The sequence below is a fragment of the Caulobacter sp. GW822-FHT07D08 genome (assembly GCF_058798735.1).
In genome coordinates, this window is sequence record NZ_JBXAKU010000023.1 from 1 (window position 1) to 52059 (window position 52059).

Annotated in this window: 54 protein-coding genes and 2 tRNA genes (1 of these 56 only partly in view); 34 read left to right on the forward strand and 22 right to left on the reverse strand. The window is 67.4% G+C overall.

Annotation, left to right across the window (positions count from 1 at the left end; all coding sequences use genetic code 11):
* Nucleotides 1-73: 73 nt before the first annotated feature.
* From AC1RJ9_RS25340 to AC1RJ9_RS25350, 3 genes are read right to left on the reverse strand one after another with little or no spacing between them, the layout of a single operon-like run.
* On the reverse strand, nucleotides 74-1885 hold the full coding sequence (locus tag AC1RJ9_RS25340; RefSeq protein ID WP_492841177.1) for an aminopeptidase P family protein: 1812 nt from the start codon (nucleotides 1883-1885) through the stop codon (nucleotides 74-76).
* A gap of 38 nt (nucleotides 1886-1923) precedes the next feature.
* On the reverse strand, nucleotides 1924-2790 hold the full coding sequence (locus AC1RJ9_RS25345) for a 50S ribosomal protein L11 methyltransferase (protein ID WP_492841175.1): 867 nt from the start codon (nucleotides 2788-2790) through the stop codon (nucleotides 1924-1926).
* A gap of 39 nt (nucleotides 2791-2829) precedes the next feature.
* Nucleotides 2830-3333: a hypothetical protein gene (locus tag AC1RJ9_RS25350; protein WP_492841173.1), complete on the reverse strand. Its 504-nt coding sequence runs from the start codon at nucleotides 3331-3333 to the stop codon at nucleotides 2830-2832.
* Nucleotides 3334-3425: 92 nt separating this feature from the next.
* On the opposite strand from AC1RJ9_RS25350, the gene AC1RJ9_RS25355 reads away from it, so the two are divergent.
* Nucleotides 3426-4589: a low temperature requirement protein A gene (locus AC1RJ9_RS25355; RefSeq protein ID WP_492841171.1), complete on the forward strand. Its 1164-nt coding sequence runs from the start codon at nucleotides 3426-3428 to the stop codon at nucleotides 4587-4589.
* Here AC1RJ9_RS25355 and AC1RJ9_RS25360 read toward each other — a convergent pair.
* Nucleotides 4586-4747 carry a hypothetical protein gene (locus AC1RJ9_RS25360; RefSeq protein ID WP_492841169.1) on the reverse strand — a complete coding sequence of 54 codons (162 nt, stop codon included), beginning with the start codon at nucleotides 4745-4747 and terminating at the stop codon, nucleotides 4586-4588. The genes AC1RJ9_RS25355 and AC1RJ9_RS25360 overlap by 4 nt on opposite strands.
* 248 nt (nucleotides 4748-4995) lie before the next feature.
* Complete coding sequence (locus tag AC1RJ9_RS25365; protein ID WP_492841167.1) at nucleotides 4996-7422, reverse strand: DUF3553 domain-containing protein; 2427 nt, start codon at nucleotides 7420-7422, stop codon at nucleotides 4996-4998.
* 144 nt (nucleotides 7423-7566) lie between these two features.
* Between AC1RJ9_RS25365 and AC1RJ9_RS25370 the strand changes: the two genes are divergently transcribed.
* Nucleotides 7567-7773, forward strand: coding sequence for a hypothetical protein (locus AC1RJ9_RS25370; RefSeq protein WP_492841165.1), 207 nt, complete (start codon nucleotides 7567-7569; stop codon nucleotides 7771-7773).
* A 3-nt stretch (nucleotides 7774-7776) separates the two neighbouring features.
* A complete protein-coding gene (locus tag AC1RJ9_RS25375; RefSeq protein WP_492841163.1) occupies nucleotides 7777-8049 on the forward strand; it encodes a hypothetical protein in 273 nt (90 codons plus the stop codon).
* Here the strand turns inward: AC1RJ9_RS25375 and AC1RJ9_RS25380 are convergent.
* Genes AC1RJ9_RS25380 through AC1RJ9_RS25390 form a run of 3 tightly spaced genes read right to left on the reverse strand, consistent with a single transcriptional unit; the run spans nucleotide 8033 to nucleotide 9387 of the window.
* Nucleotides 8033-8257: a ribbon-helix-helix domain-containing protein gene (locus AC1RJ9_RS25380; protein ID WP_492841161.1), complete on the reverse strand. Its 225-nt coding sequence runs from the start codon at nucleotides 8255-8257 to the stop codon at nucleotides 8033-8035. The two genes, AC1RJ9_RS25375 and AC1RJ9_RS25380, sit on opposite strands and share 17 nt — an antisense overlap.
* A gap of 16 nt (nucleotides 8258-8273) precedes the next feature.
* A complete protein-coding gene (locus AC1RJ9_RS25385) occupies nucleotides 8274-8450 on the reverse strand; it encodes a DUF4169 family protein (RefSeq protein ID WP_492841159.1) in 177 nt (58 codons plus the stop codon).
* A 22-nt stretch (nucleotides 8451-8472) separates the two neighbouring features.
* Entirely contained in the window at nucleotides 8473-9387 is a 915-nt protein-coding gene (locus AC1RJ9_RS25390) for a DUF6807 family protein (protein WP_492841157.1), read from the reverse strand.
* Nucleotides 9388-9523: 136 nt separating this feature from the next.
* On the opposite strand from AC1RJ9_RS25390, the gene AC1RJ9_RS25395 reads away from it, so the two are divergent.
* Entirely contained in the window at nucleotides 9524-9766 is a 243-nt protein-coding gene (locus AC1RJ9_RS25395; protein ID WP_492841155.1) for a DUF2171 domain-containing protein, read from the forward strand.
* Between the two features lie 106 nt (nucleotides 9767-9872).
* A complete protein-coding gene (locus AC1RJ9_RS25400; RefSeq protein ID WP_492841153.1) occupies nucleotides 9873-10508 on the forward strand; it encodes a glutathione S-transferase family protein in 636 nt (211 codons plus the stop codon).
* A gap of 60 nt (nucleotides 10509-10568) precedes the next feature.
* Here AC1RJ9_RS25400 and AC1RJ9_RS25405 read toward each other — a convergent pair whose 3' ends face one another.
* Both AC1RJ9_RS25405 and AC1RJ9_RS25410 read right to left on the reverse strand, forming a co-directional pair.
* Entirely contained in the window at nucleotides 10569-11771 is a 1203-nt protein-coding gene (locus tag AC1RJ9_RS25405; RefSeq protein ID WP_492841151.1) for a pyridoxal phosphate-dependent aminotransferase, read from the reverse strand.
* A gap of 132 nt (nucleotides 11772-11903) precedes the next feature.
* Nucleotides 11904-12572 (reverse strand): AAA family ATPase, encoded by a 669-nt coding sequence (locus AC1RJ9_RS25410; protein WP_492841150.1) that lies wholly within the window; start codon nucleotides 12570-12572, stop codon nucleotides 11904-11906.
* A gap of 226 nt (nucleotides 12573-12798) precedes the next feature.
* Here AC1RJ9_RS25410 and AC1RJ9_RS25415 point away from each other — a divergent pair, with 226 nt between their 5' ends.
* The gene (locus AC1RJ9_RS25415) at nucleotides 12799-13518 is read left to right on the forward strand and encodes a TVP38/TMEM64 family protein (RefSeq protein WP_492841149.1); all 720 of its coding nucleotides are present in this window, start codon (nucleotides 12799-12801) and stop codon (nucleotides 13516-13518) included.
* Here the strand turns inward: AC1RJ9_RS25415 and AC1RJ9_RS25420 are convergent.
* The gene (locus AC1RJ9_RS25420; RefSeq protein ID WP_492841147.1) at nucleotides 13481-14161 is read right to left on the reverse strand and encodes a TetR/AcrR family transcriptional regulator; all 681 of its coding nucleotides are present in this window, start codon (nucleotides 14159-14161) and stop codon (nucleotides 13481-13483) included. The genes AC1RJ9_RS25415 and AC1RJ9_RS25420 overlap by 38 nt on opposite strands.
* Before the next feature lie 49 nt (nucleotides 14162-14210).
* Here AC1RJ9_RS25420 and AC1RJ9_RS25425 point away from each other — a divergent pair, with 49 nt between their 5' ends.
* The 3 genes from AC1RJ9_RS25425 to AC1RJ9_RS25435 all read left to right on the forward strand — a co-directional run bounded on the left by AC1RJ9_RS25425 (nucleotide 14211) and on the right by AC1RJ9_RS25435 (nucleotide 18002).
* Entirely contained in the window at nucleotides 14211-16181 is a 1971-nt protein-coding gene (locus AC1RJ9_RS25425; protein ID WP_492841145.1) for an alkyl/aryl-sulfatase, read from the forward strand.
* 95 nt (nucleotides 16182-16276) lie between these two features.
* The gene (locus AC1RJ9_RS25430) at nucleotides 16277-16333 is read left to right on the forward strand and encodes a hypothetical protein (protein ID WP_199170726.1); all 57 of its coding nucleotides are present in this window, start codon (nucleotides 16277-16279) and stop codon (nucleotides 16331-16333) included.
* A gap of 82 nt (nucleotides 16334-16415) precedes the next feature.
* Nucleotides 16416-18002, forward strand: coding sequence for a 2-isopropylmalate synthase (locus AC1RJ9_RS25435; RefSeq protein ID WP_492841143.1), 1587 nt, complete (start codon nucleotides 16416-16418; stop codon nucleotides 18000-18002).
* 100 nt (nucleotides 18003-18102) lie between these two features.
* On the opposite strand, the gene AC1RJ9_RS25440 is transcribed toward AC1RJ9_RS25435, so the two are convergent.
* Nucleotides 18103-18591: a hypothetical protein gene (locus AC1RJ9_RS25440; protein WP_492841141.1), complete on the reverse strand. Its 489-nt coding sequence runs from the start codon at nucleotides 18589-18591 to the stop codon at nucleotides 18103-18105.
* Between the two features lie 126 nt (nucleotides 18592-18717).
* On the opposite strand from AC1RJ9_RS25440, the gene AC1RJ9_RS25445 reads away from it, so the two are divergent.
* The 7 genes from AC1RJ9_RS25445 (at nucleotide 18718) to AC1RJ9_RS25475 (ending at nucleotide 26366) form a co-directional block, all read left to right on the forward strand.
* The gene (locus AC1RJ9_RS25445) at nucleotides 18718-19596 is read left to right on the forward strand and encodes a DMT family transporter (protein WP_492841139.1); all 879 of its coding nucleotides are present in this window, start codon (nucleotides 18718-18720) and stop codon (nucleotides 19594-19596) included.
* A 340-nt stretch (nucleotides 19597-19936) separates the two neighbouring features.
* The gene (locus tag AC1RJ9_RS25450) at nucleotides 19937-20980 is read left to right on the forward strand and encodes a rod shape-determining protein (RefSeq protein WP_004623009.1); all 1044 of its coding nucleotides are present in this window, start codon (nucleotides 19937-19939) and stop codon (nucleotides 20978-20980) included.
* A 48-nt stretch (nucleotides 20981-21028) separates the two neighbouring features.
* A complete protein-coding gene (mreC, locus tag AC1RJ9_RS25455) occupies nucleotides 21029-22111 on the forward strand; it encodes a rod shape-determining protein MreC (protein WP_492841137.1) in 1083 nt (360 codons plus the stop codon).
* Entirely contained in the window at nucleotides 22108-22623 is a 516-nt protein-coding gene (locus AC1RJ9_RS25460) for a hypothetical protein (RefSeq protein WP_492841135.1), read from the forward strand. The genes mreC and AC1RJ9_RS25460 overlap by 4 nt, the downstream gene beginning before the upstream one ends.
* 4 nt (nucleotides 22624-22627) lie before the next feature.
* Nucleotides 22628-24670, forward strand: coding sequence for a penicillin-binding protein 2 (mrdA, locus tag AC1RJ9_RS25465; RefSeq protein ID WP_492841133.1), 2043 nt, complete (start codon nucleotides 22628-22630; stop codon nucleotides 24668-24670).
* Nucleotides 24667-25824, forward strand: a complete 1158-nt coding sequence (rodA, locus tag AC1RJ9_RS25470; RefSeq protein ID WP_492841131.1) for a rod shape-determining protein RodA — start codon at nucleotides 24667-24669, stop codon at nucleotides 25822-25824. The genes mrdA and rodA overlap by 4 nt, the downstream gene beginning before the upstream one ends.
* A gap of 23 nt (nucleotides 25825-25847) precedes the next feature.
* Nucleotides 25848-26366 carry a GNAT family N-acetyltransferase gene (locus AC1RJ9_RS25475; protein WP_492841129.1) on the forward strand — a complete coding sequence of 173 codons (519 nt, stop codon included), beginning with the start codon at nucleotides 25848-25850 and terminating at the stop codon, nucleotides 26364-26366.
* Here the strand turns inward: AC1RJ9_RS25475 and pip are convergent.
* Nucleotides 26359-27348, reverse strand: coding sequence for a prolyl aminopeptidase (pip, locus tag AC1RJ9_RS25480; RefSeq protein WP_492841127.1), 990 nt, complete (start codon nucleotides 27346-27348; stop codon nucleotides 26359-26361). The two genes, AC1RJ9_RS25475 and pip, sit on opposite strands and share 8 nt — an antisense overlap.
* A 179-nt stretch (nucleotides 27349-27527) precedes the next feature.
* Here pip and AC1RJ9_RS25485 point away from each other — a divergent pair, with 179 nt between their 5' ends.
* Nucleotides 27528-27788: a low temperature requirement protein A gene (locus tag AC1RJ9_RS25485; RefSeq protein ID WP_492841125.1), complete on the forward strand. Its 261-nt coding sequence runs from the start codon at nucleotides 27528-27530 to the stop codon at nucleotides 27786-27788.
* 104 nt (nucleotides 27789-27892) lie between these two features.
* On the opposite strand, the gene AC1RJ9_RS25490 is transcribed toward AC1RJ9_RS25485, so the two are convergent.
* Nucleotides 27893-28876, reverse strand: a complete 984-nt coding sequence (locus tag AC1RJ9_RS25490; RefSeq protein WP_492841123.1) for an alpha/beta fold hydrolase — start codon at nucleotides 28874-28876, stop codon at nucleotides 27893-27895.
* 117 nt (nucleotides 28877-28993) lie between these two features.
* Between AC1RJ9_RS25490 and AC1RJ9_RS25495 the strand changes: the two genes are divergently transcribed.
* Entirely contained in the window at nucleotides 28994-30208 is a 1215-nt protein-coding gene (locus AC1RJ9_RS25495) for a multidrug effflux MFS transporter (RefSeq protein WP_492841121.1), read from the forward strand.
* Here the strand turns inward: AC1RJ9_RS25495 and AC1RJ9_RS25500 are convergent.
* A complete protein-coding gene (locus tag AC1RJ9_RS25500) occupies nucleotides 30199-30579 on the reverse strand; it encodes a DUF423 domain-containing protein (protein ID WP_492841181.1) in 381 nt (126 codons plus the stop codon). The genes AC1RJ9_RS25495 and AC1RJ9_RS25500 overlap by 10 nt on opposite strands.
* A gap of 122 nt (nucleotides 30580-30701) precedes the next feature.
* On the opposite strand from AC1RJ9_RS25500, the gene AC1RJ9_RS25505 reads away from it, so the two are divergent.
* Genes AC1RJ9_RS25505 through AC1RJ9_RS25515 form a run of 3 tightly spaced genes read left to right on the forward strand, consistent with a single transcriptional unit; the run spans nucleotide 30702 to nucleotide 33240 of the window.
* Complete coding sequence (locus tag AC1RJ9_RS25505) at nucleotides 30702-31808, forward strand: Rv3169 family protein (RefSeq protein ID WP_492841119.1); 1107 nt, start codon at nucleotides 30702-30704, stop codon at nucleotides 31806-31808.
* Nucleotides 31809-31813: 5 nt separating this feature from the next.
* Nucleotides 31814-32818 carry a phosphotransferase family protein gene (locus tag AC1RJ9_RS25510; protein WP_492841179.1) on the forward strand — a complete coding sequence of 335 codons (1005 nt, stop codon included), beginning with the start codon at nucleotides 31814-31816 and terminating at the stop codon, nucleotides 32816-32818.
* On the forward strand, nucleotides 32815-33240 hold the full coding sequence (locus AC1RJ9_RS25515; protein WP_492841117.1) for a hypothetical protein: 426 nt from the start codon (nucleotides 32815-32817) through the stop codon (nucleotides 33238-33240). Before AC1RJ9_RS25510 ends, AC1RJ9_RS25515 begins: the two co-directional genes overlap by 4 nt.
* Nucleotides 33241-33254: 14 nt before the next feature.
* On the opposite strand, the gene AC1RJ9_RS25520 is transcribed toward AC1RJ9_RS25515, so the two are convergent.
* From AC1RJ9_RS25520 to rlmB, 3 genes are all read right to left on the reverse strand, one after another.
* The gene (locus AC1RJ9_RS25520; protein WP_492841115.1) at nucleotides 33255-33989 is read right to left on the reverse strand and encodes a TerC family protein; all 735 of its coding nucleotides are present in this window, start codon (nucleotides 33987-33989) and stop codon (nucleotides 33255-33257) included.
* A 120-nt stretch (nucleotides 33990-34109) separates the two neighbouring features.
* Nucleotides 34110-35822 (reverse strand): stalk-specific protein StpX, encoded by a 1713-nt coding sequence (stpX, locus tag AC1RJ9_RS25525; RefSeq protein ID WP_492841113.1) that lies wholly within the window; start codon nucleotides 35820-35822, stop codon nucleotides 34110-34112.
* Between the two features lie 107 nt (nucleotides 35823-35929).
* Complete coding sequence (gene rlmB / locus AC1RJ9_RS25530; protein ID WP_492841111.1) at nucleotides 35930-36766, reverse strand: 23S rRNA (guanosine(2251)-2'-O)-methyltransferase RlmB; 837 nt, start codon at nucleotides 36764-36766, stop codon at nucleotides 35930-35932.
* A 173-nt stretch (nucleotides 36767-36939) separates the two neighbouring features.
* On the opposite strand from rlmB, the gene AC1RJ9_RS25535 reads away from it, so the two are divergent.
* The 3 genes from AC1RJ9_RS25535 (at nucleotide 36940) to tuf (ending at nucleotide 38449) form a co-directional block, all read left to right on the forward strand.
* Nucleotides 36940-37025: transfer RNA gene (locus tag AC1RJ9_RS25535), tRNA-Tyr, on the forward strand.
* A 107-nt stretch (nucleotides 37026-37132) separates the two neighbouring features.
* Nucleotides 37133-37206 (forward strand) — tRNA-Gly (locus AC1RJ9_RS25540).
* A 52-nt stretch (nucleotides 37207-37258) separates the two neighbouring features.
* Nucleotides 37259-38449 carry an elongation factor Tu gene (gene tuf / locus AC1RJ9_RS25545; RefSeq protein WP_096051670.1) on the forward strand — a complete coding sequence of 397 codons (1191 nt, stop codon included), beginning with the start codon at nucleotides 37259-37261 and terminating at the stop codon, nucleotides 38447-38449.
* A gap of 263 nt (nucleotides 38450-38712) precedes the next feature.
* On the opposite strand, the gene AC1RJ9_RS25550 is transcribed toward tuf, so the two are convergent.
* The 3 genes from AC1RJ9_RS25550 to AC1RJ9_RS25560 form a co-directional block, all read right to left on the reverse strand.
* Entirely contained in the window at nucleotides 38713-39705 is a 993-nt protein-coding gene (locus AC1RJ9_RS25550) for a hypothetical protein (RefSeq protein WP_492841109.1), read from the reverse strand.
* A 981-nt stretch (nucleotides 39706-40686) separates the two neighbouring features.
* On the reverse strand, nucleotides 40687-40992 hold the full coding sequence (locus tag AC1RJ9_RS25555) for a UBP-type zinc finger domain-containing protein (RefSeq protein ID WP_492841107.1): 306 nt from the start codon (nucleotides 40990-40992) through the stop codon (nucleotides 40687-40689).
* A 13-nt stretch (nucleotides 40993-41005) separates the two neighbouring features.
* On the reverse strand, nucleotides 41006-42658 hold the full coding sequence (locus AC1RJ9_RS25560) for an FAD-dependent oxidoreductase (protein ID WP_492841105.1): 1653 nt from the start codon (nucleotides 42656-42658) through the stop codon (nucleotides 41006-41008).
* A gap of 133 nt (nucleotides 42659-42791) precedes the next feature.
* On the opposite strand from AC1RJ9_RS25560, the gene fdhD reads away from it, so the two are divergent.
* From fdhD to AC1RJ9_RS25580, 4 genes are all read left to right on the forward strand, one after another.
* Nucleotides 42792-43607, forward strand: coding sequence for a formate dehydrogenase accessory sulfurtransferase FdhD (gene fdhD / locus AC1RJ9_RS25565; RefSeq protein WP_492841103.1), 816 nt, complete (start codon nucleotides 42792-42794; stop codon nucleotides 43605-43607).
* Nucleotides 43607-45925 (forward strand): FdhF/YdeP family oxidoreductase, encoded by a 2319-nt coding sequence (locus tag AC1RJ9_RS25570; RefSeq protein ID WP_492841101.1) that lies wholly within the window; start codon nucleotides 43607-43609, stop codon nucleotides 45923-45925. Before fdhD ends, AC1RJ9_RS25570 begins: the two co-directional genes overlap by 1 nt.
* A 53-nt stretch (nucleotides 45926-45978) precedes the next feature.
* Nucleotides 45979-47124 (forward strand): GNAT family N-acetyltransferase, encoded by a 1146-nt coding sequence (locus tag AC1RJ9_RS25575; RefSeq protein ID WP_492841099.1) that lies wholly within the window; start codon nucleotides 45979-45981, stop codon nucleotides 47122-47124.
* Between the two features lie 112 nt (nucleotides 47125-47236).
* Nucleotides 47237-48079: a GIN domain-containing protein gene (locus AC1RJ9_RS25580; protein WP_492841097.1), complete on the forward strand. Its 843-nt coding sequence runs from the start codon at nucleotides 47237-47239 to the stop codon at nucleotides 48077-48079.
* A gap of 88 nt (nucleotides 48080-48167) precedes the next feature.
* On the opposite strand, the gene AC1RJ9_RS25585 is transcribed toward AC1RJ9_RS25580, so the two are convergent.
* Complete coding sequence (locus AC1RJ9_RS25585; protein WP_492841095.1) at nucleotides 48168-48926, reverse strand: outer membrane protein; 759 nt, start codon at nucleotides 48924-48926, stop codon at nucleotides 48168-48170.
* A gap of 403 nt (nucleotides 48927-49329) precedes the next feature.
* Here AC1RJ9_RS25585 and AC1RJ9_RS25590 point away from each other — a divergent pair, with 403 nt between their 5' ends.
* The 6 genes in view from AC1RJ9_RS25590 to rplB are tightly spaced (at most 13 nt apart) and all read left to right on the forward strand, a layout consistent with a single transcriptional unit that may run on beyond the window.
* Entirely contained in the window at nucleotides 49330-49533 is a 204-nt protein-coding gene (locus AC1RJ9_RS25590; RefSeq protein WP_492841093.1) for a hypothetical protein, read from the forward strand.
* 13 nt (nucleotides 49534-49546) lie between these two features.
* Complete coding sequence (gene rpsJ / locus AC1RJ9_RS25595) at nucleotides 49547-49855, forward strand: 30S ribosomal protein S10 (RefSeq protein ID WP_004616952.1); 309 nt, start codon at nucleotides 49547-49549, stop codon at nucleotides 49853-49855.
* A 13-nt stretch (nucleotides 49856-49868) separates the two neighbouring features.
* The gene (gene rplC, locus AC1RJ9_RS25600) at nucleotides 49869-50633 is read left to right on the forward strand and encodes a 50S ribosomal protein L3 (RefSeq protein WP_492841091.1); all 765 of its coding nucleotides are present in this window, start codon (nucleotides 49869-49871) and stop codon (nucleotides 50631-50633) included.
* A complete protein-coding gene (rplD, locus tag AC1RJ9_RS25605; RefSeq protein WP_125159668.1) occupies nucleotides 50633-51271 on the forward strand; it encodes a 50S ribosomal protein L4 in 639 nt (212 codons plus the stop codon). The genes rplC and rplD overlap by 1 nt, the downstream gene beginning before the upstream one ends.
* Nucleotides 51271-51567, forward strand: coding sequence for a 50S ribosomal protein L23 (locus tag AC1RJ9_RS25610; protein ID WP_004616934.1), 297 nt, complete (start codon nucleotides 51271-51273; stop codon nucleotides 51565-51567). Before rplD ends, AC1RJ9_RS25610 begins: the two co-directional genes overlap by 1 nt.
* A 4-nt stretch (nucleotides 51568-51571) precedes the next feature.
* A protein-coding gene (gene rplB, locus AC1RJ9_RS25615; RefSeq protein ID WP_492841089.1) for a 50S ribosomal protein L2 crosses the window boundary here: on the forward strand, nucleotides 51572-52059 show its 5' portion. 352 nt of this gene lie beyond the right edge of the window; only the first 488 of its 840 coding nucleotides appear in the window; the start codon lies at nucleotides 51572-51574; its stop codon lies off the right edge, out of view.

Genomic DNA, 52059 nt, shown 5'->3' on the forward strand with positions numbered 1-52059 from the left:
TTCAAACCTCCCGTCTCAGAAGGTTTGAATCAGCCCCGCCACTTTTTGGGAATCCCGTTTATGGGTCTGTGGCCTAGAGCGGCGCGCAGGCCTCTTCCATCCAGGCGCGGATCTCCGGCTCGACCCGAGGCCCGATCTCGCGCAGCACGCGGGCGTGGTAGGCGTCGAACTGAGCCACTTCCTCGGCGCTCAGCAGGCTCTTGTCGATCAGGCGGCGGTCGATCGGCGCCAGGGTCAGGGCCTCGAAGCGGTGCATCGGGCGATCGCCGCCGGGCACGTCCTCGGCCGGCATGACGACCTCCAGGTTCTCGATCCGGATGCCGTATTCGCCGTCCTTGTAGTAGCCGGGCTCGTTCGAGACGATCATGCCAGGCTGCAGGGCGATGAGGTTGGGGGCCTTGGCGATCCGCTGCGGGCCCTCGTGAACGCCCAGATAGACGCCGACGCCGTGGCCGGTGCCGTGGTCGTAGTCCAGGCCGTGGGCCCACAGCGCGGCGCGGGCGAAGGCGTCGATGGCCGAGCCGGTGGTGCCGGGCGGGAAGCGCAGGCGCGCGATGGCCAGGTGGCCCTTCAGCACCAGGGTGTTGCGATTGATCATCTCGGCGGAGGGCTCGCCGATCGCCACCGTGCGGGTGACGTCGGTGGTGCCGTCCAGATACTGCCCGCCACTGTCGACCAGCAGCAGCGAACCCATCGCGGCGCGCTCGTTGGAGCGTTCGGTCGGGTGGTAGTGGGGCAGGGCGCCGTGACCGTTGGCCGCGCCGATGGTGTCGAAGGACAGGTCCTTCAACCGGCCCGTGGCCTCGCGGAAGCCTTCTAGCTTGGCGACGGCTTCCTTCTCGTCCGGCGGGCTGATCTGGCCCTCGGTGGCCAGCCAGTGGAGGAAGCGGGTCAGGGCCGCGCCGTCGCGCTTGTGGGCCTCCCGCGTGCCGTCCAGCTCGACGCCGTTCTTGCAGGCGCGCGGGAGGGCGCAGGGATCCATGGCCCGGACGATCTTGGAACCGGCGGCGGCCAGCATGTCGAAGTACCAGGCCGAGGACTGGCCGGGATCGACGAGCACGGCCTTGCCCGACAGGTCGCCCAGTGCCTCCTCCAGCTTGTCCGGCGTCTCCAGCGAGACCTGGTTGCCGAGCCAGGCGGGCAGGTCGGTCGTGGCCTTGGCCGGTTCCAGGAACAGGCGCGCGGTGCCGTCGGCGTTGAGGATGGCTTGAGCCAGCGGCAGAGGCGAGCGGATGACGTCGCCGCCGCGCACATTGAACAGCCAGGCGATCGAGGCCGGGGCGGTGATCACCGCCGCATCGGCGCCAAAGGCGGCGATCGACGCGCCGACGCGCGCGCGCTTGGAGTTCGACTCCTCACCAGCATATTCGACGTATTGCGGTACGACCGGCGCCATCGGCTGGGCGGGACGGGCCTCGCCCCAGGCCTGGTCGATCGGATTGGCGGCGACGGGCTTGAGGATCGCGCCGGCCCGGCTCGCGGCGACCTTAAGGCCTTCCAGGGCCGAGGGGCTGTGCAGGCGGGGATCGTAGCCGATCACTGCGCCCTTGTCGGTGGTCTCCAGATAGGCCGGCACCCCGCCCTCGACGAGGTCGCGAATCTCGAACACGCCCTGGTCGACTTGCTGGCGGACCTGCAGCGTATAGCGACCGTCGACGAAGACGGCGGCGCGGTCCTTGAGGATCACGCCCGCGCCGGCCGAGCCGGTGAAGCCGCTGGCCCAGGCCAGTCGGTCATTGGCGGCTGGCAGATATTCGTTCTGGTGCTCGTCCTCGTGCGGCACGAGGAAGCCGTCCAGGCCCTGCGCGGCCATGGCGGCGCGGATCAGCGGAACATGCTTGGGCCCGAAGGACGGGTCGGTGGATTCGTCGAAGGTCTGGCGCATGGGGAGGATTTAAGCCTCCCCATGCGAACAGGGAAGTCCTACGGCCGCTGCAGAACCAGAGTCGCCCAGGCGTCGCGGTGGATGCGGCTCACGACCTTGAAGCCGCGCGAGAGGTAGGCGGCCTTGACCATCCGCTCCTGGGTGCGCAGCAGGCCCGACAGGATGACCGTGCCGCCGGGAACCAGGGCGCGCTTGATGTCCTGGGCCAGGCTGATCAGCGGGCGGGCCAGGATGTTGGCGAACACCAGGTCATAGGGCGCGTTGTTGGCCACCAGCGGGTTTGACAGGCCCGAGGCGTGCACGAACCGGGCGTTGGCCTTGTTGACCTTGGCGTTCTCCTTGGAGATCCGCACGGACGGCTTGTCGATGTCGGTGCCGACGGCCAGCTTGCTGCCGGTGCGGGCGGCGGCGATAGCCAGCAGGCCGGTGCCGGCCCCGACGTCCAGCACCTTGTTGAACTTGCGGGCCTTGATCAGGCGGTCATAGGCCTGCAGGCAGCCGACGGTGGTGCCGTGGTGGCCCGTGCCGAACGCCGCGCCAGCCTCGATCCGCAGGTTGACGGTGCTGGCTGGCAGGCGGCCGCGGTCGTGCATGCCATAGACGAAGAAGCGGCCGGCGCGCACGGGCGGCAGGCCCGACAGCGCCATGGCCAGCCAGTCGGCGTCGGCCAGGGTGTCGCGCACGACCTTCAGGTCGTATTCGCCCAGCAGGGCCATCAGGCTGGCGTCTTCCTCATCGGTGGTCGGGAACGCGTCGATGCGCCAAATGCCCTTGTCCTCGTCCTCTTCGAGGATCGAGTAGGTCGCGCCTTCCAGGCCCGGATGGTTGTCGATGGCGTCGGCGGCGGTCTCGGCTTCGGCGCGCGCGCCGCGGGCGACGATCTGCTGGGGCGTATAGTCGGTCATGCCGCTCCGTTAGCGGCAAAGGCGTCAAAAAGCGAGCCTTCAGCGCGTCGTCATGCCCGTCGCGGCGGCGTCGACCATCATCGGGGGCGTGGAGGCCGATACGGTTTGGGGCTTGCGATCCTCGGGCAGGGAGATGTCGAGGATGTCGCCGCGTTCTGACGCCCAATTCGGCGCATCGGCTGGCGGTGGGGGCGTCGCCGGACCGTGCTGGGCGGGGACATAGGGCGGAAGCTCGGGCGCCGGCGGCGGTTCGTAGTCAGCGTACTGGATCGGCGGCGGCGGCTGCGTCGACCGCAGGAAGTCCGTTCCGACCACGTAGTCCGGGATCTTGCCCGCCGGCCAGGAGATCGGCTCGGCGTAGTCCTGTCGCGCATACTGGGCGGGTTCCATCTCGGGCGTGTAGCCGAGATGCTGGTCGCCGGTCTGCATGGCCAGGCCCGCCAGGGCGCCGAGCACGGCGCAGGCCGGCGCGCCAAGGGCGACAGGGCGGGTGAGGGCGAAGGCCTTCAGACGGCCAAGGATGTGTTCGAGCCACGGGGCCATATCGGCATAGCGCGCGACGAAGGCTTTTGGTTCGAAATCCCGCTCGCGAGACTCAGCGGCCGGACTCTAGGTTGGGCGTGAAGAGGGACGTCATGAGCCAGAAGCCGCTGCTACGCGAACGCCACGGGCGCGAACACGCCCGCGTCACCTATGTGGAGCTGTTCTTCGATCTCGTCTTCGTGTTCGCGGTCACCCAGCTGTCCCACGCCGTGATCGGACACCCGACCGGCCTTGGCCTGTTGCACGCGGGCCTGTTGCTGCTGGCGGTCTGGTGGGCGTGGGTCTTCACGGCTTGGGTGACCAACTGGATGGACCCCGAGCGGACGCCGGTGCGGGTGATGCTGTTCGTGCTGATGGCGGCGGGCCTGGTGCTGTCGGCCGCCATCCCGGACGCCTTCGGAAAGCGCGGCCTGGTCTTCGCCTGCGCCTATGTGTTCATCCAGGTGGGGCGGAGCCTGTTCTTCCTGGTTGGCGTCTGGCGCGAGCCCGCCCACCGGCTGAACTTCATCCGCATCCTGTCCTGGCTGTCCCTGTCGGCGGTCTTCTGGATCGGCGGCGCGTTCCAGCAGGGCGAGGCGCGGCTGTTGATCTGGGCCGTGGCCATGGCGATCGAATACGCCTCGCCGGCCATGGGTTTCTGGACGCCGGGCCTGGGGCGCTCGTCCTCGACCGACTGGGTGGTCGAGGGCGGTCACCTGGCCGAGCGCTGCGCCCTGTTCACGATCATCGCCCTGGGCGAGTCGGTGATCGTCACCGGGGCGACCGTGGTCGGACTGCCGTGGACCTTCGAGGTGATCGCCGCCTTCGCCAGCGCCCTGGTCTGCAGCATCGCCATGTGGTGGATCTATTTCTCGTTCACGGCCGAGGCGGCCAGCGAGGCCATCGCCCATTCCGACAATCCCGGCCGGATCGCGCGAGTGGCCTATACCTACAGCCACATTCTACCGGTGGCCGGGGTCATCGTGGCGGCGGTCGGCGACGAGTGGGTGCTGCACCATCCGCTGGGCCATACCGATTTCAAGACCGCCGCCGCCGTGATCGGCGGACCGGCGCTGTTCCTGTTCGGAGCCCTGGTCTTCAAGCTGGCGGTGTTCAGACAGTGGTCGAGGACGCGGATCGTCGGCCTGGTCCTGCTGGCGGCGCTGATTCCGATCGCGAGCCACGTCAGCCCGTTGACGTTGTCGGTGGCGACAACCCTGATCCTGGTCGCGGTCGGGGCGTGGGAGACGTGGCTTGCGGAGAGACGGCTGACTTAGCCGATCTGGTCGATGACGATGTCGCGCAGTTGAGCGCGGGTGAGGCCCGGCCAGACCCAATCGGGCTGGGTGGAGCGTGCGGGCGTCGCGGTGCGGAAGGTCGAAGGCATGTGGGGCGCGCTCTTGGCGGCGGCCTTACGGGTAAAGTTGGTTTTCATAAAGTTCCAGACAAGGGCCGGGCGTGTCGCCGGACCCGATAGATCATAAGGGGTGGAGATATCCGCCCGGAGCCGTCGGTGACGGCGGGAGGCGATGGAGCGCCTGGGTTGCTCAGCCGTCTTGGGCTGAAGCGTTTGGCTGCTTCCTGACTAGCATATGGTTATCCGCTTGTCGTGTTCAACCCCCGCGACATAGGGGCGCGGGGAAAGATGCTCCTCACGCGCCGCGGGGGAGCATCCATTGTTGATCAGGCCTTCTCGACGAAGCTGTCGATGACCTTCTTCTCGCCTGCCTTGTCGAAGGCCACGGTCAGCTTGTTGCCTTCGATGCTGGTGACCTGGCCGTAGCCGAACTTGACGTGGAACACCCGGTCGCCGTGCGCATAGGCGCTGCCGGTCGGAGCCGAGACGGCGACCAGGCGGCCTTCGCCCTCGATCGGGGCCGAGCGGGCGGACGAGCCGGCGCGGACGCCCTGGGGGCCGCGCCAGGCGGGGTTGCGCTCGCCAAAACCCGCCGTGCGTTCCTGAGCGCGCTTCCAGCCGGGGCTGTCATAGCTGCTGCCGGCCTGGAAGGCGGAGGTGCCGGGATCGTCCCAGCGCGAGGCGGCCGTCGACTGCATCCCAGGGCCGCCACCGTAGTAGCCGGTCTCGGAGCCCGCATCGACATGGGCGATCGGCAGTTCGTCGACGAAGCGGCTGGGCAGTTGCGATGTCCAGCGGCCATAGACCTGACGGTTGGCCACGAAGCTGATCAGGGCCTGCTCGCGGGCGCGGGTGATGCCGACATAGGCCAGGCGGCGCTCTTCCTCGAGACCCTTTTCGCCCTTGTCGTCCATGCTGCGCTGGCTGGGGAAAACGCCTTCCTCCCAGCCGGGCAGGAAGACCAGCGGGAATTCCAGACCCTTGGCCGAGTGCAGGGTCATGATCCAGACGGCGTCGCCGGTGGCTTCGCGGTCCAGGTCCATGACCAGCGACACGTGCTCCAGATAGGCCTCCAGCGTGTCGAAGGCGCCCATCGACTGGACCAGTTCCTTCAGGTTCTCCAGCCGCGTCTGGCTGGTCGGGCCCTTGTCGAGGCGCAGGGCGTCGGTATAGCCGCTCTCCTCCAGCACCGTCTCCAGCAGGCGCTGGTGGTGGACCGAGCCGATCAGCGAGCGCCAGCGGTCGAGGTCCCGGATGAAGTTGCTGAGCGCCGTGCGCGTGCGGGCCGGCAACTCGTCGCTGGCGATGATCTGGCGCGCCGCCTCGACGGTCGAGACGCCGCTCAGCCGGGCGATCTGCAGCAGCTTCTGCACCGAGGTGTCGCCGATGCCGCGCTTGGGCGTGTTGACGATGCGCTCGAAGGCCAGGTCGTCGTCGGGCGACTGGATCAGGCGCAGATAGGCGTGGGCGTCACGGATTTCGGCCCGTTCGAAGAAGCGCGGACCGCCGACCACCTTGTAGGGGATCTGCAACATCACGAAGCGCTCTTCGAAGGCGCGCATCTGGAAGCTGGCCCGCACCAGGATGGCCATCTGGTTGTACTTGCGGCCGGCCTTCTTGGCGCGTTCGATCTCGTCGGCGATCATCCGGCTCTCGGCCTCGCCGTCCCACACGCCGCTGACCCGGACCTTCTCGCCGCCGGTCGCCTCGGTCCACAGGGTCTTGCCCAGGCGGCCCTTGTTGGCGGTGATCAGGCCGGAGGCGGCCGCCAGGATGTGCTCGGTCGAGCGGTAGTTGCGCTCCAGCCGCACGACCTTGGCGCCGGCGAAGTCGCGCTCGAACCGCAGGATGTTGTCGACCTCGGCCCCGCGCCAGCCATAGATCGACTGGTCGTCGTCGCCGACGCAGCAGACGTTCTGGCGGCCCTGGGCCAGCAGGCGCAGCCACAGGTACTGGGCGACGTTGGTGTCCTGGTACTCGTCGACCATCACGTATTTGAAGCGGCGCTGGAACTCGTCCAGCACGTCGGGATGGCCGGTGAACAGGCTGATATTGTGCAGCAAAAGGTCGCCGAAGTCGCAGGCGTTCAGGATGCGAAGACGGTCCTGGTACTGACGATATAGGCTGATGCCCTTGCCGTTAGCGAACTCGCCGGCCTCGCTGGTCGGCACGCGGTCGGGCGTCCAGCCGCGGTTCTTCCAGCCGTCGATGATCTGCGACAGGATCCGCGGCGTCCACCGCTTGGCGTCGATGTTCTCGGCCTCGATCAACTGCTTGAGCAGCCGCTCGTTATCGTCGGTGTCGATGATCGTGTAGTTCGACTTCAGCCCCACCAGCTCGGCGTGGCGGCGCAGGATCTGGGCGGCCACCGAGTGGAAGGTGCCCAGCCAGCGCAGACCCTCGGCTTCCGGACCGATGATGTGGGTGATCCGCTCGCGCATCTCGCGCGCGGCCTTGTTGGTGAAGGTGACGGCCAGCATTTCCCAAGGGCGGGCGCGGCCCGTCGCCAGGATATGGGCCAGCCGGGTGGTCAGCACGCGGGTCTTGCCGGTGCCGGCCCCGGCCAGGACCAGCAGCGGGCCTTCGGTGGTCTCGACCGCCTCGCGCTGCTCGGGGTTCAGGCCGTCCAGATAGTTGGGCGTGGCATGGCCATGGGCCGGCGGCTGCGGCCGGGCCAGGTCGGAGATGCGCGGAGAGGGCAGGTCGCCCGGAAAGCCGCCAGCGGCTTCGAGCGAGTCATCATCGGGATACATGGAACATATGTAGCACAAACCGCGCGCAGCTTAAGCCCCAACAGCGCCGCCGCGCGGCGGTGAAAGTGTCGGGAAAGGAACTTCGGAGCTCGCGTACCGTTGATCCGCCATCACGAACAAAGCCGAACAGGCACGGAGACTCTCATGGCCGAAGAAACCAGCGGCGGCGGCGGCAACACTGGCTTGGCGTTCATCGTGGGCGGACTGGTCGTGATCGTCGCGGTGATCGCTTTCTTCATGATGTCCGGCGGCTTCACGCAGAACAAGAAGGTCGACGTGAACATCTCGGCCTCGGCGCCGAAGTTGCCGGATGCGCCGAAGCTTCCGGAAGCGCCCAAGGCGCCAGGCTGATCGATGGCCAAGACGCTTGCTCATAACGGCGGTCATCATGGTCGGCGCGAGGGCGGCGGCCTCTGGGCGGCCTTGCTGGTCGTGGCCGTGCTCGGCGCGGCGGTCTGGGGCGCGTGGACGCTGGGCGTGATGGCCGGTGATCGGGCCGACTGGCGCCAGAGCCTGCCGGTGCTGTCGAGAACACTGCGCCAAGCGCCGAACCCGCAGCCAACGCCGATCCCGACACAGCGTCGTCCAGCGGTGAGGCCCGAAGCGCACGCTAGCCTGTCGCGCTAGTCTCAGTCGCCCGCGCCAGCGCGAACACCCGACAGGCCGAGGCCAGCGGCCGCTCCCCGCGCTCCAGGTCGATCCTCTGGACCAGACCGGCCAGGCTCACCGCCTCCTCGGTCGCCGCGCGCTCCAGCACCGCCCAGAACTCCGGCTCCAGAGCCAGCGAGGTCGCGTGGCCGGCCAGGTTCACCGAGCGTTTCTTCAAACCAGCCATATGACGTCCATTGGCCTCAATCCTCGCGCTTGGCGCCGTCGAGGTCGCGCTTGAGCTTGTCGGCGCGCGCCGCGTCCAGGGTCTTCTCGCCCTTGGTGCGGCCGAACTTGGCGCGGTTCTCGGACGCCCGGGCCTTATCATCGGCCTTGGCCTTGGCCTTGCGGGCCTGGTTCAGATTGACGATGTCGGCCATTTCTCCAGGCTTTCTTGCGGGCTTACGGGGACTTCTTCTTGGGGATGGGACGAATGACCAAGGTTTCCTGCAGATGCAACGCCTCATCCTTCTTGAGGACCAGCGGCGCGCGGCCGGGGAAGACGCAGTTCTGCATCGAGCGGTCGCTATACAGCGTCCAGCGCGTGACCGCCTGACCATTGGCCTTGCAGGCCAGGCCCACCGCCCAGGCGGGCGCGGCGTCCCCGGTCCAGGCGAAGCCCATGTTGCCGCCGGCGGTGATCGCCGCGCCGTTCGGGGTGATCGTCTTGCCCCCAGAGGCGAAGGTCAGGTGCTCGGGATCGACCAGCCGGATCGAGAATCCGCCGAAGCCGCGGTCGTCCTCGCTGCCGCCCAGGCCCAGGGCGGCGACGCGCGAGGTGATCGTGGTGTCGAATTCCACCCGTCGCGCGCCGCTCTTCAGGGGACGCACGGTGACCTTGGTGGTCTCACGGGCGACATAGGCCAGCTCCGGTCCGGAATTGACCATCCAGTCGACCTCGACCGTCAGGGTCCCGCCGCCCTCGGCGTCGCCCAGGAACGTCTTGGAGCGGACGAAGTAGCTGAGGCCCTTCATGTACCAGCCGTCGGCGACGGTCTTGCCGTCGGTCTGGACCTTCATCCAGGCCCACCAGATACCGCGCTGGTGCGGGTGGTCGCCGGGCCTGTCCTCGGTCAAGGCCGTTCCGTCCGGCGCGTAGAGCACGCCGACATAGTTCGAGCGGCCCGGCTCGGCGGCGGGATGGAGCGGCTTGGTTCGGTAGACCAGCACGGTCTTGCCCGCCTCGGTCAGGGTCACCGCATCGTCGGCGAAAATGGCGTCGACCCGCTTGTTGATCGCGGGATCCGCCCAAGCGGAAGACAAGCCTGGGCCGGCGACCAGGAACAGGGCGCAGGCGAGAAGGGCGCGGAGGCTCATACGTCGTCCCTCGAATTCTTCAGAACGTATCAAGAACAATCCATGCGTGCATGGCAAGCTGAAACTTAACCACGGGCATGGCCGTTTGATGTCGCGAGGGACCCGTGACGGTCTCGCTCAATCTTGGAGACGACACATGATCGACCTCTCGCAAATCAAGGAGCACCAGGAAGTCGTGGGCTCGGACGGCGGCCATGTCGGTCGCGTCGATCACATCGTCGGCGGGGAGATCGAGCTGGCCAAGCTGGATCTGGGCGCCGGCTTCAAGCACCACATGATCCCGCTGGACTGGGTTGAATATATCAATGACGACAAGCTCCACCTGAGCGTGACCAAGGACGACGCCAAGTCCAAGTGGCGCGAAAAGCCCAAGGACTAGACACTCGGTGAACTCCAAGGCCTTCGCCCTGAAAGGGGCGGAGGTCTTTTGCTTGACCGGACCCCGGAAGCATCCGCCTATCCGCCGCATCAGCGGAGAGGGTTCGATGTACACGTTCTATGGTTCACCCAGCACGGCCGGCACGGCCATACACTGGCTGCTGCTGGAGTTGGGCGTTCCGTTCGAGGCCAAGCTGCTCGATTTCGACAAGGCCGAGCACAAGACGCCGGAATATCTGGCGCTCAATCCTGACGGCGTCGTGCCGACCCTGATCGTCGATGGCGCGCCGATCACCCAGATGGCCGGCATCGCGACCCTGCTGGCCGAGCGTCACCCGGAGGCTGGCTTCGCCCCGCCGCCAGGATCTGCCGCTCGGGCCGAGTATCTGAGCTGGACCCTGTGGTTGGCTAACAGCTTCCAGCCGCACTTCCGGGCCTGGTTCTATCCGCATGAGCCCGCCGGTGGCGAGGCGCAGGCGGCCGTCCAGGCGGCCGCCCGTGAACGGATCGAGGCGGGTCTGGCGCGGCTGGACGCCCGTCTGGCCGACCGCGATTATCTGGTCGGAGACCACTTCACGACCGTGGACGTGCTGGCGACGATCCTGTGCCGCTGGACCCGCAACATGCCCAAGCCGGCGACTGAATGGCCGAACCTGAAGCGCTATCTCGACACCATACGCCAGCGCCCGGCGCTGCGGGAAGTTCACGCCCGCGAAGGCCTGACCGACTGGATCGATGGCTAAGATGAAGAAGGGGACCGGCGCGAACCGGTCCCCTTCATCGTTTCAACGCCTTGGCGTTGTTTACTTCACGCTGGCGCAGAAGCGCTGGATGCGCGCGCAGGCGTCTTCCAGCACGTCGGTGCTGGTGGCGTAGCTGATGCGGAAGAACGGCGACAGGCCGAAGGCCGCGCCGTGCACGACCGCCACGCCCTCGGCTTCCAGCAACTCGCCGGCGAAGTCCTCATCGGTCGCGATGACCTTGCCCGACGGCGCGGTCTTGCCGATCAGGCCGGCGCACGACGGATAGACGTAGAAGGCGCCTTCCGGGGTCGGGCACTGCAGGCCAGTGGCCTGGTTCAGCATCGACACCACCAGGTCGCGGCGCTCCTGGAACAGCTTGGCGTTCGGCTTGATGAAGTCCTGCGTGCCGTTCAGCGCTTCCAGCGCCGCCCACTGCGAGATCGAGCAGGGGTTGGAGGTCGTCTGGCTGATCATCTTGCCCATGGCCTTGATCAGCGCTTCGGGACCCGCGGCGTAGCCGATGCGCCAGCCGGTCATCGAATAGCCCTTCGAGACGCCGTTCATCGTCAGGGTGCGGTCATAGAGCCGGGGCTCGACCTGGGCGATGGTGGTGAACTCGAAATCGTCGAACACCAGGTGCTCGTACATGTCGTCGGTCAGCACCCAGACCTGCGGGTGGCGCAGCAGGACGTCCGCGATCGCCTGCAGCTCGGCGCGGGCATAGGCGCCGCCCGAGGGGTTCGACGGGCTGTTGATGATCAGCCACTTGGTCTTCGGCGTGATCGCCGCTTCCAGGGCTTGCGGCGTGAGCTTGAAGCCGCTCTCGGCGGTGGTCTCGACCGGCACCGGCGTGCCGCCAGCCAGGAGGACCATGTCGGGGTAAGACACCCAGTAGGGCGCGGGGATGATGACTTCGTCGCCCGGGTTCAAGGTGGCGACCAGGGCGTTGTAGATCACCGGCTTGCCGCCCGGGGCGACGTGGACCTGGCTCGGCTTGTAGTCCAGACCGTTCTCGCGCTTGAACTTCGCGCAGATGGCGGCCTTCAGCTCGGGCATGCCGTCAGGGTCGGTGTATTTGGTCTTGCCGGCCTTGATCGCCTCGATCGCGGCGTTCTTGATATTGTCCGGCGTGTCGAAGTCGGGTTCACCCGCGGAAAGGGCGATCACGTCACGACCGGCGGCTTTCAGCGCGCGCGCCTTGGCGCTGATGGCGATGGTGGCCGACGGTGCGATGCGCCGCAGGGCGGCGGACTCGAGCGACATGATGCAGGACTCCCCTGTGCTTACTGGTCCGCCAAACGGGACCGTTTCAGGATTGCGGGGGTCTTTACGCGCCCGTTCGCCGCGGCGCAACGCGGTTAGGCGACATTCTGGTGAAGGCTGTGAAAGCGCGCGTCAGGCCTGGTTCGCGGCGAGGGTCTTGACGTGGTCGCCCAGCAACAGGGGAGCGATCAGATCCCACAACCGGTTGATCTCCTCGGCGGCGGCCGAGCCGGGCTCCCATTCGCAGACCGAGCGGCCGTGGGCGACCGACTGCTGAAAGACGGCGCGGGCGCGCAGGCCGATCGGGGCCAGCGGCATACCGGTGAAGCGCAGGGCCTCGGCGGCCTTGATCACGGCCGGCGGCTCGACGCCGTTGCGGCGCGAGGGGGCCTGGCTGAGAACGATGACGCCCTTCTTGCCCAGGCGACGGACCGACTCGGCCGAGCGCGCCACCGAGGCGATATCCAGGAAGGTCGGGCGGCAGACCAGCACGCACAGGTCGGCGCTGTTGATCGCCTGCAACACGTCGGCTTCCGGGGAGGCAGGGGTGTCGATGACCAGGGCGTCGAAGTCGCCGTGCTGCGCCTGGGTCTGGGTCGAGAACAGCTTGCCGGCGTTGATCTCGGCCAGCAGCGGGCCGTCGCCGGTGCGGGCGCGCAGGGAGTCCGACGCCGACCGCTGCGGGTCGATGTCGGCCAGCATGATCTTCAGTCCCGCCAGATGGGCGGTAATGGCCAGGTTCACCGCCAAGGTCGTCTTGCCGGCGCCGCCCTTGCGCGAGATCACAGCCAGGGTCTTCACGATAAAACTCCTTACAGGGCCAAGGTTTTCCGTCCTTGCGGCCTGTGGATAAGTAACGCTGTCATGTGAAGCCCGTGCAACCGAAATGTCGTAACGGGCGAATCATGTGTCCCCGGATCGCGTTTCGCGGCGCCCGCCGGAAAAGCGCCTCTTTCTCCAGCAGGTGTCCGCTGTCGTTTGCCGCAGCGCCGCTTGACCCTGGGCGGCGCCTGCGCGAGGAGGGGCCGTGATCCGCCGCATCATCGACTTCTTGACCAATATGGACGCCCGCGCCTGGCGCACGGTGGCGGTCTCGTTCGTGCTGTTCGGCGGGGTCGGCGTCGTTTTCCTGTTCGGCGCGCAGATGCTGGGCGTCAATGGCGAGACGGCGGTCGAGCACTGGCTGGGCGCGGCCAGCGGGCCTTGGGCCCTGCCGATGGCCGTGGCGGCTTTCGCGGTCATGGCCTTCCTGGGCGTGCCGCAGTTCGTGCTGATCGCCGCGGCGGTGGTCGCCTTCGGGCCCTGGACCGGTTTCGCCTATAGCTGGATCGGCACTCTGGTCTCGTCCCTGGTCGGCTTCTGGCTGGGCCGGGCCTACGGCGCGCGGATCCTGCGCGACTTCGCGGGCGAGGGCGTCAACAAGTTCATGCGGATGATCGGCAAGAACGGCTTCACGGCCAGCCTGATCGTGCGCCTGGTGCCCTCGGCGCCGTTCATCATCGTCAACATGGCCGCGGGCGTGACGCCGATGAAGCTACGCGACTTCGCCGCCGGCACCGCTATCGGCATCGTGCCGAAGATCGCCCTGACCGCCTTCGCCGGCAATTCGATCGTTCAGGCCATGAGGGGCGGCGGCAAGCAACATATCGTCATGATCGCCCTGGCCGTCGTCATCTGGCTGGCCATGGGCCTGGTCAGCCGCGCCTGGCTCAAGAAGCGTGAGGCGGCGGAAGAGGCGGAGTCGTAAGCCCCGCCGCCGCGTAGGTCGCTTCGCGCCACGCCCGGACGATCTCGCCGAACCAGCGGGTGCGCGTAGCGTCGTCCATGCCGTCGGTTTCCTCGACCCCGGCCGCCCAGGCTTCGATCACGAACGGCATGAAGGTGCGGGCCGCGTGTCTGCAGGTCGCGCGCTGGGCGTCCGAGGCGTCTTCCGGCGGCGCGACGAACGGTTCGATCAGCTTGGTCAGCAGGGCTTCCAGCGCCGCGCGCCAGGCAGCGGCCTCTGGCGCGCCTCGGGCGTCTCGGAGCAGCAGCAAGGCCAGCTTCGGATTGGCGCGCGACATCTCGACCAGCCGCGCGATGCTGGAACCGTAGCCGCCCCAGGGCCGGCCGGCGTCGGCCTTGATCCGGACCAGCATCTCGCCGAACAGCGCGTCGATCAGGCTCTGGCGCGAGGGATAGAGCCGGTAGATCAGGATCTTGGCCACGCCCATGCGGTCGGCGACGTCCTGCATGGTGGCGACCTGCAGGCCCTTTTCGGAGAACACCTCGACGGCGGCCTCCAGCACCGCGAGACCGCGCGCGGCCTTGTCGACCCGGGGCTTGGGCTGACCTGGGCGACCTCTGGGGACAGGGGCCTTGGCCGGGGGGACTTTCGCGACTCCGCTCATGGATGCTATGTAGAATGAAACTATAAAGTTTCAAAACATGGAGGGCGGGATGCGTAGGGAGATTCTGGCGGCCGGTGTCGCGGTTCTGGCGATGGTCGCGGGCGCGGCCAGGGCGGGGGATCCAGCTAGCCCGACTACGGTCGACAGGCAGAAGGCCTTCGCCGCGACCTTGCCGATGGCCGACAATCAGGACTTCGCCTTCGCCGACCAGGGCTTCCTGGGCACGCGAACCGATCCCCTGATCAAGCGCGCCGACGGCCAGGTCGCCTGGAACCTGGCCGCCTATGATTTCCTGAAGGGCGAGCCGCCGGCCACCGTGAACCCCAGCCTCTGGCGGCAGGCGCAACTGCTGTCCAAGCACGGGCTCTTCAAGGTCTCCGATCGCGTCTACCAGGTGCGCGGCTTCGACATCTCCAACATCACCTTCGTGCGCGGCGACAGCGGCTGGATCGTCATCGACCCGCTGACCATGAAGGAGACGGCCCAGGCCGCCCTGGAGCTGGTTAACGACAAGCTGGGCGTCCTGCCGGTCAAGGCGGTGATCTACACCCACAGCCACAGCGACCACTTCGGCGGGGTGCGCGGGGTCGTGGACGAGGCCGACGTGAAGGCCGGCAAGGTGGCGGTCGTCGCGCCGATCGGCTTCATGCAGGAGGTCGCCGCCGAGAACATCCTGGCCGGCAACGCCATGGGCCGCCGGGCCCAATACCAGTTCGGCATCATGCTGCCGCCGGGCGTCGAGGGGCAGATCACCTCCGGCATCGGCCAGACCATCGCCAAGGGCTCGATCACCCTGATCCCGCCGACCATCAGCATCGACCATACGGGCCAGGAGCTGACGCTCGACGGTGTGAAGATCCGCTTCCAGTACACGCCCGGCACCGAGGCGCCGGCCGAGATGAACCTCTATTTCCCGGACCTGCGCATCCTGGACATGGCCGAGAACGCCAATGTCACCATGCACAATATCCTTACGCCGCGCGGCGCGCTGGTCCGCGACAGCAAGGCCTGGGCCGACGGCCTGACCGAGTCCATCCGCCTGTTCGGCGATGTCTCCGACACCATGATCACCAGCCACGGCTGGCCGCGCTTCGGCGGGACGGTGGTCAGGGATTTCCTGGCCGATCACCGCGACGCCTACAAATATCTGCACGACCAGACGGTGCGGATGATGAACCTGGGCCTGACCGGGGACGAGATCGCCGCCAGGATCCAGCTGCCGCCGGCCCTGGCCAAGGACTGGTTCAATCGCGGCTACTACGGCTCGATGAGCTTCAACAGCCGGGCGGTCTATCAGCGCTACATGGGCTGGTACGACGCCAACCCGGCCCACCTGGAGCCCGCGCCGCCGGCCGACGCGGGCAAGCGCTATGTCACCGCCATGGGCGGGGCGGCCAAGGTCAAGGCGATGGCCAAGGAGGCGGCGGGGAACGGCGACTATGCCTGGGCCGCCACCTTGCTAAACCACGCGGTGATGGCCGACGACGGCGACAAGGAGGCCAAGACCCTGCTGGCCTCGGCCTACGACCAGATGGGCTACCAGACCGAGAACAGCCTGTGGCGTAACATCTACCTCACCGGCGCCGACGAGCTGCGGGGCGGGGTGCGCAAGCTGCCGCCCTCGATGGCCCCGCTGGACATGCTGGCGGCGTTGGACAGCGCGATGATCTTCGACGTGCTGTCGGTGCGCCTGAACCCCGACAAGGCCAAGGACGCGCACCTGCGGATCATCTTTGTCTTCCCTGATCGGAACGAGCGGTTCCTGGTCGAGGTGCGCAACGGCGTGCTGGTCGCCCAGCCGTCCCCCAAAAGCGAAAATGGGGAGGGCGAGAAGGCTGACGCCACTCTGACCGTGGCGCGGCCGGTGTTCCTGGACTCGCTGTTCACCGGCAAGTCGCTGGTTCCGAAGATCCTGACCGGGCAGGTCAAGCTCGAGGGCGATCGCGCCGCGATGGGGCGGATGACGGGATGGTTTGACGCTTTCCCGACCGACTTCCCGATCGTTACGCGCCCAAATTAATCTGGACCTGGAATAAACTTGCGCCAGCTGCGACGGATCGCGCGGCTGGCGCAAATTGCTTGCTCGATTCCCGGGCGATGTGTAGAAAGTCCGCCATGAACGTCGCGCGCGCACTGCTTTCGCTTCGGCTTATCAGCCCCTGGGCGCTCTAGGGGCCGCGCTTCGTCGCGGCCGGGCGCACAGGGGATAGTTCCCGCAGCCCGCACGCAGACACCCCATTCGACGAGTATTCCCATGACTTCCCCCATCTCGGGCGTATCGCCCGCCGCTTTCGACAAGCGCGACAACGTCGTCATTTTCGACACCACCATGCGCGACGGCGAGCAGTCGCCCGGCGCGTCGATGTCGCTGGAAGAGAAGCTGGAGCTGGCCAAGATCCTCGAGGAGATGGGGGTCGACATCATCGAGGCCGGCTTCCCGATCGCCTCGAACGGCGACTTCGAGGCCGTCCGCGAAGTGGCCAAGATCGTCAAGAACTCGACCATCGCCGGCCTGTGCCGCGCCCACCAGGTCGACATCGACCGTTGCGCCGAAGCCCTGAAGCCCACGCAGCGCGGCCGCATCCACGTGGTCATCGCCACGTCCGACCTGCACATGAAGCACAAGCTGCAGATGGAGCCGGACGCCGTCATCGACGTGATCGCCCGCTCGGTGGCCCACGCCCGCAACCTGCGCGACGACGTCGAGTGGTCGGCCGAGGACGCCACCCGCAGCGACCGCGAGTTCCTGCGCCGCGCCACCGAGACCGCCATCAAGGCCGGCGCCACGACGATCAACCTGCCCGACACCGTCGGCTACACCTATCCGTCCGAATATGCCGACCTGTTCAGCTGGATGGTCAATAATGTCGAGGGCGCCGACAAGGTGATCTTCTCGACCCACTGCCACAACGACCTGGGCCTGGCCGTGGCCAACAGCCTGGCCGGCGTGCAGGGCGGGGCGCGCCAGGTTGAGTGCGCCGTGAACGGCCTGGGCGAGCGCGCCGGCAACGCCGCGCTGGAAGAGATCGTCATGGCCCTGAAGGTGCGCGGCGACCGTCTGCCCTTCCAGACCGGCATCGACACCACCCACATCACCCGCGCCAGCCGCTACGTCTCGGCCATCACCGGCTTCCCGGTGCAGTACAACAAGGCCATCGTCGGCAAGAACGCCTTCGCGCACGAGAGCGGCATCCACCAGGACGGCATGCTCAAGAACCGCGAGACCTACGAGATCATGACGCCGGAGTCGGTGGGCCAGGCCCCCTCGAGCCTGGTCATGGGCAAGCACTCGGGCAGCCACGCCTTCCGCGCCAAGCTGAAGGACCTGGGCTACGAGCTGGGCGAGAACGCGCTGAAGGAGGCCTTCGGCCGCTTCAAGGACCTGGCCGACCGCAAGAAGCACGTCTACGACGACGACATCATCGCCCTGGTCGATGACGCCCTGGCCCGCGGCTCGGAGAAGATCCGCGTCTCGCACCTGCGCGTGGTGGCCGGCACCGACGGCCAGTCGGCCGAGCTGACCCTGGACGTCGATGGCGTCTCGAGCACGGCCGAGGCCACCGGCGACGGTCCCGTCGACGCGGTGTTCAACGCGATCCACAAGATCGTGCCGCACAGCGCGGCCCTGCGCCTGTTCCAGGTGCACGCGGTGACCGAAGGCACGGACGCCCAGGCCCAGGTCTCGGTGCGTCTTGAGGAGGATGGCCGCATCGCCACCGGCGCGGCCGCCGACACCGACACCCTGACCGCTTCGGCCAAGGCGTACGTCAACGCCCTGAACAATCTCTTCGCCCGCAAGGAGAAGAGCCGGCCCGAAGCGGCGATCGCCAGCGGCTTTTAAAACTGTCATCCCGGCCAAGCGCGAAGCGCGCCGAGCCGGGACCGCGGGAAGCTCTGAGTTCGGGGCGGTCCCGGGTCTTCGCCCGGGATGACAGGATGGTTCAGGCCGCCTGCCGCTTGCTGAACGGCCGCGTCGCCAGGATCTCGGCCCCCAGGTGCGCCTGGGGCTGAACCTCCAGGCCCAGTTCTCGCAGACTGTCGGCGAGCGCCCTGCGGGGCGCCTCGTCCAGCAGCGCGCCCGCGTCCACGACCAGCGTCCCGCCAGGACGCAGCATGGCATAGGTCGCGGCGACGATCGCGCGCGTGTCCTGCAGCGTCTGGCAGTCCAGGACCAGCAGCACGTCGCTGCGCTCGTCGGCCGCGCCGCACGTGGCCCGGCGGGCGGCCTCGACGCGCTGATAGCCGCGACGCCACAGCTGGCACATCGCTTCGCCCGCGCCCGGGCCGGCGACGGCCACGAAGCACAGCGGCGTGGCCTCGGCGAGGTCCAGCATGCGGTCCAGGGCGGGATTGATCCCCTCGGTGGGCACGCCCAGCAGGAACTGGGCGGCCTGCCTAAGAGGCGTTTTCCTGGGCGGGTGGGGCGACATGTTCGGTAAGCCTTCTTCAGCGAGCGCCGCGCGACGGCGACGAGCCCGCCTATCTTGCGCCAGAGGCGCATAAGGGCTCGATGCGAAACTCAACCCGCCCGCCTAAGGGCGTCGTAAAGGTCGAAGATGATCTGGATTCCCATCACCGTGGGCGCGGCAGCCCTGCAGGTGGCGCGCAACGCCGCCCAGCGCTCGGTCATGGGCGGGGCGGGTCCCTGGGGGGCGACTCTGGTGCGGTTCCTGTTCGGCCTGCCGTTCGCCACCGTCTTCGCGGCCGTCGCCTGGCTGGCGACGCCTGGCGCCAACGCCCACCCGACACCAGCCTTCTGGCTGGCTTGCGCCGCCGGCGCCGGCCTGCAGATCGCGGCGACGGCGGCGTTGCTGACGGCCATGCATCGCTCGACCTTCGCCCTGGGCACGACCATGCAGCAGAGCGGCCTGCCGTTCGCCCTGATCTGGGGCGCGCTGTTCTTCGGCGATCACGTCGGTCCGATGACCTGGGCCGGCGGGCTGATCGCCAGCGTGGGTCTGGCCGCCCTGACCTGGCCGCGCGGCGAGGTGGTGATGCGCAAGGGCGCGGCGCTGGCCGGTCTGGGCTCGGGCGCGATCTTCGCCCTGAGCGCCAACTGCTTCCGGCAGGCCAGCCTGGCCTTCGATCCCGCCCACGCCGCGGCCTCGGCCCTGGTGACGGTGATGGTGGTCCAGGCCATCCAGACCGTGGGCCTGACCAGCTATCTGGCCTGGCGAAACCCGGACTCCCTGAGGGCCGTGATCGCCGCCTGGCGGCAGTCGCTGGGCGCGGGCTTCTGCGGCGCGGCGGCCTCGGGCCTGTGGTTCACGGCCATGACTCTGTCGCCGGTCGGGCCGGTGAGGGCGGTCGGGGTGGTCGAAATGCCCATCGCGGCCATCGCCGGACGTCGTCTGTTCAAGGAGCGTCTGACCCTCTTCCAGATGGCCGCCTGCGGCATAACGGCGCTCGGGGTCGTCATGGCCGCGCTCGGCTAGATTTCGCCATGTTGGGGTGCTTGGTCGGCTTGACCGCAAAAGCCTTCGAGAACCCCGCTAATAGACCTTGAATTCAACGCTTTCGCAGGGCACACGGGCGGGCGTCGGCGTGCTTTTGGCCGTTCGGACGACGGCGCGGCCAGGGGGCGGCGCTCCCGCCGAACACCGAAGCATGTTGACCGGATCGAAATCCGCCAAATGCGGGAATCATGTTGTCCTCGCATTGAATTGAAGTAGGAGCCTTTTTTCTCAGCCGACCCCGTCTTCAGGACGGATCAGGCCCCTTCTTCACCGATCTGCCGTCCGTAACGCCCCTCCTACCCCTCAGTCAGGGCTTTCAATGTTCTCTTCCCTCTTCGGCGTGATCTCGAACGACATCGCCATCGACCTCGGCACGGCCAACACCCTCATCTACATGAAGGGTAAGGGGATCGTTCTGAATGAACCGTCGGTGGTGGCTCTACGCAACGTCGGCGGTCGCAAGATTGTCCACGCCGTGGGCATCGAGGCCAAGCAGATGTTGGGCCGCACCCCGGGCCACATGGAAGCCATCCGTCCGATGCGCGACGGCGTCATCGCCGACTTCGAAGTCGCCGAGGAGATGATCAAGTACTTCATCCGCAAGGTTCACAACCGCAAGGGCTTCGTGAACCCGAAAGTGATCGTGTGCGTGCCGTCGGGCGCCACCGCCGTCGAACGCCGCGCCATCAACGACAGCTGCCTGAACGCCTCCGCGCGTCGCGTCGGCCTGATCGACGAGCCGATGGCCGCCGCGATCGGCGCCGGCCTGCCGATCCACGAGCCGACCGGCTCGATGGTGGTCGACATCGGCGGCGGCACCACCGAGGTGGCCGTGCTGTCGCTGTCGGGCATCGTCTATTCGCGCAGCGTCCGCGTCGGCGGCGACAAGATGGACGAGGCGATCATCAGCTACATGCGTCGCCACCATAACCTGCTGATCGGCGAGACGACCGCCGAGCGCATCAAGAAGGAAATCGGCACCGCCCGCGCGCCGGCCGACGGCGAGGGGCTGTCGATCGACGTCAAGGGCCGCGACCTGATGCAGGGCGTGCCGCGCGAGGTCCGCATCAGCGAAAAGCAGGCCGCCGACGCCCTGGCCGAACCGGTCGGACAGATCGTCGAGGCCGTGAAGGTGGCCCTGGAAGCCACCCCGCCGGAGCTGGCCTCGGACATCGCCGACAAGGGCATCATGCTGACCGGCGGCGGCGCGCTGCTGCGCGGCCTGGACGCCGAGATCCGCGACCACACCGGCCTGCCGGTGACGGTGGCCGACGATCCGCTGTCGTGCGTGGCCCTGGGCTGCGGCAAGGTTCTCGAGCATCCGAAGTGGATGAAGGGCGTCCTGGAATCCACGCTGGCCTAAAGCCGGTATTGCTCTAGAGGCGCCTTGGGGGGCGTCGGGAGAAACTACGTGCCCTTTCGCGAAGGTCCCCTCGGCGACCTGAAAGTGCCGCTTACCTGGACGGCGGCGGTGGCCCTGATCGTGGCGGCCGTTATCGCCGTCGCCTTCCTGCTGGCGGACCGTCGCGAGACCCTGCAGGAGCAGGCCTACGGCGTCACCCGCCAGACGGTGGACGTCGTCGCCAAGCCGGTCAGCGGCGCCATCGCCGCGCCCGGTCGCTGGACGGGCCTGGGCCTGGACTTCGTCCGCAGCTACTTCTTCACGGCCTCGGAGAACCGTCGCCTGAAGACGGAGCTGGCCGAAATGCGCCAGTGGCGTGACCGGGCCCTGGACCTGCAAGACCAGAACGAACGCTTCAAGAGCCTGCTGGGCCTGCGCACCGATCCGCCGATCCCGATGGCTTCGGCCCGGGTGGTGGCCGACAGCCGCGGTCCCTTCGCCAACACCCGCCTGGCCGACGCCGGTTCGGAGCGCGGCATCGAGGTCGGCAATCCGGTTCTCAACGAACGCGGCCTGGTCGGTCGCGTGGTCGGCGTCTCGCGCGGCGCCAGCCGCGTGCTGCTGCTGACCGACATCGCCTCGCGCACGCCGGTGATGATCGACCGCACCAACGCCCGCGCCATCCTGACCGGCGACGGCGGCCCGAATCCCAAGCTGGAGTACCTTCGGGGCGTCGATCCCATCCAGCAGGGTGATCGTGTTGTCACCTCCGGTGACGGGGGCGTCGTGCCGCGCGGCCTGCCGGTGGGCGCGGCCGTGAAGGGGCTGGACGGCCGCTGGCGCGTGGTGCTGTTCGCCGACCAGTCGTCGATCGACTACATCCGCATCCTGCTGTTCAAGGATTTCGCCCAACTGGCCGACGAGAAGCAGCTGGAAGCCAAGACCCTGCCGCCGGTGACGACCGAGGATCCGCAGACCTCGATCCTGTCCGCCCCGACGCCCGCGCCGAAACCCGCGGCGGCCCCGCCGGCCACGCCGCCGACCGCCGCGGCTCAGCCCAGGCCGGCGGCCCAGAAGCCGGCGACGCCGAAACCGGCCCAGCCCAGGCCCGCCGCGACCGCGACGCCCGCGCCGACGGGATCGCCACGATGAGCATGAGCGGCGGGCGAGCGCTCAATCCCGCCCGTTGGCTGGGCGTGCCGATGTTGCTGTGCATTTTCGCGACGATCCTGTTCGCCGCGCCGATCCGCATCTGGGGCCTGCAGTTGCCCGAACCGGTGTTCGCCATGGTGCCGGCCTTCGCCTGGGCGATGATCCGCCCCTCGATCCTGGCCCCGTTCGCGCTGTTGATCCTTGGCCTGTTCCTGGACATCTTCTGGGGCGGTCCAACGGGCCTGTGGGGTCTGTCGCTGCTGGTCGCCTACGCCATGGTTCTGATCCTGCGCAACGCCATGACCGGCCAGAGCCGGCCGATGATGTGGGCCTGGTTCGCCGGGGTCACGGCCGTCGCCATGGTCGCCGGCTTCCTGTTCACCATGCTCGACAGTCTGGCCATGCCGAGCCTTTTGGCCGTGTTCTGGCAGTTCCTGGTCACGGCGCTGCTGTTCCCGTTCGCCCACCGCCTGGTCGATCGCTTCGAGGACGCCGACGTGCGGTTCCGGTGAGGCCATGAGCGAACCGTCCATCTTCTTCTTCGAGGTCAACGAGCGTCAGGGGGTATTCCACCGGCGCGCGTTCCTGCTGGGCGGCCTGACGGGCGCGGGCCTGCTGGCCCTGGGCGGACGCCTGGCCCAGCTGCAACTGGTCGAGGCCCAGCGCTATCAGAAGCTCTCGGCCGGCAACCAGTTCAACTACCGCCTGGTGCCGCCGCCGCGCGGCCTGATCCGCGACCGCAATGGCGTATCGCTGGCGTCCAACCGTCCGAATTTCCGGCTGATCATCAACAAGGACAAGGGCCTGGACGCCGAGGCCGTCATGGACGACCTGGCCAAGCTGGTGCCGATCGACGGCTCGCGCCGCGCCCGTGTGTTGAAGGAGCTCGACCGCGCGCCCCGCAAGGCCCCGGTCGTGGTGATGGAGGACCTCTCCTGGGAGGAGTTCTCACGGGTCAACATCCGGGCCCCGGAACTGCCCAGCGTCACCGCCGACATGGGCGAGGTTCGGGTCTATCCGTTCGGCGGCGCCTTCGCCCACGTGATAGGCTATGTCGCCAAGGTCTCGGACCGCGACCTCATAGCGGCCAAGGACGACGCCACCCAGGATCAGGAACTGCTGCACCACCCGGGCTTCCGCATCGGCAAGCAGGGCGTGGAGAAGGCCTTCGACAAGGAATTGCGCGGTCGCGCCGGCGCCACCAAGACCGAGGTCGACGCGCAGGGCCGCGTCGTACGCCTGGATCCGGCCGGCGACGTGCCGCCGACCCCGGGCAAGGAAGTCCTGCTGACGCTGGACGCCGACATCCAGAACCGCGCCCTCGAGGTGATGGGCGAGGAGAGCGGCGCCATCGTCGTGATGGACGTGCGCAACGGCGACCTGCTGGCCATGGTGTCGGCTCCCAGCTTCGACGCTAACCGCTTCGTGAAGGGCCTGTCGGGCGCCGAGTACAAGGCGCTGGCCGAGTACGAGCGCAAACCGATGCTGGACAAGTCGCTGACCGGCGTCTTCCCTCCGGGCTCGACCTTCAAGCCGACCGTGGGCCTGGCGGCGCTGACCGCCGGCATCAATCCCGAGGTCCGCATCAACTGCGGCGGCAGCTGGTACTATGGCGGCCGGACCTGGCGGTGCTGGGAGCCGCGCGGCCACGGCTCGCAGAACCTGCACGAGGCGATCAAGAATTCCTGCGATATCTATTTCTACCAGACGTCGCTGAAGATCGGTCCCGACGCCATCGCGAACGCGGCGCGGGCCATGGGCTTTGGCCAAATCTACGATATCGGTATTCCCGGCCAGAAGAGGGGCAATGTCCCCGACCCGGCCTGGAAGAAGCGGGCGTTCAAGAAGAATCCGGCCAACCAGACCTGGTTTCCGGGCGAGACCCCCAGCTACGGGATCGGGCAGGGGGCTCTGACGGTCAACGCCCTGCAACTGGCGGTGATGACCTCGCGCCTGGCCAACGGCAAGAAGGCGCTGGTCCCGCGTCTGATCAAGTCGGTCGGCGGGGTGGAGCAGCCCAGCGGCGCCGCCGTGCCCGACCTGCCGTTCTCCCCCGAGCACCTGAACTATGTCCGCGGCGGCATGGCGGCCGTGGCCAACGACGTGCGCGGCACCGCCTACAGGCAGAGCCAGCTGGGCCTCGGCGACGTGCAGATGGCCGGCAAGACCGGCACCGCTCAGGTGCGCAGCTACGACGGGGTCAAGAACCGCAAGGGCTACGCCACGACCTGGCGCCTGAAGGACCACAACCTGTTCGTGGCTTTCGCCCCTTATGACGACCCGCGCTACGCCGTGGCGGTGATCATCGAGCACGGCGGCCTGGGCGGCGCCACCGCCGGCGCGCCGCGCGCCCGCGAAGTCATGCGCGTGGCCCTGCTGAAGGATCCCGAGATCCGCGCCCGCATCGAGCGCCCCGCGCCGCTGCCCGAGGTCGCTCCGGAAGACGTCATGGAAGGCGCCGCGCCGGACGACCCCGTCGAGGGCGTCGCGCCGCCCGCGCCCGATGTCGGCGCCGCGCCGACCGTTCCGCCGACCACGCCCCAGGGAGGGCAAAGATGACCTTGAGCGGCGGCCTGACCCGGCCCGGCGAACGCGACCGGCCGATCATCAAGTTCATGGAGGTCGACTGGACCTTCTGCCTGGTGCTGGCGATGATCGCCGGCGTCGGCGGCCTGATGCTGTTTTCGATCGCGGGGGCCTCGTGGGAACCCTGGGCGGACAAGCACCTGCTGCGCTTCGGCGTCTACTTCATCATCATGATCGCCCTGGCGATGTGCGACCTGCGCTGGTGGTTCGCCGCCGCCTATCCGATCTACGGGGTAGGCCTCATCCTGCTGGTGGCCGTCGACCTGGTCGGCGACATCTCGCTGGGGGCCCAGCGCTGGCTGCAGCTGGGGCCGCTGCGTTTCCAGCCGTCCGAGGTGATGAAGATAGGCCTCGTGCTGGCCCTGGCCCGCTACTACCACGGCCTGTCGTCCGACAGCGCCCGGTTCTCCTGGCGCCTGCTGATCCCCGCCGCGATGATCGGCGTGCCGTTCCTGCTGGTGGCCAAGCAACCCGACCTGGGCACCGCCATCCTGATCGCCGCCACCGGCGGGGCGATCATGATGCTGGCCGGCCTGTCCTGGCGGGTGATCGCGGCCCTGGGCGCGATGGCGGCCGTGGCCATTCCGCCCTTCATCATGTTCGGGCTGCACGACTATCAGCGCAACCGGATCCTGACCTTCCTGAACCCCGAGCAGGACCCGTCCGGCGACGGCTACCACATCCTGCAGTCGAAGATCGCCCTGGGCTCTGGAGGCCTGCTGGGCAAGGGCTTTGGCCTGGGCTCGCAGAGCCAGCTGAACTTCCTGCCCGAGAAACAGACCGACTTCATCTTCGCCACCCTGGCCGAGGAGTTCGGCTTCGTCGGCTGTTTCGGCGTGCTGTTCCTGTACGGCGCGGTGATCTTCATGGCCCTGCGTATCGCCTCGATCAGCCACAGCCACTTCGGACGCCTGGCCGCGGCCGGGGTGACGGCGACCTTCTCGCTGTATGTGCTGATCAACGGCGCCATGGTCATGGGCCTGGCCCCCGTCGTCGGCGTGCCGATGCCGATGCTGTCCTACGGCGGCACCGTCATGCTGACGGTCATGGTCGGCTTCGGCCTGGTGCAGGCCGTGCGCGTGCATCGCTACACCGAAGTGACCAGCGGCAAGGGCTCGTTGATGTGATGACGGGCGGCGAGGCGGAACTGTTGCCCGTTCTCGTGACCCCGCGCCTTCGGCTCCGCGCCTTCCGCGAGGGCGACGCGTCAATCCTGTCGGCGAATCTGACGTCTGGTGTCGTACGCTGGCTGACGTCCTGGCCCGATCCGACTTCGACCGAGCTCGCCGCCGCGCGTATTTCCGATGCGCGGCAAGGCGCGCGTGACGGGTGGCATGTCGGCTACGCCATAGAGCGACGGGAGGATGGCTTGGTAGTTGGCGGCTTTGGCGGCGGTTCGCCCGATGGCCGCGTCGAGATCGGCTATCACCTCGCCGAGCACGTCCAGGGCCGGGGCTACATGCTGGAGGCGGCGACCGCCGGCTTGGCGTCGATCTGGGATCTTCTGCCGGTCCGGACGATCGAGGCTCAGGCGCACCCGGACAACGCCGCCTCGCGCGCGATCCTCATCAAACTGGGGATGCGAGAGGTCGGTGAGCGGCTGGTCTACGCCTCGGCGCGTGACGCCTGGGAGCCCGGCTGCTGGTACGAGATCGACAGGCCTAGCTGACCAGCGCCGCTTCCGTCGCCCGGATCAGCCCGTCGATGACGCCTGGCTCGGTCGAGGCGTGGCCCGCGTCCCAGACGATGTCGAAGCGCGCCTCGGGCCAGGCCCTGTGCAGCTTCCAGGCGCTGTCCAGCGGGGTGACGACGTCGAAGCGGCCCTGGACGATCCAGCCGGGGATGTGGCGGATCTTGTCGATGTTCTTCAGGATCCAGCCGTCGTGATCGAAGAAGCCCTTGTTGGTGAAGAAGTGGCACTCGATCCGCGCGAAGGCGATCGCGAAGTCCTCTTCATTGAACTTGGGCGGCCGGGCGTCGGGGCCGCGTAGGGAGATGGTGTCGCCTTCCCACTGGCTCCAGGCGGCGGCGGCTTCCAGCTGCACGCGGCGGTCCTGGGCGGTGAGGCGGCGGTGATAGGCGGCCATCAGGTCGCCGCGCTCCTCCTCGGGGATCGGAGCCAGGAACCGCTCCCAGGCGTCCGGGAACAGCATCGAGGCGCCGTCCTGGTAGAACCAGCCCAGTTCGCGCTCGGTCAGCAGGAAGATGCCGCGCAAGACCAGGCCGGCGACGCGGTCGGGGTGCTTGATGGCGTAGGCCAGGGCCAGGGTCGAACCCCAGGAGCCGCCGAACACGGTCCATTTCTCGACGCCCAGATGCTCGCGCAGGCGCTCGATGTCCTCGACCAGGCTCCAGGTGGTGTTGTCTTCCAGGCTCGCGTTCGGGCGCGACCGGCCACAGCCGCGCTGGTCGAACAGGGTCATGCGCCATTTGGCTGGATCGAAGAACCGCCGCATGGTCGGATTGACCGCGCCGCCCGGGCCGCCGTGCAGGATCACGCAGGGCTTGCCCCGCGGATTGCCGCATTCCTCGTAGTAGATCTCGTGCGGGCCGCCGGTGGGCATCCAGCCGAACGAAAAGGGTTCGACCTCGCGGAAGAGGCCGCGGCGACCAACGGAACTCATGGCGGCGGCGGAAGCGTTACGATCCATGAGACGAACCCTAACGTGTTTTTCCGCCGCCTGTGAACGGAGGAAAGCAAAAGGCCTGCCCGATCGCGGGGATTTTCCTCGCGTCGGAAAAGCAGGCCTTTCGTCAAAGAAACACACGGGTCTGCTTCGGCAGACCCTTGAGGTTTTCGCCCTTCGCTCGGTTCTGTATGTTGCCCGCCATGACTCAGCTCGCGCCCGAAGACTATTCCGATGACGAACTTCTCGCGATGCTGAACCCGGTGCAGTTGGCCGAACTCGATCGGCAGATCGGTGAGATGTTCGGGGCCGAGGGCGTCGATCGCGCCGAGGCGCTGTTCGCCATGGCCAGCGTCTACAGCCTGCGCGCCGGCGAGCGCGACGAGGTCTCGGCCCTGGCCATGCTGCAACTGGCCGCCGCCATGCGGAGGCGGGCTGGCCAGATGATCGCGGCGCGGAACTGAGAGACCGAAAACCTCGTCCTTCGACAAGCTCAGGATGAGGTTTTCTACTGAGCCTGCCTTGATCCTCATCCTGAGCCTGTCGAAGGACGAAGATCACGCATCGGCTACAGCGGGAACCGCCGCTCAACCCAATCCAGGATCGCCGCGTTGACCTCGGCGGGCTTCTCCTGCTGGGTCCAGTGGCCGCTGCCTTCGATCAGCACCTTCTCCAGGTCCGAGATCTGCTCACCCATGCGGTCGGCCATGGCTGGCGGCAGGACGACGTCCAGCTCGGCCATGATCATCAGGCAGGGGACGCCGTCGATCCGGCGGGGCAGGGTCTCGGCCTTCTCCCAGTTGCGGGTGAAGTTGCGATACCAGTTGATGCCCCCGGTGAAGCCCGTACGCTTGAAGGCGTCGACGAAGAAGGCCAGTTCGTCGGGTTCCAGGAACTGATTGTCGTCGGTCGCCGGGTCGTAGTGGAGCAGGGCGTCCTGCAGGGCCAGGCTCCGGCGTTCGGCCGGGCGGCCCAGGAACTCGTCCTGCGAGCTCTTGGGCTTGCGCATGAAGAAGCGGATCGTCCGCTCCGGATCCGCGCCCAGGCGCGCGTCGGCCTCGCCCGGCTTCTGGAAGTGGACGATGTACATGTCCTCGCCATAGGCGTTGCGGAACATCTCGATCGGATCCAGCGGCAGGCGCGGCGTGAAGGGGGTGTTGAGGCCGATGATCCCGGCCACGCGATCGGGATGCAGCAGCGGCATCTGCCAGACGATGATGCCGCCCCAGTCATGGCCGACGAAGATCGCCTTCTCCACGCCCAGATGATCCAGCAGTCCGACGAGATCGCCGGTCAGGTGGTCCATGTCATAGGCCTCGACCGCCTCGGGACCGGGGGTCAGGCCATAGCCGCGCTGGTCGGGGGCGATCACCCAACGGCCGGCGGCGGCGAGGGCGGCGATCTGGTGGCGCCACGAAAAGGCCAGCTCCGGAAACCCATGGCAGAAGACGACGGGGACTCCGTGGCGCGGACCGGCCTCGTAGTAGGCCATGCGGATGCCGTTGACGTCGGCGTACCGCGGCTCGGGCAGGCCCGGATTCTTGACCGTCATGATCGCGCGTCCTCCCGCGTTTCCAGGTGATTGCTGATCACCCTGGAGCCCGTCGCGGATCCGGGCAAGCTTCATTTCAGGTTTGCGTAAGGTCCAAAGGGCGTAGAAGGGCGCGCCATGACCGACACCGTTCCGCCGCCCGCCGCCGTTCCGTGGCGTCTCGTCCTGCTTCTCGGCGCGCTGACGGCCTTCGCGCCGATGTCGATCGACATGTACCTGTCCAGCCTGCCGGAGATCGGCCATAGCCTGTCGGCGCGGCCGGACCAGACCCAGGCCACGCTGGCGGCCTTCTTCGCGGGCATGGCCATCGGTCAGTTCGTCTATGGCCCCCTGTCCGACCGTCTGGGGCGGCGCGGCCCCCTGCTGACGGGGATCGGTGTCTATATCGTCGCATCGCTGGCCTGCGCCGTGGCGCCCAGCATCCACGCCCTGATCGGGGCGCGCTTCGTCCAGGCCCTGGGGGGATGCGCTGGAGCGGTGGTGGCGCGCGCGGTCGTGCGCGATCGCTTTGGTCACACCGACACCGCCCGAGTGCTGTCGCTGATGATGCTGATCATGGGGCTTGCGCCGGTCCTGGCGCCGCAACTGGGCGGCGTTATCCAGGCGTTCGCCGGCTGGCGGGTGGTGTTCTGGGTCCAGGTCGTCTTCGGTCTCGCCGTCGGGGCCTGGGTGCTGGCGGGCCTGAAGGAATCCCGCTCGGCCGAGACCCTGGCCCAGGCGCGGTCGGAGAACCCGCTGAAGGCCTATATCGCTCTCCTGGGTCTGCGTCGCCTAGTCGGCTACGCCCTGGCCGGCGCGCTGAACGGGGCGGTCTTGTTCACCTACATCTCCGGCGCGCCGGACCTGGTCATGGGGATCTATGGCCACACGCCATTGGTCTTCAATCTGATCTTCGCCTTCAACGCCGTCGGCATCATCGGGGCCAGCCAGGTCAATCGCCTGCTGCTGCGGCGCAACCTGCCGGACGAGGTGCTGAGCAAGGCCAGCATCGCCTCGATCGCCGCGGCCTTCCTGCTGACCGTGGCGGCCTGGACCGGCTGGGGCGGCCAGTGGACCGTTCTGCCGTTGCTGTTCGCCTCTCTGTCGCTGTACGGCCTGATGGGCGGCAACACCATGGCGGGCGCGCTCAGCGTCGACCCGCGCCGCGCCGGTTCGATCTCCGCCCTGATGGGCTCGGCCTCGTTCGGAGCGGGCGCGCTGGCGTCATGGGCTGGCGGCCTGCTGCACGACGGCACGCCGCGTCCGGTGGCCGTTGTGATGTTTGCCTGCCTGGTCGGCTCGGCCCTGGCGATCTTCTTCCTGGCCCTGCCAGGCGCGAAGTCTCAGGCTTGATTGGGCATCGAGAAGCCGCGCCAGGCCATCAGCGCCCACGCGGCCATGAACGACAGCCCGCCGATCGGGGTGATCGCGCCCAGGATCCTCGGCGCGCCCAGGGCCATGGCGTAGAGCGAGCCCGAAAACACCAGCGTCCCGACGAAGAACAGCGCCGTGACCAGGCCCATGCCCTTGGCCCCGGCCCGATGCAGGGCGAAAGCTCCAAACACCGCCAGGGCGTGGATCATCTGGTACTGGGCGCCGGTCTTCAGCCACTCGACGGCCTTCCAGCTGTCGATGCCGTGGGCGGCGAAGGCGCCGAAGGCCACGGACAGCAGGCCGCTCAGCGCCGCCAGGCCCGTCCAGGTCCGGGGAGTCCATCCCTCCATCGGCTTACGCTCCGTCACCGTTGCAATCGTCGAGCGCGACCTTAACGTCGTTCATCTGGACGTAAAGCGAAGCCGACTTCGTAAGCAGTCAGAGCGTTCGCGTGTCCAGAAGGGAGGACGGCATGGCGCTCACCTGGGGCGACGATTACCCGATCCATCAGACGCCCGAGCCCGTGGCCTACGCGGGGACGGATCGGAACTTCTACGACCGCTACTTTTTCAACGGCTACGCCGCTCAGGGCGACGGCGCCGACCTGTTCTTCGCCGCCGCGTTCGGCGTCTATCCGCACCTCAACATCGCTGACGCGGCCTTCTGCGTGATGAAGCAGGGCAGGCAGGTCAATCTGCACGCCAGCCGCTGGCTGAAGATGGAGCGGATGGATCTGACGGTCGGGCCGATCTCCATCGAAGTTCTTGAGCCGCTGCGACGCCTGAAGCTGACCGTAGCCGCGCCGGAGCAGGGGATCGCCGCCGAGATCGTCTTCGAGGGCCGCGCGTTCCCGATCGAGGAGCCGCGCTTCGTGCGCCGCAACGGCCCGCGCACGCTGTTGGACTACACGCGCCTGACCCAGAATGGCCGCTACAGCGGCTGGATCGAGGTCGACGGCGCGCGAACCTCGGTGGACGGTTTCGTCGGCACCCGCGATCGGTCGTGGGGCGTGCGGCCCGTCGGCGCGCGCGACCCGCAGGAGCTGGCGCCGCCGGCCCCGCCGCAATTCTTCTGGCTGTGGGCGCCGTGCAATTTCGCCGACGGGAGCCTCTTCTTCCACACCAATGATGACGAACTGGGCCGCCCCTGGAACCGTCGCGCGCTCTGGCTGGAAGACGGCGATCGCGAGAACGACTTTGGCGGTTTCGCGCGGGCGTCCTGCGCCATCGACTGGAAGAGCGGCACGCGCCACGCGTCCGCCGCGACGCTGGACCTCGGCGCCGATGGCTCTGTGGCGATCGAACCCAAGACCGAGTTCTTCATGCTGGGCCTGGGCTACAACCACCCCGTCTGGGGACACGGCCTCAACCACGGCGAACTGAAGGTCGAGCGGGAGGACTTCGTCACCGCCGACATGGACCGGAAGATGCCGCATCTGCTGCACGTCCAGGCGCTAAGCGATGTGACCTATGTCGACGGCGCGGGCCGCTCGCGGAAGGGCAGGGGCGTCTTCGAGCAGCTGGCCATCGGTCCGCACGCGACCTCGGGTTTCGCCTCCATCCTGGACATGGCGCCTTGAGCGGCCTGGCCGAACGCCTGGAGGCGTATCTCACCCGGACCTGGGGCCAGCCGGTCACCGTCGCCGAGCTGTCGCGCATACCCGGCGGGGCCAGCCGCGAGACCTATCGTTTCGTGGCGAACACGGGGGGAGAGGCCAAGCCCCTGATCCTGCGCCGCGACCCGCCCGGCAGCCTGATCGAGACCGACCGCGGCCTGGAATACCTGGCCCTGGAGAGTTTCCACGATCGCGTGCCCGCGCCGCGCCCTGTCGCCATGGACGCGGAGGGCGCGGAACTGGAGCGGCCGTTCTTCATCATGGAGCGGGTCGAGGGCGGGACGGTGGTCTCGCCGTTCACGGCGATGCCCTACGGCGCCCACGCGCGGACGGTCGGCGAGGCGTTCTTCGACATCCTGGGCCGTATAGCGGGCGCCGATCCCGCCGGCCTGCCATTGGCGAAGGCCGCCAAGACGCCGGCGCCCGAAGACTGTTGGCGGATCGCCGTCGGCCATTGGGCCGCCGTGATCGAGGCCGACGAACAGCATCCGCAACCGATCGTCCGCGCCGCCATCCGGCTGTTGCGCCGCAAGCCGCCGCCTCCGCCTAGCATGGTGCGGGTGGTGCACGGCGACTATCGCGGCGGCAATTTCCTGCACGCTCCGGACGGCCGCATCCTGGCGGTGCTGGACTGGGAGATGGTCCATCTGGGCGATCCGCTGGAGGACCTGGCCTGGGCCATCGACCCCTTGTGGAATCCGTTCGACGCCACGACCGTCGCCGCCATGATCCCACGCGACGAGGCCCTCGCCATCTGGTCGAAGGCCAGCGGTCTCACGGTCGATGAGGAGGCCCTGACCTGGTGGTCGCTGTTCGCGGCCGTGAAGGGCCAGGCGATCTGGACCTCGGCGGCCAAGGAATATCGCGACGGCGGTTTCAAGGAGCCGATCCTGGCGGTGTCGGGCTGGTACACCGCCCGGCGGCACGACCAGATCCTGGCCGCCGCGATGCTGCGCCTGGAGGATCTGCCATGACCCCGAGCCTGCCTGACATCCTGGTCGGCAACTTCATGTGCATGGTCGATCCCGGGCCGCCCGAACAGCAGGGCGAGTTCATGGCCGGCAAGGTCGGGCTGGTGGCTCTGCTGTCGCTGCTGGCCGCCCAGGAAGCCGAGCGCGGCGTGGCGGCGCGGGTGGAGGAGAACGCCCTGATCCGCGCGGCCCTGCTCGAGGCGGCGGCCGACTATGGGCTGGATGTCGCGGGTCTTCCGTTCACGGAGGAGGTGACCGTCTCGGCGCTCGACCGTGTCAACGCGACGCTGCGGAGGGCGCTGATCGGCCTGCACGAGGCGGTCGAGGCGCGGGACGATACGGCGCGCCACCACGCGATCCTGCGGCTCTATGTCAGGATGGCCGACCTGCGGCGGCTGGACCTGCCGCCGCTTCCGGCGCGCTGAGCGTGATCCTCGCCCTACTTGTGCTTGTTGTGCTGGGCCAGCTCGTCCGGCTTGATGTCTAGCGGCGCCGGGGCGGCGGCGTTGTAGGCGGCCGTCTGGTTCAGGTCCATGACCACGCTGCGGTGGCCTTCCCAGATCATGTGCACGGCGACATAGAGCACGATCGCCAGGCCGATGAAGCCGATCCAACGGTGCTTATGCAGCAGGTTGGCGATGGCGCTGGCGGCCAGGCCCATCAGGGCGATCGACAGCAGCAGGCCGAAGATCAGGATGCCCGGGTGCTCGCGCGCCGCGCCGGCGACGGCCAGCACATTGTCCAGCGACATCGAGACGTCGGCGATCAGCACCTGGACAAAGGCCTGCTTGAACGACTTGGCGGGCCGGGCCCGTGGTTCAGTGCTGTCATCGCCGTCGATCGAGGCCATGGCGTCGTCGTTGGCCGCCTGCTCGCGCAGTTCGCGCCACATCTTCCAGCAGACCCACAGCAGCAGGAAGCCGCCGGCCAGCAGCAGGCCGATGACGCCCAGCAGCCAGGTGGTGATCAGGGCGAAGCTGATGCGCAGCACGACCGCCGCGCCCAGGCCGTAGAGAATGACCTTCTTGCGGTCCTTGGGCGGCAGGCCGCCGGCCGCCAGGCCCACGGCCACGGCGTTGTCGCCGGCCAGGACCAGGTCGATCATCAGCACTTGCAGCAGAGCGGTCAGAGGGCCTTGCAGGCCGCCCAGATGGGCCGTCAGCGTTTCGAACATGTACCCTCAATGCGGTGAGGCGCGCGGCGATGCAAGGCGCAAAAAGGTCAGGTCCGCCGCAAATACGACGACGCCCCGGACCGTCGATCCGGGGCGTCGCTTTTTCGTCCGGCGCGGGCCCTAGTGGGCGTGCTCGGGTTCCTTGTGATGGGCGTCGTGATGCCCGGCGGCGTGAGCGTCATGATCGGGCGCGGCGTGCGCGGGCTCGTCATGAGTCGCGGCATGTTCGCCGTGGTGCTCGTCATGCACCGCGGCGTGCGTGTCGTGGCCGTGGTCGTCATGGCTGACCGGGTGGGCCGAGGCGGCGGCGACCATCGGGTTCAGGTAACCGACGTGCTCGGCCGGCGCGTGCGGCTCGGGATGAGCCTCGGCGTGCAGATCGTGGCCGTGGCCGTCATGCGCGGCATGGCCATGGTCGTCATGGGCGTGAGCGTCGTGGCCATGGCTGTCATGCGTCTGACCATGATTGTCGTGGCCATGACCGTGGTCGTCTTGATGCGAGGAGACCGCCGAGGAGACCGCCGCGCCCGCCACCGCGCCGCCGGCCGCGGCCAGGAACGGGTTGACGTGCGAGACGTGGGTCGAGGCCGGGGCGTGCTGCTCCTGCTCATACTCCATCTCGTTGCGGCCGTAGTCGGTCAGGGTGCGGTACTTGCGCTGGCGCTCGGCGCGACGACGCGCCGCCGAGGCGCTGCGCGAGACGCCGACCAGGATGATCAGCGCCAGCAGCACCAGGGCTGCGCCCAGGGCGGTCTTGATCGACACGGCGCCGAGGCCCGGCAGCGTGACGTTTCCGTTCAGGGCGCCCAGGTCGAGCTTGCCCACGCCCTTCTTGGCCTGTTCCGGCAGGGCGGCGACGCGCTTGCTGATCTCGCCCAGCGAGAAGCCCTGCGGGGTCTTGGCGCCGTTCAGCTCGAGGCCGAACCGCGACGTCAGCTGGCCCTTGGCCTCCGGACCGGGCTTGACCTGCCAGGCGAAGGTGGTCGGCTCGCCCGGCTTGACCACGGCCGTCTGACGGCCGTTCGGGGTGACTTCATAGCCGTCGCCCGAGAGTTCGGCATAGGCGCTGGTCTTTTTGGCGGCCTTGGTCAGGCCCAGCTTGGCGGCTTCCTGCTTGATCAGGTCGCCCAGCGTGGCCGGCAGCGACAGGGTCACCTGGCCGGGCTGGTTCTTGCCCAGGCTCTCGCCGGCGGCCAGGACCGCGCCATTGGTGGCGGCGGGCGCGACGACGGCCTGCAGTTTCTCGAGCTTGGTCGCCGGCTTCGCGGGAGCGGCCGGAACGATCGGCGGCTTGGCGGCCACGACCGGCGGCTTGGCCAGCGGCGCGGCGGGCGCGGCCGGCTTGACGGCCTGGACGGGCGCGGGAGCCGGGGCGACCGTCTTCGGGGTCACCGGCTTGGCGACGACCATCGGCTTCGGCGCGGCGTGCGCGGCCGGAATGGTCGCGTGGACGCGACGCGGCTTCTGCTCGTAGCGGCTGGAGCCCTTCGGATTGGCGATCGGGCGCATGGCCGTGACCAGCGTGCCGTCCGGGCGGCGCCAGGTCTTCAGATGCGAATTGCGCGAAGGCGGCGGCAGCGGGCTCGAACCCACGCCGGCGTCGGCGCGGGCCTGGGCCTGCGCCTGGCTCGGACCGCCCAGCAGGCCGTCCTGGGCCTGGTCGGCGCTCGGCGGCGGCGCGGCGCCCATCAGCTCCGGCGTTGTCGACGCATCCTGGCGATCGCTGGGCGGTGGCGGCGCGCTCACCTGGTCGCCGGCGCTGCAGCCGGCAAGCATCAGAACGCCGACCGCCGTAGTGGCCAAGGCGGCCAAGCGTACCTTACGTCCAAACATCGGGTCCCCCGATCCCATGTCTAACTCCTCCGCGAGCAAGCGCTCGCGGACCATTGTTCGCGAGAAGAGCACGTGCTTGCGACGAAATCAAAACGGTTAAGAGGGATTCACGAAACAGTTTCGTCCTGCGCGCGAACTTTCGAGGCTTCATAAAGCGCGATGGCCGCCGCGGCCGACACGTTCAGGCTTTCGAACCCGCCGGGCATCGGGATTTTTCCCAAGGCGTCGCAATGTTCCGCGACAAGACGACGAACGCCTTCGCCCTCCGAACCCAGAACGAGCACGGTGGGCTGGTGGTCGAGTACGGCCTCCAGGCTTTCCTCGGCCTCGCCGGCCAGGGCCACGGCCCGCCAGCCCATGTCGGCCAGTTCCTCCAGGGCGCGGGACAGATTGACCACGCGCGCGTGCGCGACCTTGTCCACCGCGCCCACGGCGGTCTTGGCCAGGACGCCGGAGAGCACCGGGGCATGACGGTCCTGCAGGATCACGCCCTTGGCCCCGAAGGCGGCGGCCGAGCGGAAGATGGCCCCGATGTTCTGCGGGTCGGTGATCTGGTCCAGCATGACCAGCAGCCCCTTGGCGGGCGAGCCCATCTCGGCGATCGACAGGGACTCAGCCTCGTCGATCTTCAGGGCCAGGCCCTGGTGCACGGCGCCCTGCGGCAGGTGCTTGGCGATCTCCTGGCCCTCCATCACCTGCAGGCAGGTCAGCTTCTGCAGATCGGGGCCGAGTCGCTTGGCGCGGTCCGGGGTCGCCAGAAGGCGCTTCGGCGCCGGTCGCAGCGGGTTGGAAAGCGCCGCCTCGACGGCGTGCGTCCCCCAAATCCAGTCCTTGGCGTCACCTTGCCCGCGAGAAAACTCGTTTTTATTCCGGGGCTTGGAACGAAAATCGCGTCCGGGTGCAGAAGGACGTTTCCGGTCGTTGCGTTCGGAATGAGAGGACACTATAAGACGCGCTCCGATTTGGGGCCCCAAGGGTTTCTTAGCCGGCCGGCGCTGCTCTTAGCATCGTCCGTCACCGTCCAAAGAAGCTTTTGTTCTGGTTCGAAGTTCAACGGCTTGCTGTTGCGCATCGAACCGGCTAAAGGCCGCCGGCTTCGGAACTCCGTCGCGTGCTTGGGGGAATGTCCCGAGTGGCAAAGGGGGGGGACTGTAAATCCCCTGGCGTACGCCTTCGCAGGTTCGAGTCCTGCTTCCCCCACCATGCACGCGACGAGTTCCGAGACGGGCGCGTCCTGAAGGCAAGATGGGTCCCAGAGCCAGAGACCGGGAGCCGATCGCGACCCCGCTAGCCCACGATTGGGTGATAAGGCGGGTATAGCACAATGGTAGTGCAGCAGCCTTCCAAGCTGAGGATGCGGGTTCGATTCCCGCTACCCGCTCCAGCTCCCCATATGAGTTACCCCAACAACACCCGCCGGCGCGAAGGTAGAGACGATGGCCAAGGAAAAGTTCGAACGCACTAAGCCGCACTGCAACATCGGCACGATTGGTCACGTTGACCATGGCAAGACGACGCTGACGGCGGCGATCACGATCACGCTGGCGAAGTCGGGCGGCGCGACCGCCAAGAACTACGCCGACATCGACGCCGCGCCGGAAGAAAAGGCCCGCGGCATCACGATCAACACGGCGCACGTCGAGTATGAGACGGCCAACCGTCACTATGCCCACGTCGACTGCCCCGGCCACGCCGACTACGTGAAGAACATGATCACGGGCGCCGCCCAGATGGACGGCGCGATCCTGGTCGTGTCGGCCGCCGACGGCCCGATGCCGCAGACCCGCGAGCACATCCTGCTGGCCCGTCAGGTCGGCGTGCCGGCTCTGGTGGTGTTCATGAACAAGGTCGACATGGTCGACGACGAAGAGCTGCTGGAGCTCGTCGAAATGGAAGTGCGCGAGCTGCTGAGCAGCTACCAGTTCCCGGGCGACGACATTCCGATCACCAAGGGTTCGGCCCTGGCCGCCGTGGAAGGCCGCGACGCCAAGATCGGCGAAGAGGCGATCCTGGCGCTGATGGCTTCGGTCGACGCCTACATCCCGCAGCCGGAACGCCCCGTTGACCTGCCGTTCCTGATGCCGGTCGAAGACGTGTTCTCGATCTCGGGCCGCGGCACCGTGGTCACGGGCCGTATCGAAAAGGGCATCGTGAAGGTCGGCGAAGAAGTCGAAATCGTCGGCATCCGTCCGGTCCAGAAGACGACCTGCACGGGCGTCGAAATGTTCCGCAAGCTGCTGGACCAAGGTCAAGCCGGCGACAACGTGGGCGTGCTGCTGCGCGGCACCAAGCGTGAAGACGTCGAGCGCGGCCAAGTGCTGTGCAAGCCGGGTTCGATCACCCCGCACACCAAGTTCGTGGCCGAGGCCTACATCCTGAACAAGGAAGAAGGCGGCCGTCACACCCCGTTCTTCACCAACTACCGTCCGCAGTTCTACTTCCGCACGACCGATGTCACCGGCATCATCAAGCTGAAGGAAGGCGTGGAAATGATCATGCCGGGCGACAACGCCGAGCTGGACGTCGAGCTGATCACCCCGATCGCCATGGACCAAGGCCTGCGCTTCGCCATCCGCGAAGGCGGCCGCACGGTCGGCGCCGGCGTGGTCGCCAAGATCGTCGAGTAATCTCGAACGGTCTTAGCTTCGGCTGAAAAATGCGAAGGCCCCGGAGAGCAATCTCCGGGGCCTTTTGCTTGCGCCAATGTCTGACTTGGGTGGAGGCTGTGTGAAAATACATTGGCGGCCTGCAACCGCCCCTCAACCCACGTCAAAATCGACGATCTGGCGCTTTGTCGCTCATGACGGCCGATCGGGACGCGAAGGCTTTCTTTTGTGAGGGGGTTCAGCCCTGAGTTTTTACACAGCCTCGGTGGTGAGCGGACCCCTGATCAGGCAGCCTCCGCGAATAGGTTCAGCGAGCGGCGCACGGTAGCAACCAGTTCATCGACGAACTGCATGGGTTCTTCTTGGGTCCACATCACCGTAGTGCAATGATTAGTGTCAAAATGAGTTTTAGCCGCGTCGAACTTGCCTCGCTCGCAAATATAGACGACGGGCTTACCCAAGCCTTCTGCATATCCGGCTTCCCAATAGGCCCCAGAATTGTCGTGCGTCAGGTCAACGAGCACAAAGGCTGCGTCTCGGATCTGCTCGCGCAGGATGTTGTCGATAACACCAGCACGCGAGACATTACGTAGATCGACAAGATCATAGGAAATGCGATCGCGCACGGCGGGCTTGACGTGCTGATCAATAAAGGGATCGAGCACTGCGTCGCCAAATTTCATTGCAATGAAACCGTAACGCGCGGCCCCGCGTCCACGTTGTTCGCTTTCGTATCGCTCCCAGCCATCTAGGGAGAGCCCCCATAAGGAGCCTTGTAGTACGCCGTCTCCACGAGGATTCGAAACCTGATGGCGTTCGACTAGGCGCACCAGCAGGTTTCGAGCAATGAGCTCTGACAGAAGTTGGCTGAACATCGCCCGATTAATCGCACCAATGAGCGGGGTATCGACAACGTCGTCGATGAAATAGCCATCGCCGGTGTCCGCCACTGCGTCACCGATAATGCGGATCAGATTTGAAGCCTGCTGGGCTGGTGTTGGGAGGCGAGCGCCAGACACGAAGCGCGCGAGCCAGTCCGTTGTCACCATTGGCGCACCGGAACCTCGGTTTCCCGTGCGCAGTGCATGGCTCATTGCGGCTTTTTGTAACGGCGTTAGGTGTCGACGGTCGTTGAACCAGTCCACGAGAGCCGTGCGGGTAACCTCGAACTTGCCGCAGCCCTCGCACTGGAAGCCAGCCGTGTCTCGGGGAGTGTAGTAGCCGTAGCAAATCCCAAACTGGCCTTGGCAAATGGGACAAGTAACTTGATCGTTCATCGCGGTCCCCCTTTCGGCACCCTAAGGGTGGATGTCGGAAGTTCGCAGACTGCCAGACTGTTCCGCTCAAACACCAATGCTAAAGTATCTCGGACATGAGCAACGAACCTTTGCCCGTGGCTGCGCGCCTGGCGATTTTCCTCGCGATGGAGGGCGCTATCCTCTGGCATCTCGTAGTCGGCCTTACCAAGTGCCGGTTCACGTTCTTTGACACCCCTGAGCGGATCGATAGGAGGAAAAACGCGATCCGATATTGGTCCTGGGTTTGCTTCCTGGTCCTAGCGATGGTTGCCGTTGGCTGGAGAGCCTGGGACAGCTTGGGCGGCGAACTGACTATAGTGGCGGCTTGCGCTCATGATCGCGGCTATTGCCCATAAGCTTTCTCGAAGTTCCGCCAAGGGGCGAAGGCAGAGTTTCGTAGGGTCTGCTGTCGATTCACGGTGAGCAGCAAATCCCGTCGACGTGCGGGAACTGACGCGCACGACCCGCGCAAAATCAACACCTTGCCCCCGCGACCCACGAGCCAATCCAAAATCGACGCATCGCCCTGAAAACCTGACCCATACTTCTCCTCGCCCCGTCGCGGGGGAGGGCGTTTCAGCTGGCGACCGAACGAGCGGCGGGGGTGATCGAGCGGGAAGCGCTGGTCGTGGCCTTCGGGCCGCCCTCGTGACGGATCTGGACGGGTTCCCTGAAACATCGGGACGAAAATCCAGCGGCGAGGTTCGACCGGCGCGGCAGGCGCGGGCTGAAATCGCCCGCGTGGTCCGGAGGGAACGCATCTCTCTCCGCCCGCCGGGGGCCACTGTCGGAAGCGGGTTAAGACCCCGCGCGCCGAAGGCTCACGAACAACGGTCACGCGGAGCGCTCCGACCTCGGCCGAAACGGTGTTCCTCTACCCCATCATCCGGGCCCTGCCCGGACGCTCCGCCGCCTCCCCAAGCCCGCCGGCTCCACCGGCGGAAGGGCGCCGGCGCGCGCTCAGCCCTCGACGAACCTCGGGATCGGGCCGACCTGTGGCGTCTGGTCCGGCAGCTCCACGAATTCCTCGTCCATGAAGCACCAGCCCCAGCCCTCGGGCGGGTCGTAGCCCTCGATGATCGGATGCTTGGTCGCGCGAAAGTGGGCGGTGGCGTGCTTGCTGGGGCTGTCATCGCAGCAGCCGACATGGCCGCAGGTCCGGCACAGGCGCAGGTGCACCCACCAGCCGCCGGTCTTCAGGCATTCCTCGCAGCCCTTGGAGCCGGGCGTGACGTGATGGATGGAGTCGCCGTGCGTGCAGGTCATAAGCGCGGTCCTCTCAGGCCTCGGCGAGATAGGCGTGGATGGCGGCGACGGCCTGGGCGCCTTCGCCGATGGCGGCCCCGACCCGCTTGACCGAGCCGGCCCGGACGTCGCCGATCGCGAACACGCCCTTGCGGCTGGTCTGCAGCAGCGGATGGCCGGGGGTGAGGTCGGTCCCGGTGCGGACGAAGCCATGGTTGTCCAGCTCGACATGGCAATGGGTCAGCCAGGCGGTGTTGGGCGCGGCGCCGATGAACAGGAAGAGGTGGCTGATCGTCTGGACGGTCTCGACGCCGTCCGGACCGCGCCAGCGCACGGCCGACAACTGGTTGGGCTTGCCGTCCTCGCTTTCCAGATCGACGATCGCGCTTTTGACGATGACCTCGATATTGGGCGTGCTCTCGATCCGGTCGATCAGGTAGCGCGACATGGTCGCCGCCAGGCTCTCGCCGCGCACGATCATCCAGACCTTCTTGACCTGGCTGGCCAGATAGACCGCCGCCTGGCCCGCCGAGTTGCCGGCCCCGACCAGGGCGACCTCCTGGCCGGCGCACAGCTTGGCCTCCAGCGGCGAGGCCCAGTAGTGGACGCAGGCGCCTTCGAAGCGGTCCAGGTTCTCGACCTCCAGCCGGCGATAGCGGGCGCCGCTGGCGATGACGACTGTTTTGGCCTGCGCTGTCTCGCCGCTGGCGAGGGCCAGGCGATAGCGGTGCTGGCCGTCGTCCTCGCAGACCAGGGAGGCGACCTCGTCGGGGATGGCCAGCTCGGCCCCGAATTTCTGGGCCTGGCCGTAGGCGCGGCCCATCAGGGCCATGCCGGTGATGCCGGTGGGAAAGCCCAGATAGTTCTCGATCCGCGCCGAGGCCCCGGCCTGGCCGCCGAAGGCGCGGGTGTCGAGCACCAGCACCGACAGGCCTTCGGAAGCCGCATAGACGGCGGTGGCCAGGCCGGCGGGGCCGGCCCCGACGATGGCGACATCATAGAGGCGGTTGGCGTCGATCGGTCCGACCAGGCCGATACAGCGACCCAGCTGGTGATTGGTGGGCTGACGCAGGATCTCGCCGTTGGGGCACAGCACGATCGGCAGTTCGCTGTCGTCGATCTGGAAGCGCTCAATCAGCACCTTGGCGCAGTCCATCTGGTCGGGGTCGAGGTGCTGGTAGGGATGGCCGTTGCGCGCCAGGAAGCCCGACAGGCGGATGACCTCGGCGTCGGCTTCGCGGCCGATGATGATCGGACCTCCGGCCCCGGTCTCGATCAGGCTGACGCGGCGCAGGATCAGGGCGCGCATGATCTGTTCGCCCAGCTCGGCCTCGGCGACCAGCACGGCGCGCAGACGCTCCGGGGCGATCAGCAGCGCCTCGACCTGGGTGAGGGCCTTGACGTCGACTAGCGACGGGCGGCCCGACAGCTGGGCGATCTCGCCGACGAACTGGCCGGCGGCGTGCTCGACGATCGGCTGGCTTTCGTCGTGGGCGTCGCGGCGACTGATCGCCACCCGACCGGCCAGGATCACGAACAGGCCGGGCGAGGCGACGCCGGCCGTGGCCAGGGCCGCGCCGGCCTCGGCATGGATCACCTGGCCGAAGCGGCGCAGCCGATCGATCTCGGCCGGCTCCAGCCGGGGAAACATCTGGGCGCGTCGGGTGTCGAAGGTCGTGCCAGCCATGGGAGGAGATTGCGTCAGGAACGGCTCCCGGTCATCCGTTGAAGGTGACGGATTTGAACATTCGTGCGGTGACGTGACGGGGTCGTTCGATCGGATGGTTCCTTTCGCACGACGCCAGGCCTAGGCTTCGACCATGTCGCGTTCGTCCGCTACCCCACGCCCCGCCGTGCAATGGCGCGCCGGGACTCCTGTCCAGCCCCTCGAGCGGCCCTTGCCGCGCGAGACGGCTGTGGGCCTCTCGTTCGACGGCCGTCCGCACACGGTGCTGATGGCCACGCCGCAGGATGTCGAGGACCTGGCCCTGGGCTTCGTAATCACCGAAGGCATAGCCGCCGCCGGCGACGTGCTGGACATCGTCCGCAAGGACGAGGCGCTGGGGATCCTGGTCGATATCCGTCTCGCGCCCGGCGCCCTGGCCAAAAAGGCGCGACCGCGCAACCTGGAAGGCCGCTCCAGCTGCGGGCTCTGCGGCGTGCAGCGCCTGGCGGACGCGGTGCGGCCGCTGCCGGTGCTGGGCGAGGGCGCGCGGATCGAACACGCGGCCATCCCGCTCGCTCTGGCGGCGCTGGAGGCCGAGCAGGCTCTGGGTCGCCTGACCCGCGCCACCCACGCGGCGGCCTTCTTCAGTAGAGACGGCGCCCTGGTCGCGGTCCGCGAGGACGTCGGCCGGCACAACGCCCTCGACAAGCTGGCTGGCCTGATGGCGCGCCAGAAGATCTCGGCCGCTGATGGCCTCATCGTCGTCACCAGCCGCGCCTCGTTCGAGATGATCGAAAAGACCGCGCGAATGGGCTGTTCGATCCTGGTCGCGGTCTCGGCCCCGACCGAGCTGGCGGTGATCAAGGCGCAGGAGGCCAACCTGACTCTGGTCGCCCTGGCCCGCGCCGACGGCCACGCGGTGTTCGCTGGCGGCGAGCGTCTTATAGAGTCTGAGCTGGAGCCGATCTGATGGCTGACGACAAGGTTGCTCCAGGCAAGGTCGAGGGCGTTCGCCCCTACACCCATCCCGCTGGCGGCTGGGACGCGCTGAAGGCCGTGGCCGGGGCCCTAGTCGACCAGGAAACGGTGGTCGAGGGCGGCAAGACTCTGATGCGGGCCAACCAGCCCGAGGGCTTCGACTGCCCCGGCTGCGCCTGGCCCGATCCGAAGCACACCAGTTCGTTCGAGTTCTGCGAGAACGGCGCCAAGGCCGTGGCCTGGGAGGCGACGACCAAGCGCGCCACGCCGGAGGTCTTCGCCCAGCACACGGTCAGCGAGCTGTTGACCTGGACCGATCACGCCATCGAGGACCTGGGCCGGCTGACAGAGCCGATGGCCTACGATCCGGCCGACGACCGTTATAGAGCGATTTCGTGGGGCGAGGCCTTCGCCCGCGCCGGCGGAGCGCTCAAGGCCCTGGCCCATCCGGATGAAGCGGAGTTCTACGTCTCCGGTCGGGCCAGCAACGAGGCGGCCTTTCTCTACCAACTGCTGGGCCGGCGGTTCGGGACCAACAATTTCCCGGACTGCTCAAACATGTGCCACGAGCCGACCAGCGTCGGCCTGCCGGACTCGATCGGCCTGGGCAAGGGTTCGGTGACCCTGGAGGACTTCGATCACGCCGACCTGATCCTGTGCTTCGGGCACAATCCCGGCACCAACCATCCACGGATGATGACCTCGCTGCGCGACGCCAGCCGGCGCGGGGCGACGATCCTGGCCTTCAATCCGCTGAAGGAACGCGCGCTGGAGAAGTTCGCCGCGCCGCAGGATCCGGTCGAGATGGCGACGCTCAGCTCGACTCCGATCGCCTCGGCCTATTTCCAGCTGAAGATCGGCGGCGACGCGGCCTTCGTGCAAGGCATGATGAAGGCGGTGCTGGCCATGGAGGCCCGCGACGGCGGCGTCCTGGATCGCGCCTTCATCGAAGAACACACCGCCGGCTTCGAGATCCTGGCCGCCCAGCTTGAGGCCATGGACTGGGCCGATATCGAGGCCGGCAGCGGCATGTCCCGCGAACGGATCGAAGAGGCGGCGGCTGTCTACGCCAAGGCCAAGGCGACCATCCTCTGCTATGGCATGGGCCTGACCCAGCACCGCGACAGCTCCGGCACGGTGCAGCAGCTGGTCAACCTGCTGCTGCTGAAGGGCAATATCGGTCGGGAAGGGGCGGGGATCTGCCCGCTGCGGGGCCACTCCAATGTCCAGGGCAACCGCACGGTCGGCATCTGGGAGAAGCCGTCCAAGGCGCTGTCGGACGCGATCCAGACCGTCTTCGGCTTCGAGCCGCCGCGCGAGCACGGCCATACGGTGGTCGAGACGATCGAGGCGATGGAAGCCGGCCGGTCCAAGGTGTTCCTGGGCCTGGGCGGCAATTTCGCGGTGGCCGCGCCGGACCCGGTGCGGACCTTCGCGGCCATGCGCAAGCTGGACATGGCCGTCCACATCGCCACCAAGCCCAACCGCACGCACCTGCTGATCGGCAAGGCGGCGATCCTGCTGCCATGCCTGGGTCGCACCGAGATGGACGTCCGCGCCGGCGTGCGCCAATCGGTGACGGTCGAGGACTCCATGTCGATGGTCCACGCCTCGCGCGGCCTCAATCCGCCGGCGTCCGAGCACCTGATGTCAGAGCCGGCTATCGTATCGGGGATCGCTCACGCGACCTTCGGCCACGATCCGCATGTCGACTGGCTGGGTCTGGCTGATGACTACGACGCCATCCGCGACCTGATCGCTCGGGTCTTCCCAGGCTTCGAAGACTATAATGACAGGGTCCGCGTTCCGGGCGGCTTCCGTCTGCCGGTCGGGCCGACGGAGCGGGTGTGGAAGACGGCCAGCGGCAAGGCCAACTTTCTGCCGTTCAACCCCAAGGGCGGCGATCCGCGCCAAGGCGATCCGGACGTGATGATCCTGACCACCCTGCGTAGCCACGACCAGTACAACACCACGATCTATGGGCTGAACGACCGCTATCGGGGGGTGTTCGGCCGGCGCGACGTGATCTTCGCCAATCCCGACGACATGGCCCGGCTGGGCCTGGCGCAAGGCGACCTCGTCGACCTGGGCGCGGCGTTCGACGAGACCGGCGAGCGGATCGTGCGGGCCTTCACCGTGGTGGCGCGCGACATTCCGCCGGGCTGCCTGGCGGCATACTATCCCGAGACCAATGTCGTGGTGTCGCTGGACGACCATGACCAGCGCTCGGGCACGCCGGCCTACAAGTCCGCCCCCGTGCGCTTGCGTCCTCACCAGACCGCTTGGCAAGGCGGAGGGGCGCGCAACTAAAGCGGTTGTTAGGAGCCGCTATGTCTAATGCGCCCAACCCAAGGGAGAGGCGCGTGGGCGTGGATGTCGAGACCGTGGCGGTTTCAGAGCTGGGAGCGGCCGAGCGCGCGCTCTGGAGCCGCTTCCGCGAGAAAGACCCCGTCCTAGCCAGTCCCTATTTCGACCTGCGCTTCGTGGAGGCCGCCAGCCAGGTCGCGCCGAACGCCCGGATCGCTGTCATTCGCGAGGACGGGGCGGTTCGCGGATTCCTGCCGTTCCAGCAGCGGGGCGGCCTGCTGCAGCCCCTGGCCGCGCCACTCAGCGACTTCCACGGTCTGATCGCCGAGCCGAATCTCTCCATCGGCGCGTTGTTGCCGCGCCTGGAGGGCGTGCGCCGCGCCCGGGTCAGCGGCCTGATCGGGGCGGGGGAAGCGGACCGGCCGGGGCTGTCGGCCCGTCGCGCGATGGCCGCCGATCTCTCGCAGGGCTTTGACGCCTACCTGGCCAGCCGCGACACGCGGTTCCTGAAGGACAAGCGCCGCCGCCGGCGGGCCCTGGAGCGCGATCACGGCCCGCTGTCGTTCGACTTCGAGCGGCCGACACGGGCGGAAATCGACCTGGTCATCGACCGCAAGCGGGCTCAGCTGGCTCGTACGCACCAGTATGACATCTTCGCCTGCGGCTGGACGGTCGCGCTGCTGCACCGGCTGGCCGAGATCGACGCGCCGGACTTCGGGCTGCGGCTGGCGGTGCTGAAGGCGGGCGGCGCGCTCGTCGCCGCCGAGTTGGGCCTGACCTCGGGCGCGCGGCATCACCTGTGGTTCCCGATCTACGACCCGGCCTTCGCCAAATACTCGCCGGGCAGCCTGATGACGTTGGACACCCTGGAGACCGCCGCGGCGCGTGGCGTCACGCGCGTGGATTTCGGCGTCGACGCCGACGCCTACAAGCGCGACTTCGCCGATCCGGCCGAGGCGGCGTTCGAAGGGCTGATCGAGCGGCGAGTCTCCTCACGGGGGCTGTCGATGCGCGGCTTCGGCGTTTCGCGGCTAGCCCGACGGTTCGACCGCATCGTGGCCTGCGAGCCTGGCCTGGTCGGCCAAATCCGGGGCGGCACGGGCTTCATGGCCGCCATGGCGCGCCGCCATCCCAGGCTGGGGGCGGGCGTGGGCCTAGGATTGGGATTGGGGCTGAGCTTGGCCGCGATGATGGTCGACTAGGCGACCCGCGTTATATGACATCGCGGTCATGACCTCGAATTAAGTCGAAACCTTGTCGGGCGACCGCTAGCTTCCCCTTATCGAATTACACGCAATCGAGGGGAGAACATCGATGCGCGCTCTGACCACCCTGGCCGTTCTGGCCGCCGCCGTTGCCGCTGCTGGCGCCGCACAAGCCGCACCGTCCGTGAAGATCAAGGACGCCGTCGCGCGCGTGGTGGTGATCCCCGAGAACCGCACCGATGTGAAGGTCGAGTTCATCACCACCAACGCCGACCTGCCGCTGAGCGTGCGCCAGAATGGCGACGAGGTGATCGTCGATGGCGACCTGCGCATGAACCGGATCAACAGCTGCAACAGCCGCGACGGTAAGGTCTGGGTGAAGGTTCGCGGCGTCGGCCAGGTGTCCTACGACAACTTCCCGCAGGTGGCCGTGCGCGTGCCGATGAACGTGCGGGTGCAGGCTGGCGGCGCGGTGTTCGGCGACATCGGTCGCTCCGACAGCGTCAACCTGGCCAATGCCGGCTGCGGTGACTGGACCGTGGCCAACACCAAGGGCGAACTGCACGTCAGCCAGGCCGGTTCGGGCGACACCAAGGCCGGCACGGCGTCGTCGGTCGAGATCAGCATCGCCGGCTCGGGCGACGTGGCGACCCAGGCCATCTCGGGTGACCTGGAGGCCAGCATCGCGGGCTCGGGCGACATCAAGGTGGCCAGCATCGCCGGCAAGCTGGAGGGCAACATCGCCGGTTCGGGCAACATCACCGTCCTGGGCGGCCGCAGCCGCATGGTCGAAGTCAATGTGATGGGGTCGGGCGACGTTGCCTTCAACGGCGAGGCCGACGATGTCGACGTCTCGGTCGCCGGCTCGGGCGACGTGCGCATCGCCAAGGTCAACGGCGCGGTCAAGAAGCATGTGGCCGGTTCGGGCGACGTGATCATTGGCGGCCGCTGACCGGCGAGCGTCACTCTATATATAGAGTGAAGGCCCCGGGATCGCTCCCGGGGCCTTCTTCATGTCCGGACCTTGGGTCCAGCCGTCCTTAGCGGACGCCGAAGCCGAACAGGTCGCTGGCCGTGGCCAAGTCGGCGCCGGCGCGATCACGGTCCTTCAGGCTGCCGCCGAACGTGTAGCGGAAGCCGACCTTCACGGCGTCCGAGTTCAGCTTGGCCAGGTCCTTCGATTCCGCGTGGGTGTACTTGGCGAAGGTCGACCAACCGGTGTTGGCGAACTTGTATTCGCCACCGGCGTTCACGTCCCACAGGTCGGCGTTGACGTTGGTGTCGATGCGCGACCAGCCGGCGCCGGCGTTCAGGCGGAAGTTATCAGACACGAAGTAACGGGCTTCGCCGCGGACGGTGTACAGGTCGGCGTCCAGGTCGTTCGACTGGCCGTAGGCGACCAGGCCCGTCAGCGTGACGTTGTTCAGGTACTTCTGGGCTTCGGCGCCGACGGCCCACAGGGTGTCGTTCGACGGACGCGACAGGGCGGTGAAGCCGCCGACGCGCACGGTGTCGCCCAGCTTGGTGGTCAGGTGCACAGCGCCCGACGCGACGGTTTCGTCCGACAGGTCGTTGTCCGAGATCGAGACGTCGCCGTTGGCGGTCACGGTCCAGGCGCCCGAGAGGGGGATGGCGACCGAGCCGTCGAGCACGGCCGACGTGCCGTTGGCGCCGCCGGCGCGGGTGTTGACGTCGGCGTAGTTCACGGCGGCGCCGACCGAACCGATGTTTTGGGCGAAGGCCGGGGCCGAGACGGCGGCGGCGATCAGGGCGGCGGTGGCGAAGAGCTTCGTATTCATAGTGGGGTATCCCCTTACACAAGAGTGGCTCACCGGCTGGCTGGACGGTCGTTGTTGGGGGAGGGGCCGCCCAGTCCGTCGGTGAGGGGCGGCATCTATGGAGGTTCGACCTTGGCCTCAAGATCGCCGGCGACGCTTCAAGGCGGATTTATACAAATTTGTGACACTTGCGCGGGTGAGATTTTCGCCTACGCGCAAGCGGGCGCACGTTCTTGCTAACCATTGGGCCTTATGGGTTAAATGCAGACCGACGTTATGTTTTCGCGGGACTTGCGCCGCGGGGGCAGGGCGCCTATTCAGAACCGGCCCGACGAGTCGCGTCCTACAAAGGCGCGAGGAACCGGACAGAGCGCTTGACGAAACCGATTCCGGAACGTACAAGCGCGCCTCTGTTGGACCGGCTGTGAGCTCTCGGGCTCAAACGCGGTTCGCGAGACGCCCGGACATAGCGCCTCAAGCCTTCTTTCGAGAGGGTGGTGTGATATCTGGTCATCAGCCCCGGCGGGAAACCGCGGGGGTCATTTGTTTTGCGGACGCTGCGTACGAGCTCTCTCGGGAGTTCGAGTTGGTCTTTGAAATGGTTCGAGACGCGGGCGCAGCCCACTAGGAAACCGAGCGATATGGATCGTCAGAACATCCGCATCCGGCTCAAGGCCTTCGATCACCGCGTGTTGGATCATTCCACGCGCGAGATCGTCAACACGGCCAAGCGCACGGGTGCGACGGTGCGGGGCCCCATCCCCCTGCCCACGCTTATCGAGAAATTCACCGTCAACCGTTCGCCGCACGTCGACAAGAAGTCGCGCGAGCAGTTCGAGATCCGTACGCACAAGCGCGTTCTCGACATCGTTGACCCGACTCCGCAGACCGTGGACGCGCTGATGAAGCTCGACCTGTCGGCCGGCGTTGACGTCGAAATCAAGCTGTAAGGAGGGCCGATCCATGACTCTCCCCACCCAACGCACCGGCATCATCGCTAAGAAGCTCGGCATGACCCGCTTCTTTGACGAAGCTGGTCAGCACGTGCCGGTCACCGTCCTGTCGCTCGACGGTTGCCAGGTCACCGCTCAGCGCACCGTTGAGAGGGACGGCTACACCGCCCTCCAGCTCGGCGCCGGCGCCAAGAAGGCCAAGAACACCCCGAACGCCATGCGCGGTCACTTCGCGAAGGCGGCCGTTGAGCCGAAGCGCGTCGTCGCTGAATTCCGCGTCGAAGAGAACGCCCTGATCGAAGTCGGCGCCGAACTGACGGCCGACCACTTCGTCGCCGGCCAGAAGGTCGACATCCAAGGCGTGACCGTCGGTAAGGGCTTCGCCGGCGCCATGAAGCGCTGGAACTTCGGTGGTCTCCGCGCCACCCACGGTGTCTCGGTCTCGCACCGCTCGCACGGCTCGACCGGTAACCGCCAGGATCCGGGTCGTACGTTCCCGGGCAAGAAGATGGCGGGTCACCTCGGTCAGGAAACCGTCACCACGCTGAACGTCACCGTTTGGAAGGTGGACGTCGAGCGCGGCCTGATCCTGATCAAGGGCGCTGTCCCGGGTCACGAAGGCAGCTACGTGAAGGTTCGCGACGCCGTGAAGAAGGCTCTGCCCGCCGACGCTCCGCGTCCGGGCGCCTTCCGCAAGGCTGGCGAAGCTCCGGCCGCCGCTGAGACCCCCGCTGAAGAGGCCCCCGCGGCTGCGACCGAAGAGGGCGAAGGCTAATGAAACTCGACGTCATCAAACTGGACGGCGGCAAGGCCGGTTCCGTTGATCTCGACGACGCCATCTTCGGCATCGACGAAATCCGCGGCGACATCCTGCAGCGCGTCGTGACCTGGCAGCTGGCCAAGCGCCGCTCGGGTAACCACAAGATTCAGGTTCGTAACGAGGTCTCTCGTACGAGCAAGAAGATGTACAAGCAAAAGGGCACCGGCGGCGCTCGTCACGGTTCGCGCCGTGCGGCTCAGTTCGTCGGCGGCGCCAAGGCCCACGGCCCTGTCGTCCGTAGCCACGCTTTCGACCTGCCGAAGAAGATCCGGGCCCTGGCTCTGCGCCACGCCCTGTCGTCGAAGGCCAAGTCGGGTGCGCTGGTCGTCCTGGACAGCGCCATTCTGACCGAAGCGAAGACGGCCGCCCTGCGCGCCAACTTCGACAAGATCGGTCTGAAGAACGCCCTGGTCATCGCCGGTCCGGAAGTGGACGCGAACTTCAAGCTCGCCGCCCGCAACATCCCGAACGTGGATGTCCTGCCGAACGCCGGCCTGAACGTCTACGACGTGCTGCGTCGCCAGACCCTCGTCCTGACCAAGGACGCGGTCGAAGCGATCTCGGCGCGTTTCGCTGAGAAGGAAGCCGCCTAATGGCCGCCACCGCTCGCCACTACGACACGATCCTGTCGCCGGTGATCACCGAAAAGACGACCCTGCTCTCGGAGCAGAACAAGGTTGTCTTCAAGGTGGCCAACGACGCGACCAAGGACGAAATCGCCGCCGCCGTCGAAGAGCTGTTCAAGGTCAAGGTCACGAAGGTCAACACCATCGTGACCAAGGGCAAGACCAAGCGCTTCCGTGGCATCGTCGGGCGTCGCAACGACGTCAAAAAAGCGATCGTGACCCTGGCCGACGGCCAGTCGATCGACATCACGACGGGGCTCTAATCAGATGGCCTTGAAGCATTTCAACCCGACCAGCCCCGGCCAGCGCGGCCTGGTGCTGATCGACCGCAGCGAACTTCACAAGGGCAAGCCCGAGAAGAAGCTCGTTGAAGGCCTGACCAAGTCGGGCGGTCGCGGCGGCAATGGCCGTATCGCGGTCCGTTTCCGCGGCGGCGGCGCCAAGCGCCTGTACCGTCTGGTCGACTTCAAGCGTCGTAAGCAAGGCACGGCTTCGGTCGTTCGCCTCGAGTACGATCCGAACCGCACGGCCTTCATCGCCCTGATCAAGTATCAGGCCGACGGCGAACTGGCCTACATCCTGGCTCCGCAACGCCTGAAGGTTGGTGACGAAGTCGTCACTGGCGAGAAGGTCGACGTGAAGCCGGGCAACGCCTCGCCGCTGCGCACGCTGCCGATCGGCACGATCATCCACAATATCGAGCTGAAGCCCGCCAAGGGTGGTCAGATCGCCCGTTCGGCTGGCGCCTACGCCCA

Excerpts from the sequence above, each read along its gene's own strand:
- AC1RJ9_RS25340 (WP_492841177.1), bottom strand. The coding sequence starts at position 1,885 with ATGCGCCAGACCTTCGACGAATCCACCGACCCGTCCTTCGGGCCCAAG.
- AC1RJ9_RS25345 (WP_492841175.1), bottom strand. The coding sequence starts at position 2,790 with ATGACCGACTATACGCCCCAGCAGATCGTCGCCCGCGGCGCGCGCGCC.
- AC1RJ9_RS25350 (WP_492841173.1), bottom strand. The coding sequence starts at position 3,333 with ATGGCCCCGTGGCTCGAACACATCCTTGGCCGTCTGAAGGCCTTCGCC.
- AC1RJ9_RS25355 (WP_492841171.1), top strand. The coding sequence starts at position 3,426 with ATGAGCCAGAAGCCGCTGCTACGCGAACGCCACGGGCGCGAACACGCC.
- AC1RJ9_RS25360 (WP_492841169.1), bottom strand. The coding sequence starts at position 4,747 with ATGAAAACCAACTTTACCCGTAAGGCCGCCGCCAAGAGCGCGCCCCAC.
- AC1RJ9_RS25365 (WP_492841167.1), bottom strand. The coding sequence starts at position 7,422 with ATGTATCCCGATGATGACTCGCTCGAAGCCGCTGGCGGCTTTCCGGGC.
- AC1RJ9_RS25370 (WP_492841165.1), top strand. The coding sequence starts at position 7,567 with ATGGCCGAAGAAACCAGCGGCGGCGGCGGCAACACTGGCTTGGCGTTC.
- AC1RJ9_RS25375 (WP_492841163.1), top strand. The coding sequence starts at position 7,777 with ATGGCCAAGACGCTTGCTCATAACGGCGGTCATCATGGTCGGCGCGAG.
- AC1RJ9_RS25380 (WP_492841161.1), bottom strand. The coding sequence starts at position 8,257 with ATGGCTGGTTTGAAGAAACGCTCGGTGAACCTGGCCGGCCACGCGACC.
- AC1RJ9_RS25385 (WP_492841159.1), bottom strand. The coding sequence starts at position 8,450 with ATGGCCGACATCGTCAATCTGAACCAGGCCCGCAAGGCCAAGGCCAAG.
- AC1RJ9_RS25390 (WP_492841157.1), bottom strand. The coding sequence starts at position 9,387 with ATGAGCCTCCGCGCCCTTCTCGCCTGCGCCCTGTTCCTGGTCGCCGGC.
- AC1RJ9_RS25395 (WP_492841155.1), top strand. The coding sequence starts at position 9,524 with ATGATCGACCTCTCGCAAATCAAGGAGCACCAGGAAGTCGTGGGCTCG.
- AC1RJ9_RS25400 (WP_492841153.1), top strand. The coding sequence starts at position 9,873 with ATGTACACGTTCTATGGTTCACCCAGCACGGCCGGCACGGCCATACAC.
- AC1RJ9_RS25405 (WP_492841151.1), bottom strand. The coding sequence starts at position 11,771 with ATGTCGCTCGAGTCCGCCGCCCTGCGGCGCATCGCACCGTCGGCCACC.
- AC1RJ9_RS25420 (WP_492841147.1), bottom strand. The coding sequence starts at position 14,161 with ATGAGCGGAGTCGCGAAAGTCCCCCCGGCCAAGGCCCCTGTCCCCAGA.
- AC1RJ9_RS25425 (WP_492841145.1), top strand. The coding sequence starts at position 14,211 with ATGCGTAGGGAGATTCTGGCGGCCGGTGTCGCGGTTCTGGCGATGGTC.
- AC1RJ9_RS25435 (WP_492841143.1), top strand. The coding sequence starts at position 16,416 with ATGACTTCCCCCATCTCGGGCGTATCGCCCGCCGCTTTCGACAAGCGC.
- AC1RJ9_RS25440 (WP_492841141.1), bottom strand. The coding sequence starts at position 18,591 with ATGTCGCCCCACCCGCCCAGGAAAACGCCTCTTAGGCAGGCCGCCCAG.
- AC1RJ9_RS25445 (WP_492841139.1), top strand. The coding sequence starts at position 18,718 with ATGATCTGGATTCCCATCACCGTGGGCGCGGCAGCCCTGCAGGTGGCG.
- AC1RJ9_RS25450 (WP_004623009.1), top strand. The coding sequence starts at position 19,937 with ATGTTCTCTTCCCTCTTCGGCGTGATCTCGAACGACATCGCCATCGAC.
- AC1RJ9_RS25460 (WP_492841135.1), top strand. The coding sequence starts at position 22,108 with ATGAGCATGAGCGGCGGGCGAGCGCTCAATCCCGCCCGTTGGCTGGGC.
- mrdA (WP_492841133.1), top strand. The coding sequence starts at position 22,628 with ATGAGCGAACCGTCCATCTTCTTCTTCGAGGTCAACGAGCGTCAGGGG.
- rodA (WP_492841131.1), top strand. The coding sequence starts at position 24,667 with ATGACCTTGAGCGGCGGCCTGACCCGGCCCGGCGAACGCGACCGGCCG.
- pip (WP_492841127.1), bottom strand. The coding sequence starts at position 27,348 with ATGGATCGTAACGCTTCCGCCGCCGCCATGAGTTCCGTTGGTCGCCGC.
- AC1RJ9_RS25485 (WP_492841125.1), top strand. The coding sequence starts at position 27,528 with ATGACTCAGCTCGCGCCCGAAGACTATTCCGATGACGAACTTCTCGCG.
- AC1RJ9_RS25490 (WP_492841123.1), bottom strand. The coding sequence starts at position 28,876 with ATGACGGTCAAGAATCCGGGCCTGCCCGAGCCGCGGTACGCCGACGTC.
- AC1RJ9_RS25495 (WP_492841121.1), top strand. The coding sequence starts at position 28,994 with ATGACCGACACCGTTCCGCCGCCCGCCGCCGTTCCGTGGCGTCTCGTC.
- AC1RJ9_RS25500 (WP_492841181.1), bottom strand. The coding sequence starts at position 30,579 with ATGGAGGGATGGACTCCCCGGACCTGGACGGGCCTGGCGGCGCTGAGC.
- AC1RJ9_RS25505 (WP_492841119.1), top strand. The coding sequence starts at position 30,702 with ATGGCGCTCACCTGGGGCGACGATTACCCGATCCATCAGACGCCCGAG.
- AC1RJ9_RS25515 (WP_492841117.1), top strand. The coding sequence starts at position 32,815 with ATGACCCCGAGCCTGCCTGACATCCTGGTCGGCAACTTCATGTGCATG.
- AC1RJ9_RS25520 (WP_492841115.1), bottom strand. The coding sequence starts at position 33,989 with ATGTTCGAAACGCTGACGGCCCATCTGGGCGGCCTGCAAGGCCCTCTG.
- stpX (WP_492841113.1), bottom strand. The coding sequence starts at position 35,822 with ATGTTTGGACGTAAGGTACGCTTGGCCGCCTTGGCCACTACGGCGGTC.
- tuf (WP_096051670.1), top strand. The coding sequence starts at position 37,259 with ATGGCCAAGGAAAAGTTCGAACGCACTAAGCCGCACTGCAACATCGGC.
- AC1RJ9_RS25550 (WP_492841109.1), bottom strand. The coding sequence starts at position 39,705 with ATGAACGATCAAGTTACTTGTCCCATTTGCCAAGGCCAGTTTGGGATT.
- AC1RJ9_RS25555 (WP_492841107.1), bottom strand. The coding sequence starts at position 40,992 with ATGACCTGCACGCACGGCGACTCCATCCATCACGTCACGCCCGGCTCC.
- AC1RJ9_RS25560 (WP_492841105.1), bottom strand. The coding sequence starts at position 42,658 with ATGGCTGGCACGACCTTCGACACCCGACGCGCCCAGATGTTTCCCCGG.
- fdhD (WP_492841103.1), top strand. The coding sequence starts at position 42,792 with ATGTCGCGTTCGTCCGCTACCCCACGCCCCGCCGTGCAATGGCGCGCC.
- AC1RJ9_RS25570 (WP_492841101.1), top strand. The coding sequence starts at position 43,607 with ATGGCTGACGACAAGGTTGCTCCAGGCAAGGTCGAGGGCGTTCGCCCC.
- AC1RJ9_RS25580 (WP_492841097.1), top strand. The coding sequence starts at position 47,237 with ATGCGCGCTCTGACCACCCTGGCCGTTCTGGCCGCCGCCGTTGCCGCT.
- AC1RJ9_RS25585 (WP_492841095.1), bottom strand. The coding sequence starts at position 48,926 with ATGAATACGAAGCTCTTCGCCACCGCCGCCCTGATCGCCGCCGCCGTC.
- rpsJ (WP_004616952.1), top strand. The coding sequence starts at position 49,547 with ATGGATCGTCAGAACATCCGCATCCGGCTCAAGGCCTTCGATCACCGC.
- rplC (WP_492841091.1), top strand. The coding sequence starts at position 49,869 with ATGACTCTCCCCACCCAACGCACCGGCATCATCGCTAAGAAGCTCGGC.
- rplD (WP_125159668.1), top strand. The coding sequence starts at position 50,633 with ATGAAACTCGACGTCATCAAACTGGACGGCGGCAAGGCCGGTTCCGTT.
- AC1RJ9_RS25610 (WP_004616934.1), top strand. The coding sequence starts at position 51,271 with ATGGCCGCCACCGCTCGCCACTACGACACGATCCTGTCGCCGGTGATC.